The organism is Methylobacterium sp. Leaf88 (genome assembly GCF_001422795.1).
GTDB lineage: Bacteria > Pseudomonadota > Alphaproteobacteria > Rhizobiales > Beijerinckiaceae > Methylobacterium.
This window is the reverse complement of record NZ_LMMK01000024.1, coordinates 178,016-234,275: the sequence shown is the minus strand read 5'-3', so window position 1 is coordinate 234,275 and position 56,260 is coordinate 178,016. Positions and strand designations below refer to the sequence as shown.

Here is a 56,260-nt window from a genome sequence, read left to right as displayed (position 1 = left end):
ACCTTCGCGATCGCCCCATGACCCCGGCGACGCCCGCGCCCCTGCGCATCCTCCTCGTCGTCGCCGTCGCGCTGGTCGACACCGATGGACGCGTGCTCCTCGCCCAGCGCCCGCCCGGCAAGCAGCTCGCCGGCCTCTGGGAATTTCCCGGCGGCAAGATCGACCCGGGCGAGCGGCCGGAGGAGACCCTGATCCGCGAGCTCGCCGAGGAACTCGGCATCACCGTGCAGGAAGCCTGCCTCGCCCCCCTCACCTTCGCGAGCCACGCCTATCCGGACTTCCACCTCCTGATGCCGCTCTACATCTGCCGGCGCTGGGACGGGTTGCCGCGCTCCATGGAGGGGCAGGCGCTGAAGTGGGTGCGTCCGCGCGACCTCAAGGACCAGCCGATGCCGCCGGCTGATGCGCCACTGATTCCCTTCCTGCTGGATCTGCTCGGACCCTGATCCAGTTCTGACGGGCAGATCCCGTCCGGCGCGATCTGCCCTGTCGGGAAACGACTTGTCCCGTCGGGAGAGGGAGAACGGTGCATGGCACGCAGGGCAGCGGCGAAACCGGCGACGAAGGCGGCGGCCGCTCGGCCGCCCGTTGCGGACACGTCCGCCGCGAGCGAGCCCAAGCGCGCCGCGAGCGAGCCCAAGCGCGCCGCGAGCAAGCCTAAGCGCGCCTCGCGAAAGACCACGCCGAGCCCCGAGACCCTGACCGCGCTCGGGCTGGAGCGCCTGATCGGCCTCGTCCTGTCGGAGACGGCGCGGAACCCGACCTTCAAGAAGCTGGTGACCGCGGCGGTGGCGAGCCTGCAGGGGCCGGACGCCATCGCGGCGCTGATCGACCGGCGGCTCACCGCCCTGGAGCGGGGCCAGGGCTACATCGACTGGCAGAAGCAGCGGGCCTTCGCCGCCGATCTCGACGCCATGCTCACCACGGTGGTGACCGAGCTCGCCGCCCTGGACCCGCGGGCGGCCCTCGACCGGCTGATCCGCTTCCTCGGCGGGGCCAACGATGTCCTCGGACGCGCGGAGGATTCGAGCGGGCGCATCCACGGGGTCTACGAACGGGCGGTCGACGCGGCCGCTTCCCTCATCGTCGATCTCCCCGCGGAGGCGGCGGCCGGGGTCGCCACGGGGCTGGTGATCCGCCTCGGCGCCGACGGGTACGGCTTCGTGGAGACCCTGCTGCACGACCTGATCCCGCGGCTGCCGGAGGCAGCCCTGCCCCCTCTCGACGCGGCCCTCGCGGACGCCACGCCCCCGGCTTCGGAAGTCCGGACCGGCGGCGAGAAGGCGTGGGCGTCTCAGCTCGCCCGCAGCCGCCTCGTGCGCATGCGCCAAGCCCTCGCCGACCGGGCCGGCGAAGTCGATGCCTTCATCGCCTTCGAGCAGGCGGTGTCGCCCGAACAGCCGGACCGGGTGCGGATCGCCGAGCGTCTGCTGGCGGCGGGCCGGGCCCCGGAGGCCCTGGACTGGATTCGCCGTCCGCAGAAGCGGGGACCGGTGGTGGTCACCCGGGAGGCACTGCTCACCGGGCATTTCGACCCCGATGCCCCGGAACGCGCGCGACAGGCCGTGGAGATCCGCATCCTGGACAGCCTCGGCCAGACGCAGGCCGCGCAGGCCCTGCGCTGGGAGGCCTTCGGGCGCAACCTCGACCCCGCGATGCTGCGGGCCTACCTCGCCAAGCTGCCCGACTTCGAGGACGACGCGGCGCTGGATCGGGCCTTCGATCAGGCGCAGGCTCATCCCGATCGCTACCGGGCGCTCGCCTTCCTCACCCACTGGCCGAACCCGGCCCGCGCCGCTCGCCTGGTCATGGCCCATCGCGGCAGCTGGGACGGGAGCCGCTACGAGATCCTGGCGCCCGCCGCCGAGGCCCTGGAGCGGACGCAGCCGGAGGCGGCGGCCGAGCTCTACCGCCTGCTCATCGATTCCATCCTCGAGCACGGCCGCAGCGCCGCCTACGGCCACGCGGCCCGCTACCTCGAGGCCCTCGACGGGCTGACGGAGGATCCGGAGGCCTATCGCGGCACGCTGCGCCGGCTTCACGGGCGCAAGGCCGCGTTCTGGTCCCAGGTCCGGGACTGAGGGCCGAGCCTGCTCAGTCCTGCTCGATCGGGTCGATCTTGTCCGGATAGAACGCGAGATGCCCGGCGATGGCGGCCACCGCCGGATAGGGTGCCTCGTAGCTCCAGACCGCGTCCGGCCGGGTGGCGTCCGGCGTCGTCAGCGTGAAGTAGCGGGCGTCACCCTTGTAGGGGCAATGGCTGTGGCGGGCGCTCGGGGTGAAGTGCGCCCATCGGGCATCGGCCCGCGGAATGTAGAAGACCGGCGGATAGTTCGCCTCGGTGAGCACGAGGGCGGACTCCGTCTCCGCGATGAGCGTCCCCGCGAGCCGGAGACGCAACTTCCCCGGATGCGGCGCGACGGTGATCGGATGGTCGGGTCCGGGCTCTCTCATGATTCCTGTCCCTCGGTCTTGCGTTCGGTGGTGCCCAGGGCCTCGGCGAGGCGCGTCTGGGCGGTGCCCGGCTTCAGGGGCTTCTGCTGGCTCTCGTGCGGAGCCCAGCCGGAAAGCCACAGGATCTCGAAGCTGGCACGCAGGCGCCCGTCCGGATCGGCGAAGCGCTCGGCGTAGAGCGCGGCGGCCCGCAGAAGCGTGTCGCGGCGCAGGGGGGTCCGGCGGCGGTCGACCAGGACGTTGGTCAGCCCCATGGCACGCAGGTCGTGCATGAGCGCGAACGGATCGCGGTAGCGCACCGTGACGGTCTCGACGTCGGTGACCGGCAGGGCGAAACCGGCCCGCTGAAGCAGGCTGCCCATCTCGCGGACCTCGGCGAAGGGGGCCACGCGCGGGCTGACGCCGCCCTCCACCTCGCTCTCCGCCTGCCCGAAGACCTGGCGCAGCTCGGTCAGGGTCCGGCCGCCGAGGAGGCAGCCGATGAACAGCCCGTCGGGGCGCAGAGCCCGGCGCAGCTGCGCCAGGGCACCCGGCAGGTCGTTGACGTGCTGCAGGGCGAGGAGCGAGACGGCGAGGTCGAACCGGGCGGGGGCCAGCGGCAGGGCTTCGGGGTCGGCCAGCACCGCGCCGGCCTCCGCCCGGGGTGCCAGACGGGTGACGTGCCCGACCCGGCCGGAGGCGCGCAGGCGCTCGGCGGCGAGGGACGCGGGGGTGCCGAGGTCGACGGCCTCCGTGAAGGTCCGCAGCACCGCGCCGAGGCGGTCGTCGAGATCGTCGACGACCCGGCGCAGCAGGAAGTCGGCATAGCCGGCCCGGTGGGCACGGGCGAGGCGGCGGCGGGCGAGGCCCGTATCGAACAGCGGAGGCGCGGTCATCACGATCTAGATGGCGCGCCTGCAGCGCGAGCGCCAGCCGCTACCGGGACGGAACGTGTCTCCGTCCCTCGCTGTTGAGGCCCAGCGATTCGACGACGAATCGAGGAGATCAGACGCCATGAAGTCCATCCTGTTCGGCGCGGCCCTCACCCTCGCGGGCATCAGCCTTGCCACCACCGGAGCCGAGGCGAAGGGTTGCATCAAGGGCGCCCTCGTGGGCGGCGTCGCCGGCCACGTGGCGGGTCATGGCGTCCTCGGCGCCGCGGCCGGCTGCGCCGTCGGCCGCCACCAGGCCAACAAGCGCGACCGCGAGCAGAACCCGGCCCAGCCGCAGCCGCAGACCCGTTGAGAACAACCAGGGGTCGCATCCGCTTGGTGCGGGTGGTAGGATGGCCGTCATGGCTCCTGCCGCCCGCGCCGTCACCACGGGATTGCGGGCCGCCCTCCGCGGCGGCCTCGCCCTCGTCTATCCGCCGACCTGTCCCGGCTGCGGCGGCGCCATTGCCGACCCGCACGCCCTCTGCGCCCGCTGCTGGTCGGGGCTGCGCCTGATCGCGCCGCCTTGCTGCGATCGCTTCGGGACCCCCTTCGCCGTCGATCACGGAACCGGCGCCCTGCTGTCCCCCCGCGCGATCGCCGATCCCCCGGTCTTCGCACAGGCGCGGGCGGTGGCGCTCTACGAGGGCGTCGCCCGCGACCTCGTGCACCGGCTGAAATACGAGGACCGCCTGGACCTCGGCCCCGTCCTCGCCGGGATGATGGCGGGGGCCGGCGCGGCGCTCCTCGCCCGCGCGGATTGCCTCGTGCCGGTGCCGCTCCACCGCTGGCGCCTGTGGCGCCGCCGCTTCAATCAGGCCGCGCTCCTGGCGCGCCGGATCGGCCGGCTCGCCGGGCGGCCTTTCGAGCCGGGCGCGCTCGCGCGCGTGAAGGCGACGCGCCCGCAGGTCGGCTTGAGCCGGGTGGCCCGGGCGACGAACCTCCAGGGCGCCTTCCAGGTGCCGGAGTCGATGCGCCCCCGGCTTCAGGGGCGGCGCATTCTCCTGATCGACGACGTGATGACCACCGGCGCGACGGCCAACGCCGCCGCGCGGGTGCTCCTGCGCGGCGGCGCGGCGGCGGTGGATGTCCTGACCTTCGCGCTGGTGGCGGAGGAGATCGGCTGAGGGGCGCGGTTCAGGCCGTCAGCGGGCCGAGACGGCCGGCCTCGGCGGGCTCCGGCGTGCCCGGCGTCAGCACCTTGCCGCGCGGGCCGACCCAGGTGCCGACCCATTTGCGCTGCCACACCAACAGGCAGACCAGCACGAGCGCGGCGAAGACGGCGTAGCCGACGAAGCCGAGGGCGAAGGAGCCGGTATACTGCTTCGACAGGCCCATCACGTTGGGCAGGATGGCGCCGCCGAGGGCCCCGACCTCGCCGATCATCGAGCCGGCCACCGCCGTGTTGGCGGGCCAGCGCAGGGGCACGAGCTGGAACAGGGCGCCGTTGCCGGCCCCGAGGGCGGCGAAGCACAGCATGAACAGGGCGGTGGTCAGCGCCAGGGAGGGCGACGCGGTCAGGAGCAGGAACGAGCCCACCGCGGCGATCAGCACGACGGACAGCACCAGGATGCCCCCGAGGCGGTCGGCGAAGTAGCCGCCGGCGACGCGGATGCCGGATCCCATCAGCGCCGCCAGCATGGTCAACCGGCCGGCCTCGACCTTGGTCACGGCGAACTGCTCGTAGAAGAAGGTCGGCAGGAAGTTCGACAGGCCGATGAAGCCGCCGAAGGTGATGATGTAGATTAGGTTGAAGGCCCAGCCGTCCTTCTGGAACAGGCAGGAGACGTGCTCCCGGAAGGACTGGTGCTCCGCGTCCGGCGGCTCCTTGGCGAAGACGATCATGACGATGAGCGGGATCGCCATGACGCAGCCGGCGAAGCCGTAGACGGTCTGCCAGCCATAGGCCTGGGCCAGGGGCGGCGCGAACAGCACGGCCAGCACGGTGCCGGAATTGCCCGCCCCGGCGATGCCCATGGCGAGGCCCTTGTGCTCCTTGGGGAACCAGCCCGAGCCGAGGGACAGGGCGACGCCGAAGGAGGCCCCGGCGATGCCGAGGAGCACGCCCATGGCGAGCACCTCGTCGTAGGTGTTCACGTAGAAGAAGCCGAAGGCCATCGCGAACATGATCACCGTCATTTCGGTGATGGCGGCGTTCTTGCGGCCGATATACTGGGCCAGCACCCCGAGCGGGAAGCGCATGATCGCACCGGCCAGGATCGGCAGCGAGATCATGAATCCGGTCTGGGCCGGGGTCAGCTTGTAGGTCTCGGTGATGAACGGACCCATGGCGCCGTTGAGCACCCAGATCGCGAAGCAGAAATCGAAGTAGAGGAAGGCGGCGAACAGGGTCGGAGGATGACCGGATTTCATCACGGTCTTGAAGCTGGCCATGGAGTGCGTCTCGAGGTTCGCGGCCGCAGGGCGGCCGCTCATGCCAAGGGATCCGGACTCACGCCGTCCGCATGCGGAGCGCCTTTGCTCCGCGCGTCGCCGACCGGCGACGGATCGAGCCAAGCACCGAACGTGCCAGTTTTTCGGAATGCCGTTCCTCGCCACGCCGACCCGATGCGCAGGCCTTCGCCTGCGGCGGTCCACGGCGCCGGATTGCCGCGCGAGACGGCACTGCCCAGGAAATGTCCAGGGTCGAGGCGCAGGCATGCGGCGACTCATACGAAAGTCGTTCGATCCCTTCCGGAGGGCGGATCCGGGCTTGGCTCGAGCGCCGCGCAGGCGTGCCGATCCGGGGACCGCTTCGATCGAGCGCAGCCCGTCTCAGCCGTCGGCCTGGAAGGCCGCCAGGGGCGCGGCGATGGCGCAGGTGACGCCGTCGGCGGGGAAATCGAGGGCGATGGTGCCGCCGACCTGGCCGGCGAGCCCACGCTCAATGAAGCGCGAGCCGAACCCCTTGCGGGTCGGCCGCGTCACCGGGGGGCCGCCGATCTCGGCCCAGGAGAAGGCGAGGGTCGGCTCGCCGGCCTCGTCGCGGACCTCCCAGCGGATCGCCACGTGGCCATCCTCATCCGAGAGCGCCCCGTACTTGGCCGCGTTGGTGGCGAGCTCGTGCAGCATGAGCGCCAGGGACAGGGCCGGCTTGGCACCGATCTCTAGGTCCGGCCCGTCGAGGCGGAAACGGCCCGCGCGATCCTCGTGCAGCTTCAAAGCGCCACGCACCACCGGGCCGATCAGGGTGCTGCCGAGGGCGCCGCCCATCAACAGGTCATGGGCTTGGCCCAGGGCGATGAGGCGGCCGGCGAGCACCTCCTTGGCCGTGTCCACATCGATGGCGCTGCGCATGGTCTGGGTCGCGATCGACTGCACCATCGCCAGCAGGTTCTTCATCCGATGGCTGAGTTCGCGGTTGACCAGCTCCTGCTGCTCCTCGGCCCGCAGGCGGGCCACGGCGGCGCGGGTGCGGTCGACCACGTTGCGCACGAAATCGAGGATGTCCGGCGTCCAGTCCCGCCGCTTCGAATCGTGCAGGCAGAACACCGCCACGAGCTGCCCGCGCTCCATCAGCGGCAGGTTGATGACGGTGCGCACGTCGAGGGCGCGGAAAGCCTCGAATCGGTCGGCGGTGCGGGGGTCGGTCTCCACGTCCGCGATGACGACGTCGCGCCCCTGGCGCAGCTCCGACAGGTAGGAGCCGTAATCGGCGTAGCGGTGGCGCCCGACGAGGGAGCTCGCCCCCGGCACGGTCCAGTCCCGGATGATGTCGAGATAGACGCCCGAATCGTCCAGGACACCGTAGGCGGCGCGGGTCAAGCCGAGGGTCCGACCCGCGATCTCGGCGGCCACGAACGCGATTTCGCCGGGATCCTGCAACTCCCGCAGACGCTCACCGAGCTCGACCAGGGCCGCCTGACGCTCCTCGGCGCGCTTGCGCTCGGTGATGTCCACCGACGCCCCCGGAAACCGCAGCGGCGTCCCGTCGGCGGCGCGCACGAGGCTTCCGCGGGCGATCACCCAGCGATGGGAGCCATCCGGCTGGAGGATCCGATACTCGCAGGCGAATTCCTTGGCCCCCGCGAAGAGGCGGTCGAGCTCCTCCTGGAATCGCGGCAGGTCGTCCGGGTGGAAGTTCCGGATGTAGTCCGCCAGGGGCGCGCCCAGGGCGGCGCGCTCCGGATCCACGGTGTAGATCCGCGCGAAGTTCGGATCGGCGTAGACCACGTCGTCGCGCAGGTCCCAGTCCCAGGTGCCGATCATGCCGGACGCGTTGAGGGCGAGGCTCAGGCGCTCCTCGCTCCGGCGCAGCCGGGCATTGGCCGTTTTCCGTTCGGTGATGTCCGTCAGGGTCAGGACGGCGCCCTGCACCACCCCGTCCTCGACGATGGGGGCGTTGCTGGTGATGACGTCGATGGGTGATCCGTCCTGACGGAAGAACGTCGCCTCGCGGTCGCGCAGGGCGACGCCGCTGCGAAGGGAGCGGACGACCTCGCAGTCCTCGCGCGGGAACGGCCGCCCGTCGGGATGGTGGTGATGGGCCGTGTCGTGGAGGTTGCAGCCGATCAGGCTACCGCGGGGCCAGCCGAGCATCGCCTCGGCGGCCGGATTGGCGAAAATGACGACGTCGTCCTCGTTCAGGCGGAACACCGCCTCGCTGAGGTGATCGGTGACGGTCTGCAGGAGGGCCGTCTGCTTGCGCAGGGCCTCGTCCGCCTGGCGCTGGGCCGTGCGGTCGCGCAGGATCTTGAGATAGCCGACCTGCCGGTCCGCCTCATCCATGAGGGGCATCATCTCGCCCATGCCCCAGAAGCGCGAGCCGTCCTTGCGGATGTGCCAGCGCTCGTCGTTGGCCCGGCCGAGATCGCGGGCGACGCGCATCTCGTGATCGGGTATTCCGCGCGTCCGGTCCTCCGGCGTGAAGAAGAAGTCGGCGGGCTGGCCCAGAATCTCGGCCTCGCTCCAGCCGAGGACGCATTCGGCGCCTGGATTCCAGCTCGTGACACGGCCGGCGAGATCCAGGGTGACGATGCCGTAATCGATGGCGCTCCCGATGATCGCCGCATTGTGTCGGTCGCTCGCGCGGCGCTCCTTCAGGGCGCGCCGCAGGTTGAGCTCGGTCATCACCTGGCCGGCGAGGGTGCGCAGGATGAAGCCCTGCGCCTCGGAGAGCTCGCGCGGCCGCGTGTCGAGGACGCAGAGGGTCCCCAGGGCCGTCCCCTCCGGCGTGCGCAGGGGCATGCCGGCGTAGAACCGGACGTGCGGTTCGCCGGTGACGAGGGGGTTTTCCGCGGTGCGCGAATCCCGCGTCGTGTCGGGGATGACGAAGAGCCCGTCCTGCCGCACCGCGTGAGCGCAGATCGACTCCGTGAGCGCGGTCTCGGGGCGCGCGAAGCCGACCCGGGCCTTGAACCATTGGCGATCGGTATCCACCAGGGAGACCAGCGAGACCGGCATCTCCAGCAGACGGGATGCGAGCGTCACGATGTCCTCGAACGCGTCCTCGGGCGCGGTATCCAGGATGTCGTAGCGCGCCAGAGCCTCGGGCCCCGTCTCGGGCGCATCGCCGGTCCTACTCAATCGTCCCTCCGGCCACGCTCCCCCCGATGCCCTTCGGCTCGGACGATCCTGCACCCTTGATCCTCGCACAGGACCGACGACGGTCGATCCGACGCGTGCCCCGCAAGCTTTAGCGAAGCGCGGGCGATTGTCCTACGTTCAACCGCCGGCGGATCATCAATTTCGCGCAAATGAATTTTGCACGGATGCATTCGGGCGGTGCGCGGGACGCCTTACCGGCAGACCGTGATGCTGCGCACCACCCAGCCCTCGTCGGCCTGCCAGAGCTTGCGCCGGGTGCGCTGGCAGGTGGGGTTCTCCGGCTCGCTGGAGGTCCAACTCGTCACCGGAGCGGCGGGCTCCGCGACGCGCGCGGTTCGGCTGCGGCCCGCCTGCCCGTCCGTGGGCACGAGGAAGACGAGCAGGAGGACCGCGAGCGCCGCAGGGCGCGCGCGGTGACGGGGACGCGGGGGGACCGGCACGGGTCGCGTTCCATGTATTCGAGAGAGGGCTTGGCGGAGGACCACCTATGTCGGCACGACGCGGCACATTGCAATCGATCGCCCATCCCGGCCGGGGGCTGATCACCGCTTTTTCATAGACATGGTGAAAGCACGATGCCGGCGTATTCGCGCGGGTCTTCGGAAGGTTTTCCGGATGGTTTCCAGACCCTATGATTGTGCCCGCACTGCATCGCCCCCGAACTTTGGTGCCCCTGCAGGGCTGCCCGTCGTTCAGATGACGTGACGGCTCTGCGTCGACTTGCTAGGCCCGGGCTTGAACGACCCATCTCCGACGACTTCCCGAGCAACGTCCATGCCTCAGACGACCCGCCGCACGCTTCTCACCGGGGCGACGACGAGCCTCGCGCTTCTCACGCCCGTCGGGTCCGCCCTCGCGCAGGGGCGCGGCCTCTTCGGCGGCGCCATCGATGGGAATGGCCCCTACGACGATGAGCGCCTCTATCGCGACGAGGAGGGACGGCTCTACCGTCGCCGGGGCGGCCAGTACGTGCCCTATTCCGAGCGTGGATCGGACCGCGGGTTCGAACCGGCGCGCAGCCAGCGCGGCCGCGCCGTGGCGGACGATCCGGATGCGGATCTCTACGCCCCGCGGCAGGTGCCGCCCGCCTCGGTGCAGCAGGCCGCTCCGGCCAAGCCCATCGACGATGGTCCCATCGACTTCAACCGCGCCTACGCGGCGGTCACCGACGAGCCCTTCCCCGTCTACGCCTTCAACTGGCGCAAGGCGAACCCGTCCTTCCTGCGCCAGGAGGTCGCGTATACGGGTTCGGAAACCCCGGGCACGATCGTGGTCGACCCGCGGGCCCATCACCTCTTCCTCGTCCAGCCCAATGGCCGGGCGCGTCGCTATGGCGTGGGCGTCGGCAAGCAGGGCTTCTCGTGGGCCGGCGCCTCGACGGTGAACTCCAAGCAGATGTGGCCGGACTGGTATCCGCCCAAGGAGATGATCGCCCGCACGCCGAAGCTGGCGCGCTCCGTCTCCCAGCTCCAGAGCGGTCTCGGCGTGCCCGGCGGTGCGCACAATCCCCTCGGGGCCCGGGCCCATTACCTGTGGCAGGGCAACAAGGACACGCTCTACCGCATTCACGGGACGCTGGAGCCGGAGTCGATCGGCAAGAGCGTTTCGTCGGGTTGCATCCGGATGATCAACCAGGACGTCATCGATCTCTACGGCCGCGTCGAGATCGGCTCACGCGTGGTGGTGCTGAGCTGACGGAAAACGGCCTCCCCCTCACGTCGTGAAGGGGAGGCCGCGGCCTGCATATTCGCCCTGAGGGTGTGGGCTCCGCGCCGGGCGCGGAGGCGGGCCGCTCAGGCCTCGGTGATCTCGCCTTCGCGCACCGCGCGCTCGCTGCTCCCGGACTTGATCCGGTAGAACGGCTCGCCGGTCTGATCCTCGGGGACGAGGCGGACGATCTCGAAGACGTCGGAGATATCGCTCTTCGGGGCGGTGTAGCCAATCTGGGCGCGACGCACGCGCTGGCCGATCTTGAACTTGTGGGACATGGCGCTTGTCTCCTCGGTGGAGGTTCGGCGGACTGACGTCGCGCCTGAGGTGGGCCCGCCCGTCGCGGCGGCCCCGGTGATGCGGTCTCGTCCCGAGGGACGGAACCGACGGGCGGATCCGCGCCGAATCCGCCGTGGGGTCGCGGGATCGAACGATCCCGGCGACGGAAACCGTCAGCGGCGCGCCTTGGCCTTGCGGGCGGCGTAGCGCGCATCGCGCTGAGCCTTCTGCTCCAGGCGTGCGGCAGCGGCCTGCGCCACCTTCTCCTCGGCGGCGCGAATTTCTTCGGCGGCCTGACGCTCGCGCTCGGCCTCGGCCTCCGCGGCGCGCTGCGCCTCGGCCTCGAGCCGGGCCTGCTCGCGGGCCGCGACGCGAATCTCGCGCTCCCGGGCGATCTGAGCCCGCTCGGCCTTGCGGGCGACCACGACCGGATCATCCGCGGCCGGGCGGTCACGGAAGCGGGCCAGCGCCGCGGCACGGGCTTCGGTCGCGGCCTTGAGGCGGTCGGTCATCGAGTTCGGGTTGAATTGGCTCACACAGGATCCTGTCATGCGGGAGGCCGCCGACGGCGCGCTCCCCTGGAATCGGGTCTCAGAACACAAGCAAGCCGCCTCCCATCCGGGAAGCGGCTCTCGAAACAGGTCGGGCTCCACACGGGAGCCCGCCGTGATCAGACGGTCTGGAGGCTGCCGGCGGACTGCTTGCCGCTGCGCTTGTCGGTTTCCATCTCGTAGGAGACCTTCTGGCCTTCCGCGAGGCCGCGCATGCCGGCGCGCTCGACGGCCGAGATGTGCACGAACACGTCGCTTCCGCCGTTATCCGGCTGGATGAAACCGAAACCCTTTGTCTCGTTGAACCACTTAACAGTACCGACAGCCATCGTATTCCTTCGCCCTTGCGGGCTTCATCTACCGGAGGTCCACGCGATCATGCGCGGCCGTCTCCGTCATCAGTTCAAGACAGAGCTCTCTGGCACACGATTTCATAACGAAACCGCGCCATCGAGGTTCAGCCGTTGAATTGATCGCTAATCTCTACGCGCTTCGCGGCCGATTAGCAAATCGAATTTCAAATCCCGCGGCACGGGACGCAAATCCCGCGGCCGAAATATCTGTGTCGGCTGGGTGTATCTCTCGCTTTCTTCGCGGAATATCCCCTCGAGATTCTGGTCCCGGGGCACCGTTCGTATGGGGTCCGTGGGGTCCAGATCCGTGGGCGCGGGTCGTGCCGACCGCAGCGCCTCCGGCAGGGCCGCGGCCCGCCGTACGATCCGGCCGCCGGGGCGGAACCAGATGACGCCATTCCTATTAACGACATCGATCCCGCGCCCAACAGTCGTGACCCGGCCTTGCACGCTTCGCCATCCGTCCAACACCCTCCAGACGGGACTTTCCCACTCCGGAGCGTGCAGTTCTTAAGCGGCGATTACCCCCAGGAAGACGCCGCTCAGATCTATCAATTGATGTTTGCCAGCTCTGCGCTGGTGACGCCCCTGGCGACGCCCTTCCACGTGGAAATCACCAGTTTCTGGTCGGAACACCTGCGGTTTCATTTCATGGACGGCGTTCCGTTCCTCTTTCACCGGACGGCGCAGAAGCTCGGCTTCGATGGCCTCGACGCGATCGTTCTGCAACATGTCGAGACCGGCGATATCGTTGCCAACTTCGATGGCCGTGACGTGCGGACCGGGGCCGGGTCCGTCTACGCCATCGACTTCTCCCGGCCCGTGCTCATCCGCGACGCTCCTGACATCCCCCGGCAACGCCGCAATTTCGTCGGGATGCCGCGCGCCTTCGCCCGCCGCTGGTTCGGCCCCCTGGATGCGATCCACGGCCTCGTCATTCCGCCGGACATCGCCGCGCCCTACACCGCCCATCTCCTGCGCTTGCGCGACCGCCTACCGCACTGGACCGCCCTCGACGCCGAGGCCGTCGCCCAGACCGCGACCCTGATGGCCCAGGCCATCACCGCCGCCCTGGGTCACGGCACGTCCCTCAGCGATCCGGCGCGGCTGCACCAGAAGGCCCGTCTCTATATCGAGGCGAATCTGGGCAATCCCGACCTGAGCGCCGCGGAGGTCGCGCGCAGCATCGGCGCCTCGCGCTCCAGGCTCTTCGCGATGTTCCAGCCCGTCGGCGGCGTCGAGTGCTTCATCCGCTCCGCCCGGCTGGAGCGCATCAAGGCGGCGCTCAGCGCGCCGGCGCAACCGCACCCCATCGCCGTGCTGGCCGAGGCGGTCGGGTTTCGCAGCTCGGCCCAGCTCAGCCGGCTGTTCCGGCAGCATTACGGGATGACGCCGTCGCAGTTCAGCGCCAGGGCCGATCCCGGCGGCGTCCGGCGGATCAGCGAGCGGGCGTGAAGCGGATCGGCGGACGCGCTACAAGGCGAGGGCGACCTTGACCACGGCGCCATCCTCCGTGTCGGGCCGGACCGTGAAGCCGAGCTGGCGACAGACCGCGAGCATGGGTCGGTTCTCGCGCAGGACCGTCCCCTCGACCCGGGAGAGCCCCTCAACCCGGGCCCAGTCGATCATCAGGCTCATCAGGGCGTGGCCGAGGCCTGTTCCCTTCCGGTCGCCGTGGATCAGGATGGCGTATTCGCCGCTCTCATGGTTGGCATCGGCGTGGAGACGGACGGCGCCGAGCATCATTCCGGTGGCCGCGTCGATCGCCACGAAGGCGATGGCGCGGGCGTAGTCGAGCTGCGTGAGCTTGGCGAGGAAGGCGTGGTTGAAGTCCCGCACCGGTGCGAAGAAGCGCAAGCGCAGGTCCTCGGCGCTGACCGACTGGAAGAAGGTGAGGAACAGCGCCTCGTCCTCCGGCCGCACCGGCCGCACCGTGACGGTCTCGCCCCGGAGGTGGAGGGTGCGCTCCCACTCCACCGGATAGGGTCGGATCGCGAAGCGCGGATGGTAGGCGCCCCGGGCGCGGCGGCCGGCTGCGGTCTCGGCCGCCACCATCACGCGGGCATCGAGGGCGAGGGCGCCGGTCTCATCGGCGAGGAGCGGATTGATGTCGAGCTCGCGCACCTCGGGACAGTCGGCCGCCAGTTGCGCCAGCTTCACCAGGACCAGCGCCACCGCGTGGCGGTTCACCGCCGGCACGTCGCGATAGGCGGCGAGACGCCGGGCGACGCGGGTCCGGTCGATCAGCTCCGAGGCGAGGCGCAGGTCGAGGGGGGGCAGGCCGAGGGCCCGGTCGTCGATGACCTCCACCGCCGTGCCGCCCCGCCCGAACACCACCACCGGCCCGAAGGTCGGGTCCTCGGCGAGCCCAGCGATCAGCTCGCGCTGCTTGCCGCGCCGGATCATCGGCTGGACCGCGAAACCGGTGATCCGTGCCTCCGGCGCCAGCCGCCGGGCCCGGGCGAGGATGTCGGCGGCGGCCGCCCGCACGTCGGCCTCGCTGGTGAGATCGAGGCGCACGCCGCCGACGTCGGACTTGTGCACGATGTCGGGCGAGACGACCTTGAGCGCCACGGCGCCGCCCTGCGCGATGATGGGCCATGCGGCCGTCGCGGCCGCATCGATGTCGGGCGCCAGCGCCAGCGGCACGCTGTCGATGCGGTAGGCGGCGAGGAGGTCGGCCACGGCGACGGGGTCGAGCCAGGTCTGCCCCTGGGCCACGGCGCGTGCGACGACGGCGCGGGCCGCCTCGACGTCGGGCGAGAAGTCGCGCGGCAGCGAATCCGGCGTGCGCATCAGGTCGTCCTGCGCCTCGCGATAGCGCACGAGGTGCAGGAAACCCTCGACGGCGGCGTCCTCGGTGGAGAAGCGTGGAATGCCCGCGGCGGCGAGGCGTCCGACCGCCTCGGCCTCCTCACCGATCGTCACGGCGAAGACCGGCTTCTTGCGTGCGCCGTTCCGACGGATCCGGGTCACGGTGTCGGCGATAGCTCCGGCGACCTCCGTGCCGTCCGAGCGCGCCGTGGGCACGTGGACGGCGAGCACCGCGTCGTTGCCCGGATCCGCCAGCAGCGGCGCGAGGGCGTCGGCATAGGCCTCCGGTCCGGCGGCGACGCCGAGATCCACGGGATTGCCGAGCGTCCCGGCCGCCGCCAGGGTGCCGCCGCGATCCGCGAGCCGGTCGGCCGCCAGGGCGCCGATCCCGCGTCCGTTGCCCAGGATCGCGAGGCGATGCCCCGGGAAGGGGCGCTGGCGCCCGAGCGTCTCCACCGCGGAGAACATCGCATCCAGGCTCTCCACCGCGAGCAGTCCGGCGCGGCGGAAGGCCGCCTCGTAGACGGTGTCGGGCCGGGCGAGCGCGCCCGTATGGGTTGCGGCGTGCCGGGCCGGAGCCCGGTGGCGCCCCGCTCGGAGCACCACGACCGGCTTGGCGCGCGCGGCCGCCCGCGCCGCCGACATGAACTTGCGCGCATCCACGACCGCATCGAGGGAGAGCAGGATCGCCCGGGTGCGGATGTCGGCCGCGAAGTGGTCGAGGCAATCCGCGACGTCGATATCGCAGGCGATGCCGAGGGACAGCACCGCCGAGAAGCCCACGTCCCGGCGCGCCGCCCATTCGACGATGCCGGCGGCGACGGTGCCCGACTGCGAGACCAGCGCCAAGTCGCCGGCCTTGGGGGGCCGGGCCAGGAGACTCGCATCGAGGTGGGCGCCGGGAACGGAGAGGCCGATGCTGCCGGGCCCGAGGAGGCGCAGGCCGTGGCGGCGCGCCTCCGCCCGAGCCGCCTCGCAGACCGCATCGCCGACATCCGGCGTCAGGATGACGGCACCGGCCGCGCCGCGCAGCCCGGCCTCCGCGATCTGCTCGGGAATCGCTTCGGCCGGGGTCGCCAGGATGACGAGGTCCGGCGCCTCGGGAAGGTCGGCGAAGCGCGGAATCTGACCGGCGACCGCATCGGAGCCGAGGCAATGGATCGGCCCCGGAAAGCCGCCGCGACGGAGATTGGCCAGGGCCGCCTCGGCCAGCCCATCCGGACCGGCCTGGAGGCCGACCAGGGCGATCGCGCGCGGGGCGACCAACGCCTCGAAGCGGTACGTACTCATCGGCCGACCTGCCTCTGCTCGGGTGACGGGGCGGTCGCTCCTGAACCGTCCCGGCAGCAGGAGCGTCGCCGGCTTGGTAACCGGGTCGGATCGCGAACGCGTCCGGCAGGCGGTGTTATAGACCGCCTGCGCCCGACCGGTAGGGCGTTCGCGTCCGGAGACCCGCATGCCGTCCCAGCCTCCCTCTCCCGCCACCGAATCGACGGACGGAGCGATCCGTGCCGACATCGTCGCCGCGATGCGCGACCTTCTCACGCTCGGTCTGAGCCAGGGCACTTCCGGCAACGTGTCGGTGCGGGCGGGCGACGGCTTCCTCGTCACGCCGTCCGGCATTCCGGCCGAGACGCTGCGGCCGGAGGATCTCGTGGCGATGCGGTTCGACGGCGGTTTCGCGCACCCGCTCGCCCCCTCCTCCGAGTGGCGCTTCCACCGCGACATCCTCGCGGCACGTCCGGAGGTGAACGCGGTGGTCCACGCGCATCCGACCCACTGCACCGCCTTCGCGATCTGCGGGCAGGACATTCCGGCGGTGCACTACATGATCGCGGCGGCCGGCGGACCGACCGTGCGCTGTGCCCCCTACGCGCCCTACGGCACCGAAGCCCTGTCGGCGGCGGCCCTCAACGCCCTGGAGGGACGGATGGCCTGCCTCCTGGCCAATCACGGCATGATTGCCGTCGGAACCGATCTTCGAAAGACCCTCTGGCTCGCGGTGGAGGTGGAAGCGCTCTGCCGCCAATATGCGGTGGCGCTTCAGGTCGGTAATCCCGTGGTGCTGCCAGACGACGAGATCTGGAGAACGGTGGAACGGTTCAAATCTTACGGTCCGCGCAGCCGAACGGACGGGTGATCAGGTCTCGCACGGTCCGGGACAGGTGCCGAAATCGTCCGTTCCGGACCTTTTCGGGCGGACCTGCGTAAATTTTTACGCAGGTCCGTGCGTGGCCGCGGATAAAAACACGCGGCCTCCACAGTCTGTACGAGACGGTTCGCGTCTAGATTTTGTATTCAAGAGCCATTTTAGCGCTCCGGCCGACTCTGCCGGTAATCGGCCCTAGAGGTCCGCTTTAGCTCAAATTTCGATGCAGACCTGGTCTGTAAGAGATCATATTTCCTCCCGTAGAAAATTATTTTTCCGGTTCCCCGATCTGAACCGTGAGGCATTAGGGCACCCTGTCGCCCAGTCCGTGCAGGAACAGGCAAAATCGCGCAAATTTAGTCCAGTTCGTCGGAATGGCAGTGGTTGCTGGTCTATTCCAGTTCACCAGACATCGACCGGATGCGACCTATACGAGACCTGATGAGGCTCTTGCCTTTTGCTTTGCTTCATCATAGCAAGCAGCAAGTCACAACCATGACGCGGCAGCCAAACCTCCCAACCGGCACGACGCCCTCAGGGTGGGTGGTATTCAGAACGCAACGAGAGATTCAGAATGAGCACCGAGAACGGAATCCTGCCGGACTACATCGAACTCGCGGCCGACATCGTGTCCGCATTCGTGAGCAACAACTCGGTTCCGATCGCTGACCTGCCGGCGCTGATCGGCTCGGTGCACGCCACCCTGAGCAAGCTCAACCAGGTCGGGACCGAGGAGAAGGCGGAGCCTCTGACTCCGGCCGTGTCCATCAAGCGCTCGATCACGCCGGACTACGTCGTCTGCCTCGAGGATGGAAAGAAGTTCAAGTCTCTCAAGCGTCACCTGCGGACGCGCTACGAGATGACGCCCGAGCAGTATCGCACCAAGTGGAACCTCCCGAGCGACTATCCGATGGTCGCCCCGAACTACGCGGCCGCCCGTTCGGAGCTGGCCAAGAACATGGGTCTCGGCCAGCAGCGTCGGAAGCAGGAGAGCATGGCCGTCGAGACCGAGGCCAAGGCGGAGTCGGCTCCGCGCGGGCGTCGGCCCAAGGTGGCGGCTCAGGCCTGACGCCAGGACGCGCAGGCTTAGCGCCGGAACGCGATTGACGCCGGAGGGATGACGAACGAGGCCGAGGCGCATCGCCTCGGCCTCGTTCGTCTTGTCCACAGCTTGTCGACTGCTCCTGCACTGATCTTGGCAGATCCGGTGAAACGACGCGTTTTACAGATCGGGTCGGTATTCGAACCGGCACGATGCCGCGGGAAGGTCGATCCGGCGCGCTAACCCGCAAGATCTCCGGGCATCCGGAGCACTTTCTCCCCTCCGCGACCCGGACGGCGTTAGAGAACGCGCAACCCTCCGCTGCCACGGTCGGGTCCACCGCGGTCGAGGGTCGAACGATCCCGGCCCTCTTCCGGTTGGGACCACCACATGTCGGGTCGATCGCAGCTCGTGGCGCGCCTGTTCTGGACGTCCGTGCTCGGAGGGGGCTGCGCCCTCTGGTTCGGGCAGCCCGGCGCCATCGGAGCCGGACTGGCATGGGCCGGTGTCGTCCTTCACCATCTCGACCGGCCGCGGCGCCTGCGCCGACTGATCCGGAGGATCGCACGCCCCCATGCGCCGACCCTGGCCCTGCGGCGGCGACAGGAATGCTTCGTCGATGCCTACGGCAACCTGATCAGCGACGGCTGGGAGCGCGAGCGAACCTACTTCGCCGAGCGCACGGTGGTGCCGCAGTTGGAGGCCCGTGGCCGCGGCGACGAGATCGACGGAGCCTGGGACGACATCCTCGTCATCATCGAACGGGTGGCGGATGGAGTGCAATTGCCGGACGAGAGCGAGGCGCCCGAGGAGGGCATCGCCTACGAGCGTTACTGCGCGGGACGTCTGCGCGAGGCAGGCTGGAACGCGCGCGCCACCCAGGCCAGCGGCGATCAGGGCGCAGACATCGTCGCGGAGCAGGCCGGGACGCGTCTCGTGGTCCAGTGCAAGCGCTACGGGCGTCCGGTGGGCAACGGCGCCGTGCAGGAGATCGCTGCGGCGATGCGCTACTGGTCCGCCGACATGGCGGCGGTCGTCTCGAATGCCGGGTTCACCCCAGCGGCGCGCAAGCTCGCCGCCGCCACCGGCGTCCGGCTGCTGCACCACGACGCCCTCGCCGAATTGCAGCCCGCGCCGCCGGTCGCCCCGCCGCCCGGCGCCAAGCGGCGCGCGGCTCGTCCCCCGCGATCATCCCTCGCCGAGCGGTAGCCAGCGATGGCCCTGCGCGGCCAGGAGCGCGGTGGCGCCCTCCGGCCCGTCGCTTCCGGCGGCGTAGGGCTCCACCGGCGCATCGGTCCAGGCCTTGAGCAGCGGATCCACCACCGCCCAGGCTGCCTCGATGCTGTCGGCCCGCTGGAACAGGGTCGCGTCGCCGATGAGGCAATCGTAGAGCAGCGTCTCGTAACCGACGCTCGGCGTCTCGCGGAAGAAATCCCCGTAGTCGAAGGCGGCGGTGACCCGGCCGAGATCCAGGCGTGGCCCGGGCCGCTTCGCGTTCATCTCGATGTCCATCCCCTGCTCGGGGTCGATGCGAAAGCGCAGGACGTCGGGGGTTACGGGCGCATCCGGCGTCGCGAAGGGCGAGTGCGCCGGCGGCCGGAAATGAAGGGCGATCTCGGTGACGCGGTCGGTCATCCGCTTGCCGGTGCGCAGGTAGAACGGAACGTCCTTCCAGCGCGGGTTGTCGATGGCGAGCTTCAGGGCGACATAGGTCTCGGTGTGGGAATCGCGGGCGACGTCGGGCTCATTGCGATAGGCCGGCACCGCGTGCCCGTGCTCCTGACCCGCCCCGTATTGGCCGCGAACCGCCTTCGCGGGCTGGACCGGTTGCACCGCCTGGATGAGCCGGGCTTTCTCGTCGCGGACATCCTCGGCGTCGAGACTCCTGGGCGGCTCCATCGCCACCATGCAGAGCAGCTGGAACAGGTGGTTCGGCACCATGTCGCGCAAGGCGCCCGTGGGCTCGTAGAAGGCGCCGCGCGCCTCGACCCCGATGGTCTCCGCCGCGGTGATCTCCACGTGATCGACGTGGTCGCGATGCCAGACCGGCCCCAGCAGGCCGTTGCCGAACCGGATCGCCAGGATGCTCTGAACCGTCTCCTTTCCGAGGAAGTGGTCGATGCGGAAGAACTGGCTTTCGGTGCCCTGCTCAAGGATGCGTGCGTTCAGGGCGCGGGCCGATTCAAGGTCGCTGCCGAAGGGCTTCTCGATGACGACGCGGCGGAAGACGCCCGCCTGCTCCTTCAGCAGGCCCGCCTCCCCCAGGGCATCGACGATCGGGCCGAAGAAGCGGGCCGAGACCGCGAGATAGAAGATGACGTTGCCGGACAGCGCCTGAGCGAGGCCCGTGAAGGTCTCGGCGGCGGTGAAGTCCCCTTGGCGGAAGCTGAGGCGTTCGCTGACGAAGCCCCAGGCCTTGGGATCGATGTGGTCGGGGTGGAATTCCGACGTCCGGTCCGTGGTGAAGGACTGCATCGTCTCGGAGAGGGCATCGCGCCAACCCTCGTCGGTGTTGGCGTTGTGGTCGACACCGATGATGCGGAACGCCGGGTCGAGCAGGCCGCCGGCCGCGAGGTTGTAGAGCGCCGGCATCAGCAGCCGCTTCGTGAGGTCGCCGGCGGCCCCGAAGATCACCAGCGTGCAGGGGGGGGCCGCCGGAACGGGCTGATGCTCAGGTGTCGCGGCGGGTGCTTTGGCGGGGGGTGTCTGGTCCATGGCCCACGGCCTCCACTCACGGTTGCGGCGCGGCGCGCCGGAAAAATCCGCTCGTCAACCTGCGGCGCCCCGGCGACGTTCCGGCCAAGGTCGTGCCGGATCGCGTGGGCTGACCCGACCGGGACGCGGGGCCGGTCCCTATTCGTCGGTGCGGACGGCCTGGCCCGAATCCACCGGCAGGCGGGCTTCCTTGAGGTCCTCCCCGCTCGGCAGGCTGCGCACGTCCCAGCCGCCGCCCAGCGCGCGGATCAGCGAGACCGCGGTGGTGAAACGGTTGAGGCGGATCTGCAGGGCGGCGACCTCGTTGTTCAGGGCGAGCGCCTGGGCCGTGACCACGGTGGTGAAGTTCTGCGTTCCGGCCCGGTACTCGTTCAGGGTGATCTCCACGGCGCGGCGGGCCGAGGCCACGGCCTCGTCCTGGGCCACCTGCTGCCGGGCAAGGATGCGCACGCCGGCAAGGCCGTTCTCGACCTCCGAGAAGGCGGTGAGCACGGTCTGGCGGTAATTGGCCACGCTGGCGTCATAGGCCGCGCGGGTGATGCGCAGGGCCGCCGCGCGGGCGCCCCCGTCGTAGAACACCTCCGTGCCGGCGGCCGCCACCGACCAGACCTGGTTGACGGCGGAGAGCAGGCCGTTGGCCGGGTTGCCCGAGATGCCGCCGGAGGCCGAGAGCGTCACGGTGGGGTAGAAAGCCGCCACGGCGACGCCGATCTGCTCGCTCTGGGCCTGGACGTTGCGCTCGGCCTGCGCGACGTCGGGGCGCCGCTCGAGAAGCGTCGAGGGAATGCCGACCGGCACGGCGGGCGGGCGCGCGGCGAGCGGCGCCACCGGCAGGCTCAGCTCCGACGGCGGCCGACCCACGAGGAGTGCGATGGCGTGCTCGAAGGTGGCGCGCTGCAGGCCGATGGCGATGGCCTGGGCCTGCGTGGTCTGGAGCTGCGTCTGGGCCGTGATCACGTCCGAGCGTGCGGCGACGCCGGCATTGTACTGGTTCTCGGTGATCGCGAGGCTCTTCTTGTAGCCTTCGATGTTCTCGTTGAGCACGCGCTGGAGCGAATCCTGGTAGCGCAGCGTCAGGTAATTGGTCGCAACTTCGGACTGGAGCGTCAGGCGCACCAGGGCGAGTTCGGCGGCGCTGGCCTGGGCCGTGGCGACCTCGCTCTCGATGTTGCGGCGGATGCGGCCGAACAGGTCGAGTTCCCAGCTGGCCTGACCCTGGAGCGAGACGTTGGTGCGCTCGATCCCGAGGGAGCGGGACCGCGAGACACTGGGGGCGCCGGTGACCGTGGGGAACAGGGCGGCGCGGGCCTGGGCGACGAAGGCGCGCGCCTGCTCGTAGGCGGCCACCTGGACCCGCAGGCTCTGGTTGTCGACATCCACGAGGCGGATCAGGCGGTCGAGGGTGGGGTCGCGGAACACCCGCCACCAGTCGCCGCGCTCGGCCCCGTCATTGGGCGCGGCCGGACGCCAGCCCTTGCGGCTCGCCACGTAGGCGGCGCTGTCCTCGCGGGTGCCCCCCTGCTTGAACGCCAGGGGCGTCTCCACCGAAGGACGCGCGTAGTCCGGCCCGACCATGCAGCCGGACACGAGCCCGGGCAGGCCCAAGAGGGCGAAGAGTCCGGCGCGCAGCCTCATTCGGCCGGGCTCAGGGCTGCGCCGGCCGCCGGCGCACGGCGGCGCAGCCGGTCGAGATACAGGTACACGACGGGGGTGGTGTAGAGGGTCAGGATTTGGCTCACGATCAGGCCGCCGACGATGGCGATGCCGAGGGGCCGCCGCAGTTCGGAGCCCTCCCCGCCGGCGAGGATGAGGGGCAAGGCGCCGAGCATCGCGGCGAGCGTTGTCATCATGATCGGGCGGAAGCGCAAGAGGCAGGCCTCGAAGATCGCCTCCTTCGGGGAGGCTCCGCGCGTGCGCTCGGCATCCAGGGCGAAGTCGATCATCATGATGGCGTTCTTCTTGACGATGCCGATGAGCAGGAAGACCGCGATCAGCGCGATGACGGTGAATTCGGTGCCGGACACGAGAAGCGCCAGCAGCGCGCCGATGCCGGCCGAGGGCAGCGTCGAGAGGATCGTGACGGGGTGGATGAAGCTCTCGTAGAGGATGCCGAGGATCGTGTAGACCGCCAGCAGCGCGGCCAGGATCAGCAAGGGCTGGCGTGAGGACGATTCCTGGAAACTCTTGGCCGAACCCGCGAATTCACCGTGGATGGTGGCGGGCAGGCGCAGGTCGGTGATGGCTTGTTCGATGGCGGCGGTGGCATCGGACAGGCTCTTGCCGGGCACGAGATTGAACGAGATCGTGGTGGCGACGAACAGGCCCTGGTGACTCACCTGCACGGGCGCGTTGCCGGTCTCCAGGCGGGCGAAGGCCGAGAGCGGAATCATCGTCTCCTTGGCGCTCGACACCGGCGCGCTCGACGAGGCGCCGCCCTTGCCGCCCGCGATGGCGTTGGCGGCGGCGTTGCGGGCAGAATCGGTGGCGATGGAGGCGGCACTGGCGTCGGCGGCCGCCGTCGCGCCGACGGCTCCGGTCGCCGCGGCTCCGGTCGGGGCGCCCGCCACCGTGCCGGCCACCGCGTTGGTGGTGGCCGAGCCCCGCGCCTTGCCGCCCGAGGTCGAGACGTAGAGCATCTTCAGGGTGTCGGGGCTCTGGAGGTAGCGCGGCGCGATCTCCATCACGACGTGATACTGATTCAGAGGGTTGTAGATTGTCGAGACCTGGCGCTGGCCGAAGGCGTCGTAGAGCGTGTTGTCGATCTTGTCCGGGGTCAGGCCGTAGCGGAAGGCGCTGGCCCGGTCGATCACGAGGCGGCTCTCGAGGCCGCCCTCCTGCTGGTCGGAGGTGACGTCGGCGAAGATCGGGTTCTTCTGCAGCGCCTGCACCAGCTTCGGCGCGGCGGCGTAGAGTTCCTCCGCCGTGTCGCCCTGGAGGGTGTACTGATACTGGGCAAAGCTCTGGCGGCCGCCCATGCGCAGGTCCTGGCGCGGGAACAGGTAGAGGCGGGCGCCGGCGACCTGCGACAGCTTCGGGCGCAGGCGTGCCATCACGGCGGTGATCGACTCACGCTCGCCCCGGGGCTTGAGGCCCACGAAGACGTTGGCCGAGTTGGTGCCGCGCCCGCCCGTGAAGCCCACGACGCTGTCGACGGCGGGGTCGGCCTGCACGATGGCGGTGGCCTGTTCCAGCTTCTGCTTCATCGACTGGAACGAGATGCGCTGGTCGGCCTGGATGCCGCCCATCATCTGTCCCGTATCCTGCTCGGGAAAGAAGCCCTTCGGCACGATGACGTAGAGGTAGACGTTCAGGCCCACGGTTGCGAGCAGCGAGAGGGCGACCAGCCGACGATGGCGCAGGGCGATGCGCAGGGTGCGCTCGTAGCCCCTCAGCATCCCGTCGAACCCGGCCTCCAGGACGCGCACGAACCCGTTCGGCCGCACGGTCTCGTGGGGGGCCTCGCGCCGCAGGAGCAGTGCGCACATCATCGGCGTGGTGGTGAGCGAGAGCACCAGCGAGATCAGGATCGCCAGCGAGAGCGTGACGGCGAATTCCTGGAACAGGCGCCCGACGATGCCGCCCATCAGGAGGATCGGCAGGAATACCGCCACGAGCGACAGGCTCATGGAGATGACGGTGAAGCCGACCTCGCGCGAGCCGAGGAGCGCCGCCTCGACCCGGGGCCTGCCCTTCTCGATGTGGCGCTGGATGTTCTCCAGGACCACGATGGCGTCGTCCACGACGAAGCCCGTGGCGATGATGAGCGCCATCAGCGACAGGATGTTGAGGCTGTAATCGAGCAGGTACATCGCCGAGTAGGTCCCGACGATGGAGATCGGCACCGCGACGGCCGGGATCAGCGTGGCCCGCCCCGAGCGCAGGAAGAGGAACACCACGAAGACGACGAGCACGACGGCGATGAGCAGCGTCTCCTCGGTTTCGGCCAAGGAGGCCCGGATGGTGGCGCTGCGGTCTCCCGTGACCATGAGGTCGATGTCGCCCGGGAGCGCCGCCGTCACCTGCGGAATCGCCGCCTTCAGCCCCCGGATCGTGTCGACGACGTTGGAGCCGGGCTGCTTGTAGATGAACAGGATCACGCCCGGCTTGCCGTTCACCAGGCCGAGGTTGCGCCGGTCCTCCACCGAATCCTCGATCGCGCCCACATCGGTCAGGCGTACGGCCGCGCCATTGCGATAGGCCACCACGAGGTCGCGGTAATCGGCCGCCACCCGGCCCTGGTCGTTGGCGTAGAGCTGGTAGTGGCGCGTCTCCGTCTCGATGGCGCCCTTCGGCGAGTTGGCGTTGGCCGACGCGAGCGCCGCACGGATGCCCTCGAGGCCGATGCCGTAGTTGAAGAGCGCCGTGGGATCGAGTTCGACCCGCACGGCCGGCAGCGACGAGCCGCCGATGTCGACGTTCCCGACCCCGGGGAGCTGGGACATCTTCTGCTGCACCACCGTGGCGGCGGAATCGTAGAGTTGGCCCGGCGTCAGGGTGTTCGAGGTGAGGCCCAGGATGAGGATCGGCGCGTCGGCCGGGTTGAACTTCCGGTAGGTGGGATTCGACCGGAGGGCCGTCGGCAGATCGGCCCGCGCGGCGTTGATCGCGGCCTGGACGTCGCGGGCCGCGCCGTCGATGTCGCGGTTGAGCCCGAACATCAGCACGAGGCGGACCGAGCCGAGCGAACTCGTCGAGGTCATCTCGGTGACGTCCGCGATGGCGCCGAGGCGGCGTTCCAGGGGCGCCGCCACCGTGGTGGCCATGGTCTCCGGCGAGGCGCCGGCCATCTGTGCCTGGACCAGGATGACGGGGAAATCCACCTGCGGCAGCGGCGCCACCGGCAGCTTCAGGAAGGCGAAGATGCCCGCGAGCAGCACGCCGATGGTCAGCAGCGTGGTGGCGACGGGCCGCCGGATGAACGGCTCGGAGACGTTCACGGCAGCGCCTCGACGCTGTCGGCGCCGCCGGCGCGGCGGCCGGAGAGGCGGCGCTCCAGGCGATCGAAGGCGAGGTAGATCACCGGGGTGGTGAACAGGGTCAGCACCTGGCTGACGATGAGGCCGCCCGCGATGACGATGCCGAGCGGCTGGCGCAGTTCGGAGCCGACGCCGGTTCCGACGATGAGTGGCACCGCCGCGAACAGGGCCGCCAGCGTGGTCATCAGGATCGGCCGGAAGCGCAGGATGCAGGCCTCGTAGATCGCGTCGCGCGGGCTCATTCCCTCCTCGCGCTCCGCCTGGAGCGCGAAGTCGATCATCATGATCGCGTTCTTCTTCACGATGCCGATGAGCAGCACGATGCCGATGATCGCGATGATGTCGAGGGAGAGCCCGAACAGCATCAGCCCGATCAGCGCCCCGATGCCGGCCGAGGGCAGCGTCGACAGGATGGTGATCGGGTGGATGAAGCTTTCGTAGAGCACGCCGAGGACGATGTAGACGGTGACGATGGCGGCCAGCACCAGGAAGAGCTGGTTCGAGAGCGCCGACTGGAAGGCGAAGACCGAGCCCTGCGGCACCACGCGGAAGCTCGGCGGCAGATCGATCGACCGGCGTGCCGCCTCCACCGCCCCCACCGCATCGCCGAGCGCCACGCCGGGCGCGAGATTGAACGACACGGTGGTGGCGGGGAACTGACCGAGATGGCTGATCAGCAGCGGCGCCCGCCGCTCGCTCACCTGGGCCACGGCCGAGAGCGGAACCTGGCCGGAGGCGACCGTGGAGGACGGCAGGTAGATGTGGTCCAGGCTCTCGATGGTCTTGTGCAGGTCCGGGTCGGCCTCGAGGATGACCCGGTACTGGTTCGACTGGGTGAAGATCGTCGAGATGATGCGCTGACCGAAGGCGTCGTAGAGGGCGTTGTCGACGGTGGCCGGCGTGATGCCGTAGCGCCCGGCGGTCGGACGGTCGATGGTGATGTAGGCGGCTAGGCCGCTCGCCTGAAGGTCGCTCGCCACGTCCATCAGCAGCGGGGAGGCCTGCAGCGCCCGCACGAAGCGCGGCACCCAGGTCTCGAACTCGGTCAGGTTCGGGTTCTCCAGGATGACCTGGTACTGGGTCGCGCCCACCGCCGTATCGATGGTGAGGTCCTGCACCGACTGCAGGTAGAGGCGGATGCCCGCAACATCGGTGGTGGCCGCTTTGAGCCGTTCGATGATCTCGGGCGCGCGGGCGATGCGCTGATCCTGCGGCTTCAGGTTGATGAGGAAGCGGCCGGAATTCAGGGTGACGTTCTGGCCGTCGACCCCGATGAAGGAGGACAGGCTCTGCACGTCCGGGTCCTTGAGCACGACGGCGGCGAGCTTCTGCTGGCGCTCGGCCATGGCGGCGTAGGAGACGGTCTGGTCGGCCTGGGTGACGCCCTGGATGACGCCGGTATCCTGCACCGGGAAGAACCCCTTCGGGATCACCACGAACAGGTAGGCGGTGAGCGCGATCGTGCCGAGGGTCACGATCAGGGTCAGCGTCTGGTGGCGAAGCACCACCCGCAGCATGCGGCCGTAGCCGGCGATGATGCCGTCCATGCCCCGGCGCGCGGTGCGAGCGACGATCCCCTCGCGCCGGTCCGGGGCACCGGGCACGTGCGCCTTCAGCAGGCGGGCGCACAGCATCGGCACGAGGGTGAGCGAGACCACCGCCGAGATGATGATGGTGGCCGCCAGCGTGATCGCGAATTCGTGGAACAGGCGCCCCACCACGTCCCCCATGAACAGCAGCGGGATCAGCACGGCGATCAGCGAGACGGTGAGCGAGATGATGGTGAAGCCGATCTCGCGGCTGCCCTTCAGCGCGGCCTCGAGGGGGGAATCGCCCTTCTCCACGTGGCGGGCGATGTTCTCGATCACCACGATGGCATCGTCGACCACGAAGCCGGTGGCGATGGTGAGCGCCATCAGCGACAGGTTGTCGAGGGAGAAGCCGTAGAGGTCCATGACCGCCAGGGCGCCGATCAGGGAGAGCGGCACCGACAGGCTCGGGATCAGGGTCGCGGAGACGCTGCGCAGGAACAGGAAGATCACCAGCACCACGAGGCCGATGGCCAGCGCCAGCTCCACCTGCACGTCGTGCACCGAGGCGCGGATGGTGGTGGTGCGGTCGGTGAGCACGGTGACGCCGATGGCGGCCGGCAGGGTCGCCTGGAGCTGGGGCAGCAGCGCCTTGATCTTGTCGACGGTGCTGATGACGTTGGCGCCGGGCTGGCGCTGGATGTTCAGGATGACGGCGGGCGTCTCGTCCATCCAGGCGCCGAGCTTGGTGTTCTCGGGACCGTTGACCACGTCGGCCACGTCCGAGAGCCGGACCGGCGCGCCGTTCTTGTAGGCGATGATCGCGTCGCCATAGGCCTTCGGGTCGCGGATCTGATCGTTGGCGTTGATGGAATAGGACTGCGTCGGCCCGTCGATGGTGCCCTTCGGCGTGTTGACGTTGAGGTTGGTGACCGTGGTGCGCAGGTCGTCGATGTTGAGGCCGTAGGCGGCCAGGGCGCGGGCGTTGAAGCGGATGCGCACGGCGGGGCGCTGTCCGCCGCCGGTGCTGACGAGGCCGACGCCGGCCACCTGGGAGATCTTCTGGGCCAGTCGCGTCTCGGCCAGATCGCGCACTTCGGTGAGCGGCAGGGTCTTCGACGTCAGAGCCAGGGTCAGGATCGGCGCATCGGCCGGGTTCACCTTGGCGTAGATCGGCGGGGCCGGCAGGTCCGAGGGCAAGAGGTTGCCCGCCGCGTTGATCGCGGCCTGGACCTGCTGCTCGGCGATGTCGAGGGCGAGATCCAGGCTGAACTGCAGGGTGATGACGGAGGCGCCGGCCGAGCTCTGCGACGTCATCTGGTTGAGGTTGGCGAGTTGTCCGAACTGCCGCTCCAGCGGCGCCGTCACCGCCGAGGTCATCACCTCGGGGCTGGCGCCCGGATAGAAGGTCTGGATCTGGATCGTCGGGTAGTCGACCGACGGCAGGGCCGAGACCGGCAGGTTCAGGTACGACACCATCCCGACGAGCAGGATCGCCAGCATGAACAGCGTGGTGGCGACGGGCCGCAGGATGAAGAGGCGGGACGGATTCATCGGCTCATTGCGCCTCAGCCGGCCGCTGCCGGCGGCGCTCGCGCTTCTGGCTCTCGGGCGCGACGGCATCCGCCTTGGCGGCGTCGGGCTTGGCCCCCTCCGTCACCGGCGCGGCGGCCGGCGTGCTCTGAGCCTCCGCCGGCGCGCCCCGACCACCGGCCGGCTTGCCCTGCGCATCGGCCGCATGATCGCGGTGCGGGGCGCTCCGGGCCTTGCCGGCCTCCTCGGTGATGCGCACCGGTGCGCCGTCGCGCAGGCGGTCGGTCCCGTCCACGACCACGCGGTCGCCGATGTTCAGTCCCTCGGTCACCACCGTACGGGGGCCATCCGCCTCGCCGAGCTTGATCGGGCGGACGACGACCTTGTCGTCGCCCTGCAGCAGGTAGACGTAGGTGCCCGGCGTCCCGCGCAGGATCGCCGCCGTGGGGACGATCGGGGCGTCGCGCACGGTATCGACGACGAGCTTGGCGTTGACGAACTGGTTCGGAAACAGGGCGTCGTCCTGGTTCTCGAAGATCGCGCGCAGCTTCACCGTTCCGGTGGTGGTGTCGATCTGGTTGTCCACCGTGTCGAGGACGCCGGTGGCGATCACGTTGGTGTCGCCCCGGTCGTAGGCCGTGACGATGAGCTTGGCGCCCGACCGCACGCGGCGCATCACCCGCGCGACGTCGTCCTCCGGCAGGGTGAAGACCACCGAGATCGGATGCAGTTGGGTCACAACCACGATGCTGGTCGAGGCCGCCGTGATGTAGTTGCCCTGGTCGATCTGCCGCAGGCCGACGCGGCCTTCCACCGGCGAGACGATGCGGGTGTAGGTGATGTTGAGCTTCTGCTGGTCGACCAGGGCCTGGTCGGCCGCCACCGTGCCCTCGTTCTGCTTCACGAGGGCCCCTTGCGTGTCGACGTTCTGCTTCGAAATCGAATCCTGCTGGGAGAGCCGCTGAAAACGGGCGAGATCGAGCTTCGAGTTCTGCAGCAGGGCCTGATCGCGCATCAACTGGCCCTGATACTGGGCGAGCTGGGCCTCGTAGGGGCGCGAATCGATCTGGGCGAGGAAATCGCCTTTCTTCACGGTTTGGCCCTCGCGAAAGCCGATCTCCGTGAGGTAGCCGCTGATCTGCGAGCGCACCGTGACGGTGGCGAGGGGCGTGACCGTGCCGAGGCCGGCCAGCACGATCGGGACGTCGCCCGCCGCGACCGTGGCGATGCCTACCGCCTGAGCCGGCTCGCCATGGCCGCCGCGCCCACCAGCTCCCTTGCCGCGCCCGGACGTGGCGGCGACCTGGGTCTCCATTTTCGGCGCGAGGTAGAAGCGGTATCCGGCGTATCCGCCCCCCGCCAGGATCAGGAGAAGGACGAACCAGAGCCCCGCCCGGCTGCGACGGGCCGGTGGTGCGGTGCGCGACTCGCGCGGCAGCACATCGCCCGGGCGCGCGTCGTCCCGGAGTGTCCCGGGGTATTCGCGCGCTGTCTCGGTGCGGATGGGAGAGGTTTCGTTCATGGCCTGACGATCATGGCGTGTTGCGGACGGCGTTGCGAGCGGAAGAACCGGCAGGCTCTCACGAGACCAACGGCCGCCGGCGCAACGCAATCCCGGTCCCCATGCCCGGTCGGCGCATGTCCGATCGACGCTTGGCCAGCCGGTGCTCGGCCAGTCGATGCTTGGCCGGATCGGCAGGGGCTGCCGATGGGGAGGACATAAGGTCCATGGGCGCCCCGGGACAGGATCGAGCGACGTCGCACCCTGCGCCCCGAATCGGCGGGTCTCGCCCGACCCTGGATCTGCTCCAAGCGAAACTCGACCCCGGCCGGTCCCAGGTCTCGAAGGCGGTCGCGGCACGGCATGGGAGACGCTCTAGGGAACCAATGCGACTCCAGTGCGGCCTTCGCGTTTCCACCGTATTGCTGTCGCGCCGGCACCCGGAAATCCCTGCCGAGACGCGCCCGGTTACGCGGCCAGCCCTCCGACAGACGAGAAAAGGCCGCCGCTGGGGGAAGCGACGACCTCTTCTTGGGAAGGACCGGAGCGGCGACGACACGTGTACGGAACGAGGGGGCGAAGTCCCGCGCTGGCAATCACCGCTCCAGCCGTGAGTCGAGAGTTACGTGATGGCTGATGAAAGTCAACAATCGTCAGGCCACCCGCCCGGAGGTGGTTCGGGCCGCGTGCGAGGACGCACATTTCACCGGGGCGAAGGGGCGTGCTACGCCACGGCTCGCCGCGCCGTTCCCCTTCCCCGAACCCCCGCTCTCCATGAATCCCGTCCTCGCCGATCTGCCGACGACCATCTTCACGGTGATGTCGGGCCTCGCCCGCGACCTCGGCGCGATCAATCTGGGTCAGGGCTTCCCGGACGATCCGGGACCGGAGGATGTCCGGCGCAGGGCCGCCGAGGCCGTGCTGCACGGCGACAATCAATACCCGCCGATGATGGGCTTGCCCAACTTGCGCCGGGCGATCGCGGCGCATTACGCGCACCACCAGGGGCTGGATCTCGAGCCGATGGCGGAGGTGATGGTGACGTCGGGGGCCACCGAGGCCATCGCCGCCGCCCTGTTCGCCCTGATCGCGCCGGGTGACGAGGTCGTGCTGTTCGCCCCCCTCTACGACGCCTACCTGCCGCTGGTGCGCCGGGCCGGCGGCGTCGCGCGCATCGTGCCGCTCCAGCCCCCGCAGTTCCGCCTCGACGCGGACGCCCTGGCGGACGCATTCTCGGATCGGACGAAGCTCGTCGTCCTGAACAATCCGCTCAATCCCAGCGCCACGGTCTTCGGACGGGAGGATCTGGCGCTCCTCGCCTCCTTCTGCACTCGGCACGACGTGGTGGCGGTCTGCGACGAGGTCTGGGAGCATATCGTCTTCGACGGCGCACGACATTGCCCGCTGATGGCGCTCCCGGGCATGCGCGACCGGACCGTGAAGATCGGCTCGGCCGGCAAGATCTTCGGCCTGACCGGCTGGAAGGTCGGTTTCGTGATGGCGGCGCCGGCCCTGCTGCGGGTGGTGGCCAACGCCCACCAGTTCCTCACCTTCACGACGCCGCCCGCCCTGCAGGAGGCGGTGGCCTACGGGCTCGCCAAGGACGACGCCTACTTCACCGGCATGCGCGCGCGCTTCGCCGCCTCCCGCGACCGCCTGTCGGCGGGCCTCGCCGAGCGCGGCTTCCGGGTGCTGCCTTCCCACGGCACCTACTTCCTCACCGTCGACCTCGCGCCCCTCGGCTGCGACGACGACGTCGCGTTCTGCGACGACCTGGTGCGCCGGCACGGCGTCGCCGCGATTCCGATCAGCGCCTTCTATCCGGATGCGTCCGTGCGCCACCTCGTGCGGCTGTGTTTCGCCAAGGCCGACGACGTCCTCGACCGGGCCCTCGACCGGCTCTCCACCGTCGCGCGGCAGGCGGCCTGATGGGCGGGTTCGCAGGGGCGGTGCTTGCGGGCGCACGGGACCGGGGCCACATCCCGACGCATGACCACGCCGCGCCCTTCCCCCAGGCTGGACTTGCCCCGGAGCCCGACCATGGACTTCACCCAGACCGCCGGTGCCACGACCCGCTTCCGACCCAAGGCGGACGACCGCGAGGCAACGCTGCTGCGCCTGGAGGCGTTCGCACACCTCATGGATTCGGCCTTCGTGATCCCCGGCATCAACCGGCGGGTGGGCCTCGACGCCCTGGTGGGTCTCGTCCCGGTGGTGGGCGACGTCGCCGGCATGCTGCTTGCCTCCTACATCGTGGTGGAGGCGCGCCGACTCGGGGCGCCGCGCTGGCTCATCGCCCGGATGGCCTTGAACATCGCGGCCGACGGGGCGCTCGGTGCCGTGCCCCTGGCGGGCGACCTGTTCGATGCGGCGTTCAAGGCCAACCGCCGCAACGTGCGCCTGCTGCGGCGTCACCTCGAGCGGCATGGCGGATTGCGCCCGAACGAGATCGAAGGCACGGCGACGCACATCGACGGCTGAGATCCGACGCACGGGGGGGCGCCCGATGAACGAGGTCGCGCGTCCCGACAGCGCCCGGGCAGTCGCCCTGCCCCCGCCGGGGCGGGGCCTCTCGCCCTTGAACCGGCGGCGGCTCGCCAATTTCCGGCGCAATCGACTGGGCTACTGGTCGTTCCTGATCTTCACGGCCCTGTTCGTCACGAGCCTGTTCGCCGAGTTCATCGCCAACGACCGGCCGCTGGTGGTCTCGTACAAGGGCGAGATCCTGTTCCCGGTGGTCATCGACTACCCGGACGAGAAGTTCGGCGGCTTCTATGCCCGGCCCAACTACCGCTCGGCGGAGACGCGCAAGGAGATCGCCGACAACGGCTGGGCGATCTGGCCGCCGATCCCCTATTCCTACGATACGATCATCGACGGCCTGCCGACCCCCTCCCCCTCGCCCCCGACCTGGATGCTGACGGAGGCCCAGTGCCAGAGCGTCGGCAAGTCCTGCTCCGAACTCGAGACGCACTGGCTCGGGACCGACAACACCACCCGCGACGTGCTGGCGCGCATCATCTACGGCTTCCGCATCTCGGTGCTGTTCGGGCTGATCCTCGCCCTGATCTCCTCGGTGATCGGGGTGATCGCCGGGGCGGTGCAGGGCTATTTCGGTGGCTGGGTCGACCTCGCCCTGCAGCGCTTCATCGAGGTCTGGAGCGGCATCCCGACACTCTACCTGATCATCATCATCTCGGCCTTCATCGAGCCGGGCTTCTTCGTGCTGCTGGGCATCCTGCTGCTGTTCTCGTGGGTGTCCCTCGTCGGAGTCGTACGCGCGGAGTTCCTGCGGGCCCGCAACTTCGAGTACGTGCGCGCCGCCCGGGCGCTGGGCCTCTCGAACATCCGCATCATGAGCCGTCACCTCCTGCCCAACGCGATGGTGGCGACGCTGACCTTCCTGCCCTTCATCCTCAACGGATCGATCGGAACGCTGACCTCCCTCGACTTCCTCGGCTTCGGCCTGCCCCCCGGCTCGGCCTCGCTGGGCGAATTGCTGGCCCAGGGCAAGGACAACATCCAGGCCCCCTGGCTCGGACTGAGCGGCTTCTTCGTGGTGGCGGTGATGCTGAGCCTGCTGGTCTTCGCCGGCGAGGCCGTGCGCGATGCCTTCGACCCGCGAAAATCCTTCGCCTGACAGCCGTTTGCCGCCGCGGCGGGGAGCCTTGGGGGAGCCTTGAGAGAGCTCTTCAGAGCGGGCGCTGGCGACCGCCGTCGAGCAGCCAGCCCCTGGCACGGAGGAGCAGGGCCGGCCGGACTCGGGCGACGTCGTCGCCATCGACAAGGGGGGAGGCCGCGAGGGCGGTGAGGTAGGCCTGTTCGCTGGGCCGGCAGGTGCGCAGGGCCGCGTCGGCGGCGATGACCCGGCTGGAGAGGACGACCTCGAGGGCGAAGTTGCGGTTGAGGCAGGCGCGCCAGGAGGCGTGGCGCTCGGCCACGCTCGGAGCCTCCTGCGCCGCCGCGGACGCGACGAGCAGCATCAGCAAAGCGGGCGCAGCGGCGGTGCGGAGGTGATGGTGGAACGTCATGGCGGGGTATCCCGGAGCGGGATCACCCTCGCGCCGCCACGCTTAACCGCCCCTTAAAGGATCGGATTGTCCACGATCCCACACGGGGACAGCGTCAGCGGTTGGCGGTGGTGACGGGCGAGGCGGCCCGGCCCAGGGACACCCAGGCGACGGCATCCTGGCTCTCGCGCTTAATGAAGGTGTAGCCGGTCTGACGCCAGGGCAGGATCGTGCTGGTCTTGTTGTCGAGGATGAGGTCGCCGCGATCCGTGATCAGGGTCAGAACGGCGTGCCCCTCGCCCTTCTCGTCGATCACGACCGTCATCCGCATCGCCCGGCGCGGCAGCCCGGCCTCGGCCAGGAGCTTGCGCTTGAGGAGCTGGAAATCCTCGCAATCGCCCGAGCCGTCCTCGGCGAGGTCCCAGCGGTCCGCGACGCGCAGGTGGTCCATGTCGGTGACGGCGACGAGGGACTTGTTTACCCGGCGGTTGACCGAGACGATGGTGTTCCAGATCGTTGGCGTCAGGATGATCTGAGCCGGCTCGGCGCCGTTCACCGCACACTCCGTCGCGTAGGCGGCGCAGAAATCGACCCAGGCGGCGATCGGGCGGGTCTGGGCGCCGGCGCTGATGGCGCTCGGGACGGTGGGCAGGGCTGCCAAGGTCTGCGCCTCCGCCCCCGACAGGGCGGCGAGGCCCGCGAACAGCGTCGCGGCGCCGAAGGCGGCGAAGCGGGTCGTCAGAGCCGGAAACCGCTGGGAAAACCCGTACCGCATGACCGCCCTTGGCCCCGTTAAGCTTCTGTTAACGAATGTCCCACGGCCGGCGTTGCACCACAATCGGCGGGTTAAGAAAAGGTTAACGGTGTGGATGGCGGCGCTTCGGTTCGCCGTCATGGCGTTCGGTCGACGCACCGATCCACCGCGACACCCCCGAGATCGGCGGCGGGAACGACGCCGTCCCCGTACGGCCGCGCAGCATTGCCGGACTGAATTTCATCGCGTGTCCGTGTTGCGGTCGAGGATTGTTTTGCCGGACGCCGAACAATCTCGGGTCGATCTGCATGCGACGGAGTCTCGGCTGGGCTCGCACGCCGCAAGTGTCCCGGGGTCGGGCGGAGGGACGCTTGTCACCGGATGAGGAGGCCCCATTTCCACCCGCGAGGGCGCAATCAGACCGAGACGACGAGACTTCGATGATTGAGGCAGTTCGACCCTTCCGGACCACCCGGCTGGCCACGGCGCGGCTGGCGCTCGCCGCAGCCCTGGCGGCCGTGATGATCCCCGCCGCTCGGGCGCAGGAGATGCCCTACGTGAACCCGGAGAGCGGGACGTTCCTGATCCATGGCAATTACTGCGGACCGGGCAATCGCAGCCCGCGCCCGCCCATCGATGCCCTCGACCTCGCCTGCATGCACCACGACATCTGCTCGCCACCACGTGGGCAGATTGCCACCTGTGCCTGCAACGACCGCCTGCACGCGGAGGCCGAGGCGGTGTCGGCAGATTCGCGTCAGCCGCAGGGCCTGCGCGACACGGCCGGCTTCGTCGCCGACACCGCCCTCGCCCTGCCCTGCCGCTGACGCCACGCCCCGGGGCGCACCGCCCGCCTCGGGTTCCTGTTGGCCTTAGGCCTGGGGCAGGTCCGGCGTGATGCCGAGGTTGGACAGGCCCTCTTCGAGAAGGTCGCCCGCATTGGGGATGCCGAGGATCTCGTGGGCGGCCCCTTCGCCGACCGCCTCGCGCTCGCGGGCGAAGCGTACCGCCTCGGACCATTCCTCGGGCTCCATGTCGCCGCGCCCGATATAGAGGAGCGCCAGGAGGTCGGCGCGCTCGTCGTCGTTGAGGGCGCCGATCATCGACCGCAATTCTTCCTCAGTGGCGTCGTCCGTGCCCGAGACGAGCACGTCGGTGGCCCCGTCATCGGTGGGGTTGGAGCCGGAATCGGGGTCGGTCGCCCCTTCCTTCACATCGACGGCGCGCACGCGCAGGATGATCTCGGTGACCTTGTCGACGGCGATGTCCATGAACGCATTCCCGCTTCGGCGGCCGCCGGCAGCGGCGGTCCTGAGCAGCGACAACGGGCCAAGCCCGATCCGGTTCGCGCCGACCGCGTCCGGCCGACACCGATGACGCGCTGGATCGGGGGTCTCGACGGGTGCCGTGGGGTCTGGGCCGGGGTCCTTCTCGACCTCGACGACCCCGCCCGCTTCCGCGCCGTACGCGTCGCTCGGCCGGTCGACCTCCTCGACGGTCCCGAGGCGCCGATCCGCGTGGGGATCGACTGTCCCATCGGTCTGGAGGCACACGTGACCGGCGGTGGACGAAGTGCCGATCGGGCAGCACGCGCCGTCCTGGGTGCCGGACGGGCCAGCGTGTTTCCGGTGCCGGCTCGCGCAGCGGTCTATGCGGCGACCTACGAGGACGCGAAGGCGCTGTCGCGGGCGCGCAGCACGCCGCCCTTCGCGCCCTCGATCCAGTGCTGGAACATCCTGCCTGCCATCCGGGCGGTTGATGGGCTGCTGCGCGCCCGCCCGGATCTCATGGCGCGCCTTCACGAGGTCCATCCCGAGATCGTGTTCCGCTGCCTCAACGGCGGACGTCCCCTGGCGGCGGGCAAGAAGGGCCCGGCACGCCAGGCGGGCCTTTCCGAACGCCGCGCCCTGCTCGGACGCGCCGGCCTGCCCGAGGGCCTGATCACGGGACGGCCATCCGGGGTCGGTGCCGACGACCACCTCGATGCGCTGGCCGCCCTCGTGGTCGCCCGCGATCTCGCCGAGGGCCGTGCCCGCCCCCTGCCCGATCCGCCCGACCGGGACGGCGAGGGCCTTCCCGTCGCGATCTGGATGCCGGCCGATCCGCCGGGCCACCCCCTGGCCGCCAGCGAAATCCCTGCTAGATCGGGGAGCTGAAGCGGGGCGGCGGGAATGGACATGAGGCAGGATCTGACCGTTCGCGACATCGCCCGGGCGCTGGTGTTCGATCCCGATCACCGCCTGTTGCTCATCGCCTACGAGTCCGTGCGCCCGATCGATCCGAACAAGCCGGAAGACCGCACCTTCTGGTTCATGCCCGGGGGCGGGCTGGAGGCCGGCGAGACGCATGTGGAGGCCTGCCGGCGCGAACTGTCCGAGGAAATCGGCGTGGCGGATGCCGAAATCGGGCCGCAGGTCGCGTCCTGCAACGGCCCCTTCCACCTGTTCCGGACCTCCCGCTACGCCCGCGAGCGCTACTTCGTCGTCCGCCTGCCCAACGCGACCGTGGACACGAGCCGCCTGGCCGAGACCGAGGACAACCCCGTCCTCGGCACCCGCTGGTGGACGCTGGCCGAACTCGCGTCCACCTCCGAGCGCATCGAGCCGAGGGGGCTGGTCGAGGTCGCCCGCGACATCGTTGCCGGGACGATACCGGCGGCGCCAGTCGTCCTAAACTGGCGGGAGCAACCGTAGCCATCCGGCGCGCCACGCGTTGGCGCGCCTTCCACGACACCCATGAGCGAGGATCAACCCATGTTTCCAGAGACGCTGAAGGCCGGCTACCGCTCCTTCATCGACGGACGCCTGACCGACGAGGCCAAGCGCTACGCCAAGCTCGCCGAGGGCCAGAGCCCCGAGGTCCTGATGATCAGCTGCTGCGACAGCCGCGTCTCGCCGGAGGTGATCTTCGATACCGGACCGGGTGAACTCTTCGTGATCCGCAACGTCGCCAACATCGTCCCCCCGCACGAGACCGGCGGCGATTATCACGGCACTTCGGCGGCGATCGAGTTCGCGGTGGAGGGCCTGGAGGTCAAGCACATCGTGGTGCTGGGGCACGCCACCTGCGGCGGCATCAAGGCCTACGCCAACCCCGCCAAGCCCCTCTCGAAGGGTGACTTCATCGGCAAGTGGGTCTCCCTGGTCGAGCCCGCCGCCAGCAAGGCCGGCGACACGGAGGCCCCGGACTACCTGACCCGCCTCGAATACGCGATGGTCGCGCAGAGCCTCGAGAACCTGATGACATTCCCGTTCGTGCGCAAGCGAGTGGAAGGCGGGCAGCTGACCCTGCACGGGGCCCACTTCGGCATCGCGCGCGGTGAATTGCTCCTGCGCGACCCCGAGACCGGCGCGTTCAAACCCGCCATCGACCAGGCGGGACGCAGCCTGAGCCCGGCTTCGATGATCGGCTGCGCCGAGGCGTAAGCCCGCCCTGGAACGAAAAAGGACGCCAGGCGCCGAGGCTTGGCGTCCTTCTCGATCGTCGCACCACGCCGGGCGATGAAGCCCGACGTGGCACTGGTACGGTTCAGCGGGCGCCCGGAAGGCTCTGCGCCATCTGGTAATGGGCCTGCAGGACCGGCAGGGCCTGCTCCGCATGGGCGCGCAGGGCCGGGTTCGGGCCCGAAGCGGCGTAGGAGCGGAACATGCCAATGGTCATTTCGTGCGACTGGACCTGCATGCGGCCGTAGAGACGGTCGAAGCGCGGACCGGCGGGCGTCTGCGACAGCTCAGCGAGCATGGCCTGCTGCTGCGGGTTCGGCTGGATGATGGTGGTGCCGGCCGTGGTGTCCACGTCGCCGCGCAGGGCCTGGCTGCCCGTCGCCGCGCCGCGGGCCGCGCCCGAACCGATCCCCTCGACGCCCCCGATGGGACCGCCGCTCAGGGTGCCGCCCACTGCGCCGGCGGCGGCGCCCGTGGCCGCACCGACCGCACCACCCGCGACCGCGAGCGGGGCGGTGATCAGGCCGCCGAGACCCTCGTTGCCGCGCACCGCGGCGTAGTTGTTCTCGCCACCGGCCAGCGCGACGTTGGCGGCGCGGTGGTCACGGATCGCATCGCGGGCGAAGCGCAGCACCTGCGGGTTGCGGCTCTTGTTGATCGCAATCTGGCTCGACTGAATCTCGAAGGCGTTGGCCTGCATGGCGTCCATGCGGAAATCGCCCATGCTCTGCGCGAAGGCGGGAGCGGACAGGGCGGTCATCAGGGCGGTGAGAGCGAGAGTTTTCTTGATCATGTGTTCCTCAAATCCGGCGAGACAGTGCAGCTCGAACGCGCGAAGGCTATTTCTTCCCGACGCGAAGCCCGCCTGTCACGATTGGGGGGCCAACGAGGAAGTTCCGAAGGGGTTCCCAACTTGGACAAAGTCTTTTCTGAGCTTTTCCCGAAAGCGACTGACCTTTGAAATGGCCAAGCTTATCGATCGATTAGTCGGTGTGCCGTGCCTCTTGGTTTGGCGACGCAGAGGCCTCGGGAAAACTTCAGGCGGCCTCGGCCATCCTGTTTTCCGGGACCGCGTTTCGCTCTAGCTTGGGCCCATCGTGCCGCTGCGAGGAAGGCTCCCGATGAAGACCCTGCTCGTTCCCGTCGCGTCCCACGACGCCCTGCCCTCGGTCTTCGAGACCGCGATCCTCACCGCCCGCCGGTTCGGCAGCCTCATCGAGGGCGTCTCCCTGCGGCCGGCCCTGGCCGAGTACGTTCCCGTCGACATGGTCGGCGGCATGACCTGGCTCCGTGACGAGGAGGCCGACAAGGTCGAGGCCGAGCGCGCCGGGCGGCAGTTCATCGACTTCATGACCCGGGCCGGCCTGCCGCTCGCGGCCGAGGGCCCGTGCAACCCGGAGGCCCTGGCCGCCGGTCCGCGCTACCGCTGGCGGGCCGACGTGCCGGCCGGCGACGGCTTCCTGGGCCAGTACGCGCGCTTGTTCACCGCTACGGTGGTGGGCCGGCCCGGCACGGAGGACGGCGCCCCGCGTATGACCACCTTCGAGACCGCCCTGTTCGAGAGCGGCCGTCCGATCCTGTTGGCGCCGCCGATCGCCCCGGCCACCCTGGGCGAGGCGATCCTGATCGCCTGGAACGGCTCCACCGAGACCGCCCGCGCCGTGGCCTTCGCAATGCCGTTCCTGCGGCAAGCCAAACGGATCCGCGTCATCAGCGTCGAGGGTGGGACGGTGCCGGGCCCGACCGCCGAGGAACTGGCCCGCGCCCTGGCCTGCGAGGGCATCAGCGCCGACTTCCGGGCCCATTCGGCCGGCCGGCGGACCCCGGGAGAGGTCTACCTCGCCGAGGCCGAAACCTTCGGGTGCGACCTCCTGATCAAGGGCGCCTACACCCAGAGCCGCCTGCGCCAGATGATCTTCGGCGGCCCAACAAGCCACCTCCTCGCCCATGCGGCGATCCCGATGCTGATGGCCCACTGATCGATCCGCATCGCGCGCAATTGACTTGCGCACGCAGAAGATCGGGAGCACCGTTCCGGCGGCCGGTTCGAACCGGTCGCCAGGAATCCTCTGCATGAAGTCGCTGACCCTTGTCCTCGCCCTGTCCGGCCTCGCTCTCGGCCTGCCGGCCATGGCCGACTCCCCCGTCGTCCGCATCCGAGGCACGATCGAGGCGGTGGACGGCACCAGCGTCACCATCAAGCCGCGCCTCGGCGCCCCGGTGCAGGTGAAGCTGGGCGACTCCGTCCGGGTCGCCACCGCCAACAGCGCCAAGATCAGCGACATCCAGCCCGACAGCTACATCGGGACCGCGGCCACGCCGCAGCCGGACGGAACCCTGAAGGCTCTCGAGGTCGCGGTGTTCGCGCCGAGCATGCGCGGGACCGGCGACGGCCACTATCCGTGGGATCTCGAGAAGGAAAACACCATGACCAACGGCGCGGTGGGGGCCCTCTCGGGGACCACCGACCGAACGATCCGGGTGACCTACAAGGGCGGCGAGAAGACCATCACGGTGCCGGAGGGCGTGCCGGTCGTGGCCCTTGCCCCCGGAGACGCCAGCAAGATCAAGCCGGGCGCCCGCGTGGTCGCCTTCACCAAAGCGGATGCCGGCGGCGTCGCGGTGGCCGACCGGATGATCGTGGGCGAGAACGGCACCGTCCCGCCGATGTGAGCGAAGGCGCAGCCAGCCCCATCGCCTGAAGACGCCCGGAACACCGGGTGGGACGGGCGCTCCGCGCCCGTCCCCCAATACCCCAGGGAGAACGCCATGATGAAGACGCTGCTCACCGGCCTCACCGTCGGCCTCGCGCTCGCCACCGCGCCGGCGCGTGCCGCCGACGTGGTGCGATACCGCGGCACCATCGAGTCGGTCGATGGTTCGACCGTCACGATCAAGCCCCGCATGGGCGAGACTAAGACCGTGGTCTTCGGGGACGACACCAAGATCCTGGCCGCCAGCACGGGCCAGCTCTCCGACATCAAGTCCGAGAGCTACATCGGCACCGCCGCGATCCCCCAGCCCGACGGCACCCAGAAGGCCCTGCAGGTGACGGTGTTCGCCTCCTCCCTGCGCGGCACCGCCGACGGCCACTATCCGTGGGATCTCGGCTCCAACTCCACCATGACAAACGGTGCCATCGGCAGCCTGTCCGGCACCGAGGGCCGGACCCTGCTGGTCAAGTATCAGGGCGGCGAGAAGAAGGTCGTGGTGCCGCAGGACGTGCCCGTGACCCTGGTCGATCCGGGCGAGAAGAGCATCGTGGTTCCGGGCGCCAAGGTGGTGGCCTTCACCAAGGCGGGCGCGGACGGCAAGCTCAACGCCGCCGTCCTGATCGTCGGCCGCAACGGCACCGTCCCGTCGATGTGATCCCCTCCCCGGCCCCTCCGCGATCGCGGATGGGGCCGGGATTTCCATCCCCAAATCTCGAGGTCCCGTTGGCGATCGTCCCCGAAACACCGTCGCGCCTCGTGGTGATCCACCCGCTCGTGGTGCGGATCACCCACTGGATCAACGCCGTCGCGGTGTTCTGCATGCTGTTCAGCGGCTGGGCGATCTACAACGCCTCGCCGCTCTTTCCCTTCGTGTTTCCCAAATGGGCCACTCTCGGCGGCTGGCTCGGCGGCGCCCTCGCCTGGCACTTCGCCGCGATGTGGCTCTTCGCCCTCAACGGCCTCACCTACCTCGCCTACGGACTCCTGGCCCGGCACTTCGCCACCAGCTTCCTGCCCCTGAACCCGGGCGCGATCTGGCGCGACGCCCGCGCGGCCTTGCGACTGCGGTTGAGCCACCGGATCGGGCGCTACAACGCCGTCCAGCGCCTCGCCTACCTGATCGCCATCGTGCTCGGCCTCCTCCTCGTCGCCTCCGGCTGCGCCCTGTGGAAGCCCGTGCAGTGGCAGACCCTGGCCAACCTGTTCGGTGGGTATGAATGGGCGCGGCGGGTCCATTTCGGCGCCATGGCGGGTCTCGCCGGCTTCATCCTCCTGCACCTCGCCCTCGTGGTCATCGTGCCGAGCACGCTGCTGGCGATGATCACCGGGCGTGCCCGCATCACCGAGGAGACCTCCGCCTGATGTCCCGCGATCCCGAAACCGCCGCCCGCCTGAAGGACCTGCGCAGGGACATCGCCCCGGACCTCGCCAGCCTGGAACGACGCATGCTCCTGCGGGGCGGCCTCTCGGTCGGCGCCCTGACGCTCCTGTCCGGCTGCGATCTCTCCACGGGGAGCAACGGCACCCTGGCCGACCGGGCGCTCTGGGCGATGTCGCGGGCCAACGACCGGGTCCAGCAATGGCTGTTCGACCCCACGACCCTGGCCCCCACCTACCCGGCCTCGATGATCGATACGCCGTTCCGCTTCAACGCCTTCTACCCGCCGGACAACATCCCGGAGATCGACGAGTCGACTTGGACGCTCGAGGTCTCCGGCCGGGTCGCCGACAAGACGCCTTGGACGCTGGCGAAGCTGCGCGCCCTGCCGCAGGAGAGCCAGATCACCCGGCACATCTGCATCGAGGGCTGGAGCCAGATCGGGCAGTGGAGCGGCGTGCCGCTGCGGACCTTCCTGGAACGGAGCGGCGCCGACCTGACCGCCAAGTATGTCGGCTTCAAATGTGCCGACCGCTATTACGGCAGCCTCGACATGCCGAGCGCCCTGCATCCCCAGACGATCCTGGCCCTCGATTTCGCCGGCCAGCCTCTCGCGCCCGAGTACGGCTATCCGCTCCGCGTCCGGGTGCCGACGAAGCTCGGCTTCAAGAGCCCGAAGCACATCGCAGCGATCTTCGTGACCAACGATTATCCAGGCGGCTACTGGGAGGACCAGGGCTACAATTGGTTCAGCGGGATCTGAAGCCGGCCCTCGCATCGGCCACGGTTGCGCGCTACATCGCAGCGGCATGGAACCCGACTTCGCCCTCGACCCGCAGCTCGCCGCCGACACCGTGCACGTGGGCGACCTCGCCCTCTGCAGCGTCCTCCTCATGGACGATGCCCGCTTCCCCTGGCTGATCCTGGTGCCGCGCCGGGCCGGCGCCAGCGAGATCACGGACCTCGCGCCGGAGGATGCCCGAAGCCTGATGGATGAGATGCGGATCGCCACCGGGGTGATGCTGGCGCTGGCCAAGCCCGACAAGGTCAATGTCGCGGCCCTCGGCAACGTGGTGGCCCAGCTCCATGTCCACGTGATCGGGCGCTTCCACTCCGATCCGGCCTGGCCGAAGCCCATTTGGGGCATCGGCACCGCGACCCCCTACCCGCACCATGCCCGCGCCCAGATGATCGAGCGCATCGGCGCCCTGTTCGCGGCGGCCTGAGGCGATGGTCGATGCCTCGGGCCAGCTCGGCTACGTCCACAGCCGCCTCGTGCGCCACTCCGCCGAGAGCGCGTCCGCGATCCCCGACCTCGACGCGCCCGGCGCGCGGATCGTCGTCCTGGCCGGCGACCGCGTCGTACTGGCCGGCGACACGGCACTCCTGACGCCGGAGGTGGCCGCCCGGACAGGCCCGCGCAGCCTGACGCTCTATCTCGGCCGCCTGGACGGCGACCCGGTCTTCGCCGCCGCCGTTCCGGCGGAACTGGCCGAGGGCCTCGATGCCGATCCGGGATTCCGGACCAACGACCTGCGCAGCCTCGCCGGCGAGGGCCGGATCGCGCCCCATGAACTCGGGCTCCTCGCCACGGCGAAATCGCTGCTCGGCTGGAATGCGCGTCACGGCTTCTGCGCCCAGTGCGGAGCGCCGACGACCCTCGCGGCCGGCGGCTACCGCCGCGAATGCACGGCCTGCGGGACGCATCACTTTCCCCGCACCGACCCCGTGGTGATCATGCTGATCACCCGGGGCGATGCCTGCCTGCTCGGGCGCTCGCCGCGTTTCCATGAGGGCATGTATTCCTGCCTCGCCGGCTTCCTGGAGCCCGGCGAGACCGTCGAGGACGCCGTGCGGCGCGAGACCTTCGAGGAAGTCGGCCTGACCATCGGCGCGGTGCGCTACCACGCCTCGCAGCCCTGGCCATTCCCGTCCTCGCTGATGATCGGCTGCGTGGCCGAGAGCCTCGACGCGACCATCACCCTCGATCCGGAGGAACTCGCCGACGCGCAATGGTTCTCGCGGCACACCGTCGCGGCGATGCTCGAGGGCCGCCATCCCGACGGCCTGACCACGCCGCCCCCCCTGGCGATCGCCAACCTCTTGATGCGGGCCTTCGTGGACGGGCGGGCCTGAGGCCCCGCCCCGGCCGGCTCATCCCAGGACGCGGATCGGCGCCCCATCGAGGAAAGCACGGATGTCCTCCACGATCTCGGGGAAATAGGTGCGGTAGTTCCGCTCGGTCACGTAGCCGAGATGCGGCGTCGCCAGCACGTTGGGCAGGGTGCGCCAGGGCGAATCCGGCGGCAGCGGTTCGATCTCGAAGACGTCGAGGCCGGCACCGGCGATCCGGTTCTCGGTGAGGGCGGCCAGGAGGGCGGCCTCGTCCACGATCGCGGCGCGGGAGGTGTTGATCAGGAACGCCTCGGGCCGCATCCGGCGCAGGGCCGCGTCGTCGACGAGGCCGCGGGTGCGGGCGCCGAGGACGAGGTGGATCGAGACAACGTCGCTCGCCGCCAGCAGCGCCGCCAGCGAGGGCGCGAGGGCCACGCCCTCGGCCGCGGCCCGCTCGGCCGTGAGATGGGGACTCCAGGCGCTGACCTCCATGCCGAAGGCCTGGCCGATCCGGGCGACCCGGGCACCCGTCTTGCCGAGACCGACGAGGCCGAGACGGCGGCCGGCCAGGTCGCTGCCGACGCTCGACTGCCAGGGTCCGCCCGTCCGCAGGGCCTGCACCTCCGGCACAAGGTGGCGGGCGAGCCCGAGGATCAGCGCCCAGGTCAGCTCCACCGGCGGCTCGGGGTGGCTGGCGGTGCCGCAGACCGTGACGCCGTGCGCCCGCGCGGCGGCCAGATCGATCGAGGCGTTGCGCATGCCGCTGGTGAGGAGGAGCTTCAGCTTCGGCAGCTGCGCGAAGAGGTCGGCCGGGAACGGCGTGCGCTCGCGCATCATCACGACGATCTCGCAGTCCCGGATCGCGTCGACCAGCGCCTCCCGCGACGCGAAGGTGGTCCGCAGGTCGCGCAGGGTGAGGCGGTCCGACAGCCCAGACCAGTCGGCCATGGTGGGGCCGACGCCCTGGTAATCGTCGAGGATCGCACAAGTGAGCATGGGACATCCTGTCAGGGGAGGACCGGGCTAACGCACAGCGAACAGCTTGGCCAGCCGCCCTCGAGACTTTGACTCCGCGACGCGAAACCGGCACCCCGGGATCCGAAACGATCACGATTCGTTCTCGACTGCAGACGGATGCAGCGGAGCCGGGAGGAAGATGGCGTCGATATCCGAACCGCCCGCCTATGCCGAGCTCGCCGTCACCACGAACTTCTCCTTCCTGCGCGGGGCCTCGCATCCCGGCGAGATGGTGGGGCAGGCCGCCGAGCTCGGGCTCCACGCCATCGGCATCGCCGACCGCAACACCCTGGCGGGCGTGGTACGGGGCCATGCCGAGGCGAAGCGGCGCGCCGCTGCCGGCGAGCCCGGCATCCGCTTCCTGCCCGGCGTGCGCCTCGTGACGCGAGAAGGCTTCGAAGCCGTGGCCTACCCGATGGACCGGGCCGCCTACGGCCGCCTGTGCCGGCTCCTCACCCTCGGCAACCGCCGCTCCGAGAAGGGTCAGTGCCGGTTCGATTTTTCGGAGCTCCTGGCCGCCAGCGAAGGCCAGATGCTCATCGCGGTTCCGCCGGAGCGGCTCGGCGACGACGACCCCTTCCTCGGCCATGTCCGCCAGCTCGCCGCCGAGGCCCCCGGCCGGGTCACCCTGGCGGGGAGTCACCGCCGGCGCGGCGACGAGCGTCGCCGCCTCGGGCGCCTGGCCGCCTGGGGCGAACGCCTGGGCGCCCCCCTGGTGGCGGTCTCGGACGCGCTCTACCACCACCCGGACCGGCGTCCCCTGCAGGACATCGTCGCCTGCATCCGCGAGGGCTGCACCCTGGCGGCTGCGGGCTATCGCCTGGAGGCCAATGCGGAGCGCCACCTGCGGCCGGCGGCCGAGATGGCGCGCCTCTTCGCCGATCATCCCGAGGCCCTGGCCCGCACGATCGAGATCGCGGAGACCTGCAGCTTCTCCCTCGACGAACTGACCTACGAATACCCCGACGAGCCGGTGCCGCCGGGTTTCACCGCACAGGGCTATCTGACCGACCAAGTGATGAAGCGCGCCCAATGGCGCTATCCCGATGGCATTCCCGAACAAATCATGAACACGATCCAGGATGAGCTGCGGCTCATCGAGAAGATGAACTATGCGCGCTACTTCCTCACCCTGTTCGACATCGTCGAGTTCGCGCGCAAGCGGGGCATCCTGTGCCAGGGGCGCGGCTCGGCGGCCAATTCCGTGGTCTGCTACTGCCTCGGCATCACGGCGGTCGACCCCACCGAGATCCGTCTGCTGTTCGCCCGCTTCATCTCGGAGAACCGGGCCGAGCCCCCCGACATCGACGTCGACTTCGAGCACGAGCGCCGCGAGGAGGTGATCCAGTACCTCTACGACCGCTACGGCCGCGACAGGGCCGCGATCTGCGCCACGGTGATCCACTACCGCCCGCGCAGTGCCATCCGGGAGGTCGGCAAGGTCCTCGGGCTGCCCCCCGACATCACCGGCGTGATGGCCGACACGGTCTGGGGCTCCTGGGGCAAGGACCTGCCCGACGCGCATATCCGGCAGGCCGGGCTCGACCCGGACAATCCGCGTATCCGGCAGGCGCTGGAACTCGCCCACGCGCTGATCGGCTTCCCGCGCCACCTGTCGCAGCATGTGGGCGGCTTCGTACTGACGCGCGGACGCCTCGACGAGACCGTGCCGGTGGGCAACGCCGCCATGGCGGACCGCACCTTCATCGAATGGGACAAGGACGACATCGACGTCCTCGGCCTGATGAAGGTCGACGTGCTGGCGCTCGGCATGCTGAGCTGCCTGCGCCGGGGCGTGGATTTCCTGGCACGCGATTACGGGCACGACTATCCGACGCTGGCCGACCTGCCGCGCGCGGACGAAGCCACCTACGCGATGCTGGCCAGGGCCGATTCGGTGGGCGTGTTCCAGGTCGAGAGCCGGGCGCAGATGTCGATGCTGCCGCGCCTGAAGCCGCGGGAATTCTACGACCTCGTGGTGCAGGTGGCGATCGTCCGGCCGGGGCCGATCCAGGGCGACATGGTCCACCCGTACCTGCGCCGCCGCCAGGGGATCGAACCGGTCGAATACCCCTCCCCCCATCCCGATCACGGGCCGGCGAACGAACTCGAGAGTGTCCTCAAGCGGACCTATGGCGTGCCCCTGTTCCAGGAGCACGCCATGCAGATCGCCATCACCGCCGCCGGCTTCGAGCCGCACGAGGCCGACGGCCTGCGCCGAGCCATGGCCACCTTCCGGCACAACGGCCAAATCGTGAACTTCCGCACCAAGTTCGTCGAGGGCATGGTGACGCGCGGCTACCCGCGCGACTTCACCGAACGCTGCTTCAAGCAGATCGAGGGCTTCTCCACCTACGGCTTCCCCGAGAGCCATGCGGCGAGCTTCGCCCTGCTGGTCTACGCCTCGGCCTGGATGAAGTGCCGGCATCCCGACGTCTTCCTCGCCGCGATCCTCAACTCCCAGCCGATGGGCTTCTACCAGCCGGCGCAGCTCGTGCGCGACGCCCGCGCCCACGGGGTCGAGGTGCGCGGCGTCGACGTCAACGCGAGCGATTGGGACTGCACCCTCGAGCCGGCCCTGGAGCCCCCGCCCCCCGGCGTCCCGCGGCGCTTCGCCGTGCGCCTCGGCCTGCACCAGGTGAGCGGGGTGCCGCAGGCCGCCATGCACCGCCTCGTGGCTCTGCGGGGCAACGGCTATGCCAGCATCGAGGGCCTGCAGGCGGCCCTCGCCCTGCCCCGCAATGCCCTGGAGCGGCTGGCGGAGGCGGATGCGTTCCGCTCCCTCGATCTCGACCGGCGGGCCGCCCTCTGGGCGGTGCGGACCCTGGAGGGCACCTCCGCCCGCAAGGCGGCCCTGCGGACCGACGGCGACCGGCGGGCGCATCTCCTCGACACGCCGATGCCGCTCTTCGCCTTCCATGCCGATGACGGGCTGTTCCGGGCCGAACCCGCCGTGGCCCTGCCCGCCCTGGCGGCCTCGGAGCACGTGGCGGAGGACTACGCCGCCACCGGCCTCTCCCTGAAGGGCCACCCGGTGGCGTTCTTCCGGACGCGGCTCGCCCGGATCGGCGCGATCCCGGCTCGCGACCACCACGACGGGTCCCGCGTGGCGAACAATGCCCGCGTCACCGTGGCGGGGCTCGTCCTCACCCGGCAGCGGCCGGGCACGGCGCGCGGGACGGTGTTCCTGACCCTGGAGGACGAGACCGGGATCGCCAACGTCATCGTCTGGCGCGACGTGTTCGAGGCCAACCGCGCGACCGCCATGGGTGCCCGCTTCCTGGCGGTGCGCGGCCGGGTGCAGCGCCAGGGCCTCGTGGTGCACCTCCTGGCCGAACAGTTCCGCGACCTCTCGTCCGCCTTGCGCGACCTGCGCGCCGGCGGCCTGCGGCTACCGCCCGAGACCACCGATTTCGGCGCCCCGGAGGATCGACGAATTTACCGCAGCCGCGATTTTCATTGAGGCCGAATCGCGACTACGGGCCGAACCCGCTGGCCACTCGGCCTGCCCAAGACTAGAGCTGTTCCAAACCTCGACGAGACCCACGACGCTGCCCCACTCATCGACACACGCCCCCTGGTGGAAAGGCTGGCAGGTCGTGCATGCGACCGAGCGCCTGCGCGCGCGCGCGTGGCTGGGCGAGGGGGCCGCCCTGACCGCTTCGGCCCTCGCCCTCGGCCTGCGCTTCGCCCTCGACGACATCCTGCCGCCGGGCTTTCCCTACCTGACGTTCTTCCCGGCCGTGATCCTCACGACCTTCTTCTTCGGCCTGCGGCCCGGCATCACCTGCGCGGCCCTGAGCGGCTTCGCCGCCTGGTACTTCTTCATCCCGCCCGCCAGCACCTTCCTCATCGACAGGCCGACCGCCCTGGCCCTGTGCTTCTACGTGTTCATCGTCGCGGTCGACATCGCGCTGATCCACGTCATGCACCGGGCGGGCGAGCGGCTGCGCACCGAACGGCAGGTCTCGGCGGGGCTCTACGAGCAGCAGCGCACGATGTTCCAGGAGCTGCAGCACCGGGTCGCCAACAACATGCAATTCGTGGCCGCCCTGCTGACCCTGCAGAAGCGCAAGGTCGGCAACGATCCGAAGGCGGCGCTCACCGCCCTCGACGAGGCCCGGGTGCGGCTGGAGACGATCTCGCGGATCCATCGGCGCCTGTACGACCCGAGCAGCATCGAGCGCCCGGTGGGGCAATACCTCAAGGAGCTCTGCACCGATCTCCTCGACGCCACGGGCGCCCAGAACATCGTCTGCCTCGTCGACACGCCGCCCCTGCGGTTCGATCTCACCCAGCTCACCACCCTGTCGCTCCTCGTGGTCGAGGTGGTGACCAACGCCCTGAAGCACGCCTTCCCGGACGGGCGGCGGGGCACCATCACGATCCAGCTCGAGCAGCTCGATGCGGAGCGCCTGCAGCTCGTCATCGCCGATGACGGGCGCGGCATGCCCGCGGATTTCGACCCGGACGCCACGCGCAGCCTCGGCTTCCGCATCGCACAGGGCCTCGCCGGACAGCTCGGCGGCCAGCTCACCTACAGCAACGAGGGCGGCACGGTGGTCCGCCTCGCCTTCACGCCCTGAGGGGCCTCACCTCCCCGGACAGCCCGACCATGCGATTGCGCAGCGCCCTCCTCCCCCTCCTCCTCGGCGCGAGCCTGCTCGGACCCGGCCTCGCATGGGCCGACGCGTGCGACGACCTCGCCGCCCGGATCGCCAGCGCCATGGGAGGAAAGGTCGGCCGGCGCACCGGCCCCAGCATCGACCTGCGGGTCCCCGGCGGCCTGAAGCTCGACCTGACCTGCCGGGCGGAGCCCATCGTGCAGGCCGCCTCCTCCGACCCGACGCCCTCGGCCGCCTACTTCGCCGATCTCGCCCTGGCGGCCGAGATCGTGGTCGGCGAGGGTGCCGGTGCGGTCCAGGCCGCCATCGCCACGGCGCACGCCACCGCCCTGAAGGAGCGGCGCAAATCCTTCATCCAGCAGAACGGCTGGTCGGCGAGCTGCTACACCGACGCCAGCGGCTCGATCCGCACCCTGTGCTCGGTGGGACGGATCCCGCCGGGTTAGGAGGCTCCTTCTCCGGATGCGCGGATCACCCTGGATCCGCGCACCGTCGCAGCTCCGAAAGGATCAGTACTCGATCACGTCTTCCAGGGCGTAGTGCTTCACCGTCTTCCGGTTGGCGATGAGCTCGTCGATGGTCGGCTCGCCCTTCATGGCGCGGCTGATCGCGAGCTTCGTCGCCTCGTAATTCGTCCGGTAGAGATCCTTGCGGTCGACGTCCGGGTCGGATCCGCAGCGCTCGTCCAGCCAGATCATGATGATCATGCAAAGCTCGTCGAGCCCGTCCTTGGGCAGGACGCCCTCGATCACGCAGTCGATGATGGCGTCCCCCGTGGCGGCCTGGACGACACCGCCGAGCAATTCGGCATACTCGGCCGTATGAATCGTGACCTTCGTGGTCATCATCGTGGCCGGGCGTACGAGCTGGTTGAGATCGCGCACCACGAACATCCGGGTGTGGCCCTGGACCTGGCCCATCATGCCGGCGAAGGCCTGGCCCACCGGGCCGCGGGTGGAACCGATCAGCACCTCCGGCATCGCGTCGGTGTACTGCCCTTCCGCCGCGAGCACGGTCGCCTCGCCGGTACGGAACCAGATCTCGGACATGGGGTCTTCCTTCCCTGAATGATCGCCGTGCCCGGGGGCCGGGATGGGTCGGGGCGCACAAACACCAGAGGGCGGCACGGCGTCAATCGCGGGGCGGATCTTCCGGCCCCTGGCCTCACGCCATCGGATCGGTCATGCAGGATCAGTCATGCAGGATCGGTTATGCAGGACCGCCGGCGACCGGGAGGGTCGAGGGCACGGGAGAGGCGCAAAGCCCATGAGCGGAGAACGGGACTGGAGCATCGCGGTGGCGGCCGCGCCTGACGGGGTCCGGGTCGAGATCGGCCTGCCCGGTACGAACGGCGCCCCGGTCACGGCGATCCTCGCCCTCGACCGCGAGGAGGCCCGAACCCTGGCGCGGGCGCTGCTGGCGGCATCGGGCGACGCGATGGAGCGGACGTTTCCCCGCGCCTCGGGCTCCGGCGAACGCTAGAGACCGACGCGGTTGCTGCGGCCCGGCAGGGTCTGCACCTTGGCGTCGCGGGACTCGATCGGCGCCGCGCAGGTGTAGGTGAACTCGGTCTGCAGGTCGGTGAACACGGTCTCGCCGCGGACCCGGCAATCCTCGCGCCCCGTCTCGTTCAGGTAGGTGCGCGCCGCTTCGCGGAAGCGCTTGACCCGGGTCAGGGCCGGATCGCCACCGGCGAACGCATCGTCGATGCCGCAGCCGGTGGTCTCGCGCAGGGCGTTGGAGACGATCAGCATCTTGCGGACCCGGCGCTGGTCGTAGACCTCGTAGGGGTCCTTGCAACCGATGGTGACGACCTGGGGCGTCAGGCTGACATAGGTCTTGGAGATGTAGGCGAAGCCGGTGCAGCCCGAGGCGATCAGCCCGAGCGCGACGGTGGCGACGAGGGAGCCGGTGAGCCGGTACACGATTCAGACGCCCTTCGCTGGTCTCGGGCCATGGTCGGTCCTGATCGGCATTGAAGCGCAGGCGCGCCCACGGTCAAGCCTCCGCCGGCCACATCCCGGTGTGATTCGATCCCGCCCCGGCTTCCGGGACGGGATCGCGCATCCTACTCGGCAGCGGCCGCGAGGTAGCGGCCTGGATCGTAGTTCAGGATGGGGCCGAGCCAGCGCTCGACCTCGCGCACATCCATGTCCTTGCGGACGGCATAGTCCTCGACCTGGTCGCGCTCCACCTTGGCGACGCCGAAGTAATGCGCCTCCGGATGGGCGATGTAGAGGCCCGAGACCGAGGAGCCCGGCCACATGGCGTACGACTCGGTGAGCTTCACGCCGATGCGCGATTCCGCCTTGAGGAGATCGAACAGCGTGACCTTCTCGGTGTGGTCGGGCTGCGAGGGATAGCCGGGCGCGGGACGGATACCGGCATATTCCTCGCGCACGAGGTCTGCCGGCGTGAAGGTCTCGTCGGCGGCGTAGCCCCAGAACTCGCGGCGGACCCGCTCGTGCATGCGCTCGGCCAACGCCTCGGCGATGCGGTCGGCGAGCGCCTTGACCAGGATCGAGCGATAATCGTCGTTGGCCCGCTCGAAGCGCTCGGCGATGCGCACCTCCTCCAGGCCCGCCGTGACGACGAAGCCGCCGACATAGTCGGCGATCCCCGTCTCGGCCGGCGCGACGAAGTCGGACAGGCAGGTGTTGGCGCGCCCGTCACGCTTCGTCAGCTGCTGGCGCAGGCCGAAGAAGGTCGCGAGGGTCTCCGAGCGGCTCTCGCCGGTGAAGAGCGTGATGTCGTCGCCCAGGCTGTTCGCCGGCCAGAAGCCGATGATCGCCTTCGGGTTGAACCAGCGCTCGGAGACGATCTGGGCCAGCATCTCCTGGGCGTCGTCGAACAGGGCCTTGGCGGCCGGCCCCTGGTTGGGATCCTCGAAGATCGCCGGGTAGCGGCCCTTGAACTCGTAGGTCTGCAGGAACGGCGTCCAGTCGATGTAGGGCACGAGGTCCGCGACCTCGTAGGAGCTGTAGACCCGCACGCCGGTGAAGCTCGGCTTCTTCGGCTGGTAGCCCGACCAGTCGATCCGGAACGGGTTGGCGCGGGCTTTCGCCAGCGGTAGGCGCTGCTTGTCGAGCTCCGAGCGGGCATGGGCGTCCGAGACCTTGCGGTACTCGGCGCGGATGTTGGCGATGGTCGAATCCCGCGTCTCCTTCGAGAGCAGGCTGGAGACCACGCCGACGGCGCGGCTCGCATCGGTGACGTAGACGGTCTGGCCGCGGTTGTAGGAGGGATGGATCTTCACCGCCGTGTGGACGCGGCTCGTGGTGGCGCCGCCGATGAGGAGCGGCACGTCGAAGCCCTCGCGCTCCATCTCGGCCGCGACGTGCACCATCTCGTCCAGCGACGGGGTGATGAGGCCGGACAGGCCGACGATGTCGACGTTCTCGCGCTTGGCGACGTCGAGGATCTTGGCCGCCGGCACCATCACGCCGAGGTCGATGATCTCGTAGTTGTTGCAGGCGAGCACGACGCCGACGATGTTCTTGCCGATGTCGTGGACATCGCCCTTCACGGTCGCCATCAGGATCTTGCCGGCGGCCTGGCGCTTGCCGTCGCCGCCGTTGGCGAGCTTCTCCGCCTCCATGAAGGGCTCGAGATAGGCGACCGCCTGCTTCATCACGCGGGCCGACTTCACCACCTGCGGCAGGAACATCTTGCCCGAGCCGAACAGGTCGCCCACCACGTTCATGCCGGCCATGAGCGGGCCCTCGATGACGTGGAGCGGACGCTCCGCCCCGAGGCGGGCCTCCTCCGTGTCGGCGACGATGTATTCGGTGATCCCGTTGACGAGCGCGTGCTCGATGCGCTTCTCGACAGGCGCCTCGCGCCAGGACAGGTCGGCGGTCTTGGCCTGGACGCCGCCGCCGGACTTGAAGCGTTCGGCCGCCTCCAGCAGGCGATCGGTGGCGTCGTCGCGCCGGTTGAGGACGACGTCCTCGCAGAGTTCGCGCAGCTCGGGCGGCAGCTCGTCGTAGATCGCGAGCTGGCCGGCATTCACGATGCCCATATCCATGCCGACCTGGATCGCATGGTAAAGGAACACCGCGTGCATGGCCTCGCGCACCGGCTCGTTGCCGCGGAAGGCGAAGCTGAGGTTCGAGATGCCGCCCGAGATGTGGGCGTGGGGCAGGGTCTCGCGGATGGTCTTGGTCGCCTCGATGAAGGCGACGCCGTAGCCGTTGTGCTCCTCGATGCCGGTGGCGACGGCGAACACGTTCGGGTCGAAGATGATGTCTTCCGGCGGGAAGCCGACCTCTTCGGTCAGGACCCTGTAGGCCTTGGTGCAGATCTCGACCTTGCGCTCCAGCGTGTCGGCCTGGCCCTGCTCGTCGAAGGCCATCACCACGATCGCCGCGCCGTAGGAGCGGCACACCCGGGCGTCGTGGACGAACTTCTCGACGCCCTCCTTCATGGAGATCGAGTTCACGATCGCCTTGCCCTGGACGCACTTCAGCCCGGCCTCGATGACGTGGAACTTCGAGGAATCGATCATCACCGGCACGCGGGCGATGTCGGGCTCGGCGGCGACGAGGTTGAGAAACTCCACCATCGCCTTCTCGGAATCCAGCAGACCCTCGTCCATGTTGACGTCGATGATGCTGGCGCCCGCCGCCACCTGGTCGCGGGCGACGTCGAGGGCGGCGGCGTAGTCGCCGGCGGTGATGAGCTTCCTGAACTTGGCCGAGCCGGTGACGTTGGTGCGCTCGCCGACGTTCACGAAGGGGATCTCCTTCGTCAGCGTGAACGGCTCCAGGCCCGACAGGCGCATCAGGCGCGGCACTTCGGGAATGGCGCGGGGCTTCACGCCCTCTACGGCCCGCGCGATGGCGCGGATGTGGTCCGGCGTGGTGCCGCAGCAGCCGCCGACCATGTTGACGAGGCCGGCGGTGGCGAACTCGCCCACCAGCTTGCCCATGGCCTCGGGGCTCTCGTCGTAGAGGCCGAACTCGTTGGGCAGGCCGGCATTCGGGTAGGCGCAGACCAGGGTGTCGGCGATGCGCGACAGCTCCGAGATATGGCCGCGCATCTCCTTGGCGCCCAGCGCGCAGTTCAGCCCGATGGTGAGCGGGCCGGCGTGGCGGAGCGCGTTCCAGAATGCCTCCGGGGTCTGGCCCGAGAGGGTGCGGCCGGAGAGATCGGTGATCGTGCCCGAGATCATGATCGGCAGGGCCATGCCCCGCTCCTCGAACACCGCCCAGGCGGCGGCGACCGCCGCTTTGGCGTTCAGCGTGTCGAAGATGGTCTCGATCAGGATGAGCTCGGCGCCGCCATCCATCAGGCCGCGCACCTGCTCCTCGTAGGCCTGTTTGACCTCGTCGAAGGTCACGGCCCGGTAGCCGGGATTGTTGACGTCCGGCGAGATCGACAGGGTGCGGTTGGTCGGGCCGATAGCGCCGGCCACGAAGCGGCGGCGGCCGTCTTGGCGCTCGGCGAGCTGGGCGGCCTCGCGGGCAAGGCGCGCGCCTTGCGCGTTCAGCTCGTGGATGATCGATTCCATGCCGTAATCGGCCTGGGCGATCGTGGTGCCCGAGAAGGTGTTGGTCTCGCAGACGTCGGCCCCGGCCAGGAAGTAATCGAGGTGGATCTGCCGGATCGCGTCGGGCTGGGTCAGGATCAGGAGGTCGTTGTTGCCCTTCTGGTCGTGCGCATGGTCGCCGAAGCGGTCACCGCGGAAGTCCGCCTCGCCGTAGCCCAGGCGCTGGATCACAGTTCCCATCGCCCCGTCGAGGACGAGGATTTTCTCGCCAGCGCGCTGGCGCAGGGCGGCTTCGATCTCTTTTCCGTCGACGGGGCGCAGGTCGGTCATGGGTTTCTCACGCGTCGTTCCGGGACCGCGGCGCGGCACCCGGAACCCGGAACCGCGACGGGTCCGGACAGTGAAGTTCGACAGGGTCGGCGTGTCGGATCCCGGACTCGCCTTCGGCGCCCCGGGATGACGTTTGCTTATGCCGCCTTGGCGGCGACCTTGGGTGCCTGCGCCCGCAGGCCGAGCACGTGACAGATGGCGTAGACGAGGTCGGACCGGTTCATCGAGTAGAAGTGGAAGTCGTTGACGCCGTGGTCGACGAGGTCGAGCACCTGCTCGGCCGCCACCGCCGCCGCCACGAGGCGCCGGGTCTCAACGT

51 protein-coding genes (1 of these 51 only partly in view) are annotated in these 56,260 nt (G+C 69.7%); 28 read left to right on the top strand and 23 right to left on the bottom strand.

All coding sequences use genetic code 11. From position 1 onward, the window contains the following. The 3 genes from ASF20_RS15410 to ASF20_RS15400 form a co-directional block, all read left to right on the top strand. On the top strand, positions 1-21 hold the final stretch of the coding sequence (locus tag ASF20_RS15410) for an SIMPL domain-containing protein (RefSeq protein WP_056275459.1). The gene continues 723 nt to the left of window position 1, outside the view; only the last 21 of its 744 coding nucleotides appear in the window; its start codon lies beyond the left edge, outside the window; it ends in the stop codon at positions 19-21. Beyond that, positions 18-446 carry an 8-oxo-dGTP diphosphatase MutT gene (mutT, locus tag ASF20_RS15405; protein ID WP_056275456.1) on the top strand — a complete coding sequence of 143 codons (429 nt, stop codon included), beginning with the start codon at positions 18-20 and terminating at the stop codon, positions 444-446. The genes ASF20_RS15410 and mutT overlap by 4 nt, the downstream gene beginning before the upstream one ends. 84 nt (positions 447-530) lie before the next feature. Continuing rightward, entirely contained in the window at positions 531-2,081 is a 1,551-nt protein-coding gene (locus tag ASF20_RS15400; RefSeq protein WP_056275453.1) for a DUF6880 family protein, read from the top strand. A gap of 13 nt (positions 2,082-2,094) precedes the next feature. Here the strand turns inward: ASF20_RS15400 and ASF20_RS15395 are convergent, their stop codons facing one another. Both ASF20_RS15395 and ASF20_RS15390 read right to left on the bottom strand, forming a co-directional pair. Further along, entirely contained in the window at positions 2,095-2,454 is a 360-nt protein-coding gene (locus ASF20_RS15395; protein WP_056275450.1) for a DUF427 domain-containing protein, read from the bottom strand. Further along, positions 2,451-3,332 (bottom strand): methyltransferase domain-containing protein, encoded by an 882-nt coding sequence (locus ASF20_RS15390; RefSeq protein ID WP_056275448.1) that lies wholly within the window; start codon positions 3,330-3,332, stop codon positions 2,451-2,453. The genes ASF20_RS15395 and ASF20_RS15390 overlap by 4 nt, the downstream gene beginning before the upstream one ends. 115 nt (positions 3,333-3,447) lie before the next feature. Between ASF20_RS15390 and ASF20_RS15385 the strand changes: the two genes are divergently transcribed. Both ASF20_RS15385 and ASF20_RS15380 read left to right on the top strand, forming a co-directional pair. Next, a complete protein-coding gene (locus tag ASF20_RS15385; protein WP_056275445.1) occupies positions 3,448-3,678 on the top strand; it encodes a hypothetical protein in 231 nt (76 codons plus the stop codon). A gap of 49 nt (positions 3,679-3,727) precedes the next feature. Then, positions 3,728-4,492, top strand: coding sequence for a ComF family protein (locus ASF20_RS15380; RefSeq protein ID WP_082501364.1), 765 nt, complete (start codon positions 3,728-3,730; stop codon positions 4,490-4,492). Between the two features lie 10 nt (positions 4,493-4,502). Here ASF20_RS15380 and ASF20_RS15375 read toward each other — a convergent pair whose 3' ends face one another. From ASF20_RS15375 to ASF20_RS15365, 3 genes are all read right to left on the bottom strand, one after another. Then, a complete protein-coding gene (locus tag ASF20_RS15375; RefSeq protein WP_056275699.1) occupies positions 4,503-5,759 on the bottom strand; it encodes an MFS transporter in 1,257 nt (418 codons plus the stop codon). Between the two features lie 381 nt (positions 5,760-6,140). Next, positions 6,141-8,891, bottom strand: coding sequence for a PAS domain S-box protein (locus ASF20_RS15370; protein ID WP_056275438.1), 2,751 nt, complete (start codon positions 8,889-8,891; stop codon positions 6,141-6,143). Between the two features lie 212 nt (positions 8,892-9,103). Beyond that, on the bottom strand, positions 9,104-9,352 hold the full coding sequence (locus ASF20_RS15365) for a hypothetical protein (protein WP_056214919.1): 249 nt from the start codon (positions 9,350-9,352) through the stop codon (positions 9,104-9,106). Between the two features lie 334 nt (positions 9,353-9,686). Here ASF20_RS15365 and ASF20_RS15360 point away from each other — a divergent pair, with 334 nt between their 5' ends. Further along, positions 9,687-10,607 (top strand): L,D-transpeptidase, encoded by a 921-nt coding sequence (locus ASF20_RS15360; RefSeq protein WP_056275434.1) that lies wholly within the window; start codon positions 9,687-9,689, stop codon positions 10,605-10,607. 98 nt (positions 10,608-10,705) lie between these two features. Here the strand turns inward: ASF20_RS15360 and ASF20_RS15355 are convergent, their stop codons facing one another. The 3 genes from ASF20_RS15355 to ASF20_RS15345 form a co-directional block, all read right to left on the bottom strand. Next, positions 10,706-10,900 carry a hypothetical protein gene (locus tag ASF20_RS15355; RefSeq protein ID WP_055947626.1) on the bottom strand — a complete coding sequence of 65 codons (195 nt, stop codon included), beginning with the start codon at positions 10,898-10,900 and terminating at the stop codon, positions 10,706-10,708. A 174-nt stretch (positions 10,901-11,074) separates the two neighbouring features. Further along, positions 11,075-11,437, bottom strand: a complete 363-nt coding sequence (locus ASF20_RS15350; RefSeq protein ID WP_274534727.1) for a DUF6481 family protein — start codon at positions 11,435-11,437, stop codon at positions 11,075-11,077. Positions 11,438-11,571: 134 nt separating this feature from the next. After that, a complete protein-coding gene (locus ASF20_RS15345; RefSeq protein ID WP_055947623.1) occupies positions 11,572-11,781 on the bottom strand; it encodes a cold-shock protein in 210 nt (69 codons plus the stop codon). Positions 11,782-12,363: 582 nt separating this feature from the next. Here ASF20_RS15345 and ASF20_RS15340 point away from each other — a divergent pair. Then, entirely contained in the window at positions 12,364-13,260 is an 897-nt protein-coding gene (locus tag ASF20_RS15340; RefSeq protein ID WP_056214913.1) for a helix-turn-helix domain-containing protein, read from the top strand. An 18-nt stretch (positions 13,261-13,278) separates the two neighbouring features. On the opposite strand, the gene ASF20_RS15335 is transcribed toward ASF20_RS15340, so the two are convergent. Then, entirely contained in the window at positions 13,279-15,909 is a 2,631-nt protein-coding gene (locus ASF20_RS15335) for a bifunctional acetate--CoA ligase family protein/GNAT family N-acetyltransferase (RefSeq protein ID WP_056275431.1), read from the bottom strand. A 166-nt stretch (positions 15,910-16,075) separates the two neighbouring features. Between ASF20_RS15335 and ASF20_RS15330 the strand changes: the two genes are divergently transcribed. The 3 genes from ASF20_RS15330 to ASF20_RS15320 all read left to right on the top strand — a co-directional run bounded on the left by ASF20_RS15330 (position 16,076) and on the right by ASF20_RS15320 (position 19,019). Next, a complete protein-coding gene (locus tag ASF20_RS15330) occupies positions 16,076-16,759 on the top strand; it encodes a class II aldolase/adducin family protein (protein WP_056275428.1) in 684 nt (227 codons plus the stop codon). A 583-nt stretch (positions 16,760-17,342) separates the two neighbouring features. Next, positions 17,343-17,837 carry a MucR family transcriptional regulator gene (locus ASF20_RS15325; RefSeq protein ID WP_056275425.1) on the top strand — a complete coding sequence of 165 codons (495 nt, stop codon included), beginning with the start codon at positions 17,343-17,345 and terminating at the stop codon, positions 17,835-17,837. Positions 17,838-18,200: 363 nt separating this feature from the next. Then, positions 18,201-19,019, top strand: coding sequence for a restriction endonuclease (locus ASF20_RS15320; RefSeq protein ID WP_082501362.1), 819 nt, complete (start codon positions 18,201-18,203; stop codon positions 19,017-19,019). Here the strand turns inward: ASF20_RS15320 and zwf are convergent. The 5 genes from zwf to ASF20_RS15295 form a co-directional block, all read right to left on the bottom strand. After that, positions 18,999-20,525, bottom strand: coding sequence for a glucose-6-phosphate dehydrogenase (gene zwf, locus ASF20_RS15315; RefSeq protein WP_082501361.1), 1,527 nt, complete (start codon positions 20,523-20,525; stop codon positions 18,999-19,001). The genes ASF20_RS15320 and zwf overlap by 21 nt on opposite strands. A gap of 138 nt (positions 20,526-20,663) precedes the next feature. Continuing rightward, positions 20,664-22,160: an efflux transporter outer membrane subunit gene (locus tag ASF20_RS15310; protein ID WP_056275421.1), complete on the bottom strand. Its 1,497-nt coding sequence runs from the start codon at positions 22,158-22,160 to the stop codon at positions 20,664-20,666. Further along, entirely contained in the window at positions 22,157-25,462 is a 3,306-nt protein-coding gene (locus ASF20_RS15305; RefSeq protein WP_056214902.1) for an efflux RND transporter permease subunit, read from the bottom strand. The genes ASF20_RS15310 and ASF20_RS15305 overlap by 4 nt, the downstream gene beginning before the upstream one ends. Next, the gene (locus tag ASF20_RS15300) at positions 25,459-28,584 is read right to left on the bottom strand and encodes an MdtB/MuxB family multidrug efflux RND transporter permease subunit (RefSeq protein ID WP_056275419.1); all 3,126 of its coding nucleotides are present in this window, start codon (positions 28,582-28,584) and stop codon (positions 25,459-25,461) included. The genes ASF20_RS15305 and ASF20_RS15300 overlap by 4 nt, the downstream gene beginning before the upstream one ends. A 4-nt stretch (positions 28,585-28,588) precedes the next feature. Beyond that, a complete protein-coding gene (locus ASF20_RS15295) occupies positions 28,589-30,085 on the bottom strand; it encodes an MdtA/MuxA family multidrug efflux RND transporter periplasmic adaptor subunit (protein ID WP_056275417.1) in 1,497 nt (498 codons plus the stop codon). 753 nt (positions 30,086-30,838) lie between these two features. Here ASF20_RS15295 and ASF20_RS15290 point away from each other — a divergent pair. The 3 genes from ASF20_RS15290 (at position 30,839) to ASF20_RS15280 (ending at position 33,704) form a co-directional block, all read left to right on the top strand. Then, positions 30,839-31,993 (top strand): aminotransferase, encoded by a 1,155-nt coding sequence (locus ASF20_RS15290; RefSeq protein ID WP_056275414.1) that lies wholly within the window; start codon positions 30,839-30,841, stop codon positions 31,991-31,993. 111 nt (positions 31,994-32,104) lie between these two features. After that, the gene (locus ASF20_RS15285; RefSeq protein ID WP_056214886.1) at positions 32,105-32,545 is read left to right on the top strand and encodes a DUF4112 domain-containing protein; all 441 of its coding nucleotides are present in this window, start codon (positions 32,105-32,107) and stop codon (positions 32,543-32,545) included. A gap of 25 nt (positions 32,546-32,570) precedes the next feature. Continuing rightward, positions 32,571-33,704, top strand: a complete 1,134-nt coding sequence (locus tag ASF20_RS15280) for an ABC transporter permease (RefSeq protein ID WP_056275411.1) — start codon at positions 32,571-32,573, stop codon at positions 33,702-33,704. A 52-nt stretch (positions 33,705-33,756) separates the two neighbouring features. Here the strand turns inward: ASF20_RS15280 and ASF20_RS15275 are convergent, their stop codons facing one another. Beyond that, positions 33,757-34,095: a hypothetical protein gene (locus tag ASF20_RS15275; RefSeq protein WP_056275408.1), complete on the bottom strand. Its 339-nt coding sequence runs from the start codon at positions 34,093-34,095 to the stop codon at positions 33,757-33,759. A 94-nt stretch (positions 34,096-34,189) separates the two neighbouring features. Continuing rightward, positions 34,190-34,849, bottom strand: a complete 660-nt coding sequence (locus ASF20_RS15270; protein ID WP_056275405.1) for a transglutaminase-like cysteine peptidase — start codon at positions 34,847-34,849, stop codon at positions 34,190-34,192. Between the two features lie 419 nt (positions 34,850-35,268). Between ASF20_RS15270 and ASF20_RS15265 the strand changes: the two genes are divergently transcribed. Then, positions 35,269-35,655: a hypothetical protein gene (locus ASF20_RS15265; protein WP_056275402.1), complete on the top strand. Its 387-nt coding sequence runs from the start codon at positions 35,269-35,271 to the stop codon at positions 35,653-35,655. A 45-nt stretch (positions 35,656-35,700) separates the two neighbouring features. Here ASF20_RS15265 and ASF20_RS15260 read toward each other — a convergent pair whose 3' ends face one another. Beyond that, positions 35,701-36,099, bottom strand: a complete 399-nt coding sequence (locus ASF20_RS15260; protein ID WP_056214871.1) for a DUF3775 domain-containing protein — start codon at positions 36,097-36,099, stop codon at positions 35,701-35,703. A 102-nt stretch (positions 36,100-36,201) separates the two neighbouring features. Here ASF20_RS15260 and ASF20_RS25020 point away from each other — a divergent pair, with 102 nt between their 5' ends. The 3 genes from ASF20_RS25020 to ASF20_RS15245 are packed head-to-tail and all read left to right on the top strand — an operon-like array spanning position 36,202 to position 38,253. After that, a complete protein-coding gene (locus tag ASF20_RS25020; RefSeq protein ID WP_056275399.1) occupies positions 36,202-36,984 on the top strand; it encodes a DUF429 domain-containing protein in 783 nt (260 codons plus the stop codon). Positions 36,985-37,005: 21 nt separating this feature from the next. Continuing rightward, positions 37,006-37,521 carry an NUDIX domain-containing protein gene (locus ASF20_RS25015; protein ID WP_244476449.1) on the top strand — a complete coding sequence of 172 codons (516 nt, stop codon included), beginning with the start codon at positions 37,006-37,008 and terminating at the stop codon, positions 37,519-37,521. Positions 37,522-37,581: 60 nt separating this feature from the next. After that, a complete protein-coding gene (locus tag ASF20_RS15245; RefSeq protein ID WP_056214861.1) occupies positions 37,582-38,253 on the top strand; it encodes a carbonic anhydrase in 672 nt (223 codons plus the stop codon). Between the two features lie 103 nt (positions 38,254-38,356). Here the strand turns inward: ASF20_RS15245 and ASF20_RS15240 are convergent, their stop codons facing one another. Further along, complete coding sequence (locus tag ASF20_RS15240) at positions 38,357-39,064, bottom strand: DUF4142 domain-containing protein (RefSeq protein WP_056214857.1); 708 nt, start codon at positions 39,062-39,064, stop codon at positions 38,357-38,359. 328 nt (positions 39,065-39,392) lie between these two features. Here ASF20_RS15240 and ASF20_RS15235 point away from each other — a divergent pair, with 328 nt between their 5' ends. From ASF20_RS15235 to nudC, 7 genes are all read left to right on the top strand, one after another. After that, positions 39,393-40,250: a universal stress protein gene (locus ASF20_RS15235; protein WP_056275393.1), complete on the top strand. Its 858-nt coding sequence runs from the start codon at positions 39,393-39,395 to the stop codon at positions 40,248-40,250. 94 nt (positions 40,251-40,344) lie between these two features. Next, a complete protein-coding gene (locus ASF20_RS15230; protein WP_056214851.1) occupies positions 40,345-40,944 on the top strand; it encodes a hypothetical protein in 600 nt (199 codons plus the stop codon). Between the two features lie 96 nt (positions 40,945-41,040). Continuing rightward, positions 41,041-41,640 carry a hypothetical protein gene (locus tag ASF20_RS15225; RefSeq protein ID WP_056275389.1) on the top strand — a complete coding sequence of 200 codons (600 nt, stop codon included), beginning with the start codon at positions 41,041-41,043 and terminating at the stop codon, positions 41,638-41,640. A gap of 68 nt (positions 41,641-41,708) precedes the next feature. Continuing rightward, positions 41,709-42,347: a cytochrome b/b6 domain-containing protein gene (locus ASF20_RS15220; protein ID WP_244476448.1), complete on the top strand. Its 639-nt coding sequence runs from the start codon at positions 41,709-41,711 to the stop codon at positions 42,345-42,347. Then, on the top strand, positions 42,347-43,126 hold the full coding sequence (locus tag ASF20_RS15215; RefSeq protein WP_056275383.1) for a molybdopterin-dependent oxidoreductase: 780 nt from the start codon (positions 42,347-42,349) through the stop codon (positions 43,124-43,126). The genes ASF20_RS15220 and ASF20_RS15215 overlap by 1 nt, the downstream gene beginning before the upstream one ends. A gap of 46 nt (positions 43,127-43,172) precedes the next feature. Continuing rightward, positions 43,173-43,589 carry an HIT domain-containing protein gene (locus ASF20_RS15210; protein ID WP_056214836.1) on the top strand — a complete coding sequence of 139 codons (417 nt, stop codon included), beginning with the start codon at positions 43,173-43,175 and terminating at the stop codon, positions 43,587-43,589. 4 nt (positions 43,590-43,593) lie between these two features. Then, on the top strand, positions 43,594-44,499 hold the full coding sequence (nudC, locus tag ASF20_RS15205) for an NAD(+) diphosphatase (RefSeq protein ID WP_056275380.1): 906 nt from the start codon (positions 43,594-43,596) through the stop codon (positions 44,497-44,499). An 18-nt stretch (positions 44,500-44,517) separates the two neighbouring features. On the opposite strand, the gene ASF20_RS15200 is transcribed toward nudC, so the two are convergent. After that, a complete protein-coding gene (locus ASF20_RS15200; protein WP_056275378.1) occupies positions 44,518-45,474 on the bottom strand; it encodes a D-2-hydroxyacid dehydrogenase family protein in 957 nt (318 codons plus the stop codon). A 160-nt stretch (positions 45,475-45,634) separates the two neighbouring features. On the opposite strand from ASF20_RS15200, the gene ASF20_RS15195 reads away from it, so the two are divergent. The 3 genes from ASF20_RS15195 to ASF20_RS15185 all read left to right on the top strand — a co-directional run bounded on the left by ASF20_RS15195 (position 45,635) and on the right by ASF20_RS15185 (position 50,566). Beyond that, positions 45,635-48,958 carry an error-prone DNA polymerase gene (locus ASF20_RS15195; RefSeq protein ID WP_056275375.1) on the top strand — a complete coding sequence of 1,108 codons (3,324 nt, stop codon included), beginning with the start codon at positions 45,635-45,637 and terminating at the stop codon, positions 48,956-48,958. A gap of 136 nt (positions 48,959-49,094) precedes the next feature. Beyond that, positions 49,095-50,081, top strand: a complete 987-nt coding sequence (locus tag ASF20_RS15190) for a histidine kinase dimerization/phosphoacceptor domain -containing protein (protein ID WP_056275373.1) — start codon at positions 49,095-49,097, stop codon at positions 50,079-50,081. Positions 50,082-50,110: 29 nt separating this feature from the next. Further along, the gene (locus tag ASF20_RS15185; RefSeq protein WP_056275370.1) at positions 50,111-50,566 is read left to right on the top strand and encodes a hypothetical protein; all 456 of its coding nucleotides are present in this window, start codon (positions 50,111-50,113) and stop codon (positions 50,564-50,566) included. 63 nt (positions 50,567-50,629) lie between these two features. Here the strand turns inward: ASF20_RS15185 and fae are convergent, their stop codons facing one another. Then, entirely contained in the window at positions 50,630-51,169 is a 540-nt protein-coding gene (gene fae / locus ASF20_RS15180) for a formaldehyde-activating enzyme (protein ID WP_056214816.1), read from the bottom strand. Between the two features lie 217 nt (positions 51,170-51,386). Between fae and ASF20_RS15175 the strand changes: the two genes are divergently transcribed. Continuing rightward, complete coding sequence (locus ASF20_RS15175; RefSeq protein ID WP_056215381.1) at positions 51,387-51,602, top strand: hypothetical protein; 216 nt, start codon at positions 51,387-51,389, stop codon at positions 51,600-51,602. Here ASF20_RS15175 and ASF20_RS15170 read toward each other — a convergent pair. From ASF20_RS15170 to ASF20_RS25010, 3 genes are all read right to left on the bottom strand, one after another. Then, positions 51,599-52,045: a hypothetical protein gene (locus tag ASF20_RS15170; RefSeq protein ID WP_056275367.1), complete on the bottom strand. Its 447-nt coding sequence runs from the start codon at positions 52,043-52,045 to the stop codon at positions 51,599-51,601. The genes ASF20_RS15175 and ASF20_RS15170 overlap by 4 nt on opposite strands. 143 nt (positions 52,046-52,188) lie before the next feature. Continuing rightward, positions 52,189-55,941: a methionine synthase gene (gene metH, locus ASF20_RS15165; protein ID WP_056275364.1), complete on the bottom strand. Its 3,753-nt coding sequence runs from the start codon at positions 55,939-55,941 to the stop codon at positions 52,189-52,191. Positions 55,942-56,078: 137 nt separating this feature from the next. After that, the coding region (locus ASF20_RS25010) for a methylenetetrahydrofolate reductase (protein ID WP_244476447.1) at positions 56,079-56,260 on the bottom strand (182 nt) is incomplete at its 5' end.

Excerpts from the sequence above, each read along its gene's own strand:
- ASF20_RS15325 (WP_056275425.1), top strand. The coding sequence starts at position 17,343 with ATGAGCACCGAGAACGGAATCCTGCCGGACTACATCGAACTCGCGGCC.
- ASF20_RS15360 (WP_056275434.1), top strand. The coding sequence starts at position 9,687 with ATGCCTCAGACGACCCGCCGCACGCTTCTCACCGGGGCGACGACGAGC.
- ASF20_RS15330 (WP_056275428.1), top strand. The coding sequence starts at position 16,076 with ATGCCGTCCCAGCCTCCCTCTCCCGCCACCGAATCGACGGACGGAGCG.
- ASF20_RS15185 (WP_056275370.1), top strand. The coding sequence starts at position 50,111 with ATGCGATTGCGCAGCGCCCTCCTCCCCCTCCTCCTCGGCGCGAGCCTG.
- ASF20_RS15335 (WP_056275431.1), bottom strand. The coding sequence starts at position 15,909 with ATGAGTACGTACCGCTTCGAGGCGTTGGTCGCCCCGCGCGCGATCGCC.
- ASF20_RS15295 (WP_056275417.1), bottom strand. The coding sequence starts at position 30,085 with ATGAACGAAACCTCTCCCATCCGCACCGAGACAGCGCGCGAATACCCC.
- fae (WP_056214816.1), bottom strand. The coding sequence starts at position 51,169 with ATGTCCGAGATCTGGTTCCGTACCGGCGAGGCGACCGTGCTCGCGGCG.
- ASF20_RS15235 (WP_056275393.1), top strand. The coding sequence starts at position 39,393 with ATGAAGACCCTGCTCGTTCCCGTCGCGTCCCACGACGCCCTGCCCTCG.
- ASF20_RS15270 (WP_056275405.1), bottom strand. The coding sequence starts at position 34,849 with ATGCGGTACGGGTTTTCCCAGCGGTTTCCGGCTCTGACGACCCGCTTC.
- ASF20_RS25015 (WP_244476449.1), top strand. The coding sequence starts at position 37,006 with ATGAGGCAGGATCTGACCGTTCGCGACATCGCCCGGGCGCTGGTGTTC.
- ASF20_RS15310 (WP_056275421.1), bottom strand. The coding sequence starts at position 22,160 with ATGAGGCTGCGCGCCGGACTCTTCGCCCTCTTGGGCCTGCCCGGGCTC.
- zwf (WP_082501361.1), bottom strand. The coding sequence starts at position 20,525 with ATGGACCAGACACCCCCCGCCAAAGCACCCGCCGCGACACCTGAGCAT.
- ASF20_RS15175 (WP_056215381.1), top strand. The coding sequence starts at position 51,387 with ATGAGCGGAGAACGGGACTGGAGCATCGCGGTGGCGGCCGCGCCTGAC.
- ASF20_RS15375 (WP_056275699.1), bottom strand. The coding sequence starts at position 5,759 with ATGGCCAGCTTCAAGACCGTGATGAAATCCGGTCATCCTCCGACCCTG.
- ASF20_RS15300 (WP_056275419.1), bottom strand. The coding sequence starts at position 28,584 with ATGAATCCGTCCCGCCTCTTCATCCTGCGGCCCGTCGCCACCACGCTG.
- ASF20_RS15340 (WP_056214913.1), top strand. The coding sequence starts at position 12,364 with ATGTTTGCCAGCTCTGCGCTGGTGACGCCCCTGGCGACGCCCTTCCAC.
- ASF20_RS15280 (WP_056275411.1), top strand. The coding sequence starts at position 32,571 with ATGAACGAGGTCGCGCGTCCCGACAGCGCCCGGGCAGTCGCCCTGCCC.
- ASF20_RS15200 (WP_056275378.1), bottom strand. The coding sequence starts at position 45,474 with ATGCTCACTTGTGCGATCCTCGACGATTACCAGGGCGTCGGCCCCACC.
- ASF20_RS15345 (WP_055947623.1), bottom strand. The coding sequence starts at position 11,781 with ATGGCTGTCGGTACTGTTAAGTGGTTCAACGAGACAAAGGGTTTCGGT.
- ASF20_RS15215 (WP_056275383.1), top strand. The coding sequence starts at position 42,347 with ATGTCCCGCGATCCCGAAACCGCCGCCCGCCTGAAGGACCTGCGCAGG.
- ASF20_RS15400 (WP_056275453.1), top strand. The coding sequence starts at position 531 with ATGGCACGCAGGGCAGCGGCGAAACCGGCGACGAAGGCGGCGGCCGCT.
- ASF20_RS15260 (WP_056214871.1), bottom strand. The coding sequence starts at position 36,099 with ATGGACATCGCCGTCGACAAGGTCACCGAGATCATCCTGCGCGTGCGC.
- mutT (WP_056275456.1), top strand. The coding sequence starts at position 18 with ATGACCCCGGCGACGCCCGCGCCCCTGCGCATCCTCCTCGTCGTCGCC.
- ASF20_RS15230 (WP_056214851.1), top strand. The coding sequence starts at position 40,345 with ATGAAGTCGCTGACCCTTGTCCTCGCCCTGTCCGGCCTCGCTCTCGGC.
- ASF20_RS15210 (WP_056214836.1), top strand. The coding sequence starts at position 43,173 with ATGGAACCCGACTTCGCCCTCGACCCGCAGCTCGCCGCCGACACCGTG.
- ASF20_RS15285 (WP_056214886.1), top strand. The coding sequence starts at position 32,105 with ATGGACTTCACCCAGACCGCCGGTGCCACGACCCGCTTCCGACCCAAG.
- ASF20_RS15225 (WP_056275389.1), top strand. The coding sequence starts at position 41,041 with ATGATGAAGACGCTGCTCACCGGCCTCACCGTCGGCCTCGCGCTCGCC.
- ASF20_RS15240 (WP_056214857.1), bottom strand. The coding sequence starts at position 39,064 with ATGATCAAGAAAACTCTCGCTCTCACCGCCCTGATGACCGCCCTGTCC.
- ASF20_RS15290 (WP_056275414.1), top strand. The coding sequence starts at position 30,839 with ATGAATCCCGTCCTCGCCGATCTGCCGACGACCATCTTCACGGTGATG.
- ASF20_RS15385 (WP_056275445.1), top strand. The coding sequence starts at position 3,448 with ATGAAGTCCATCCTGTTCGGCGCGGCCCTCACCCTCGCGGGCATCAGC.
- ASF20_RS15275 (WP_056275408.1), bottom strand. The coding sequence starts at position 34,095 with ATGACGTTCCACCATCACCTCCGCACCGCCGCTGCGCCCGCTTTGCTG.
- ASF20_RS15380 (WP_082501364.1), top strand. The coding sequence starts at position 3,728 with ATGGCTCCTGCCGCCCGCGCCGTCACCACGGGATTGCGGGCCGCCCTC.
- ASF20_RS15245 (WP_056214861.1), top strand. The coding sequence starts at position 37,582 with ATGTTTCCAGAGACGCTGAAGGCCGGCTACCGCTCCTTCATCGACGGA.
- ASF20_RS25020 (WP_056275399.1), top strand. The coding sequence starts at position 36,202 with ATGACGCGCTGGATCGGGGGTCTCGACGGGTGCCGTGGGGTCTGGGCC.
- nudC (WP_056275380.1), top strand. The coding sequence starts at position 43,594 with ATGGTCGATGCCTCGGGCCAGCTCGGCTACGTCCACAGCCGCCTCGTG.
- metH (WP_056275364.1), bottom strand. The coding sequence starts at position 55,941 with ATGACCGACCTGCGCCCCGTCGACGGAAAAGAGATCGAAGCCGCCCTG.
- ASF20_RS15265 (WP_056275402.1), top strand. The coding sequence starts at position 35,269 with ATGATTGAGGCAGTTCGACCCTTCCGGACCACCCGGCTGGCCACGGCG.
- ASF20_RS15195 (WP_056275375.1), top strand. The coding sequence starts at position 45,635 with ATGGCGTCGATATCCGAACCGCCCGCCTATGCCGAGCTCGCCGTCACC.
- ASF20_RS15320 (WP_082501362.1), top strand. The coding sequence starts at position 18,201 with ATGTCGGGTCGATCGCAGCTCGTGGCGCGCCTGTTCTGGACGTCCGTG.
- ASF20_RS15395 (WP_056275450.1), bottom strand. The coding sequence starts at position 2,454 with ATGAGAGAGCCCGGACCCGACCATCCGATCACCGTCGCGCCGCATCCG.
- ASF20_RS15355 (WP_055947626.1), bottom strand. The coding sequence starts at position 10,900 with ATGTCCCACAAGTTCAAGATCGGCCAGCGCGTGCGTCGCGCCCAGATT.